Annotated in this window: 51 protein-coding genes and 2 pseudogenes (2 of these 53 only partly in view); 32 read left to right on the plus strand and 21 right to left on the minus strand. The window is 62.8% G+C overall.

Annotated elements, in window-relative coordinates; translation table 11 throughout:
- From gspE to gspD, 11 genes are all read left to right on the plus strand, one after another.
- On the plus strand, positions 1-479 hold the end of the coding sequence (gspE, locus tag AC3Z8Y_RS14690) for a type II secretion system ATPase GspE (protein WP_490090008.1). It extends 1243 nt beyond the left edge of the window; the window shows 479 of its 1722 coding nt (coding positions 1244-1722); the start codon falls outside the window, past its left edge; its stop codon occupies positions 477-479.
- A gap of 1 nt (position 480) precedes the next feature.
- Positions 481-1698, plus strand: coding sequence for a type II secretion system inner membrane protein GspF (gene gspF, locus AC3Z8Y_RS14695; protein WP_490086439.1), 1218 nt, complete (start codon positions 481-483; stop codon positions 1696-1698).
- 15 nt (positions 1699-1713) lie between these two features.
- Complete coding sequence (gene gspG, locus AC3Z8Y_RS14700) at positions 1714-2142, plus strand: type II secretion system major pseudopilin GspG (protein WP_490086440.1); 429 nt, start codon at positions 1714-1716, stop codon at positions 2140-2142.
- Positions 2143-2148: 6 nt separating this feature from the next.
- Positions 2149-2592, plus strand: coding sequence for a GspH/FimT family pseudopilin (locus tag AC3Z8Y_RS14705; protein ID WP_490086441.1), 444 nt, complete (start codon positions 2149-2151; stop codon positions 2590-2592).
- Complete coding sequence (locus AC3Z8Y_RS14710) at positions 2589-2960, plus strand: prepilin-type N-terminal cleavage/methylation domain-containing protein (RefSeq protein ID WP_490086442.1); 372 nt, start codon at positions 2589-2591, stop codon at positions 2958-2960. Before AC3Z8Y_RS14705 ends, AC3Z8Y_RS14710 begins: the two co-directional genes overlap by 4 nt.
- Positions 2957-3583: a type II secretion system protein GspJ gene (locus AC3Z8Y_RS14715; protein ID WP_490086443.1), complete on the plus strand. Its 627-nt coding sequence runs from the start codon at positions 2957-2959 to the stop codon at positions 3581-3583. Before AC3Z8Y_RS14710 ends, AC3Z8Y_RS14715 begins: the two co-directional genes overlap by 4 nt.
- A complete protein-coding gene (locus tag AC3Z8Y_RS14720) occupies positions 3580-4323 on the plus strand; it encodes a type II secretion system minor pseudopilin GspK (protein WP_490086444.1) in 744 nt (247 codons plus the stop codon). The genes AC3Z8Y_RS14715 and AC3Z8Y_RS14720 overlap by 4 nt, the downstream gene beginning before the upstream one ends.
- On the plus strand, positions 4320-5423 hold the full coding sequence (locus tag AC3Z8Y_RS14725) for a PilN domain-containing protein (protein ID WP_490086445.1): 1104 nt from the start codon (positions 4320-4322) through the stop codon (positions 5421-5423). The genes AC3Z8Y_RS14720 and AC3Z8Y_RS14725 overlap by 4 nt, the downstream gene beginning before the upstream one ends.
- Positions 5398-6015, plus strand: coding sequence for a type II secretion system protein GspM (gene gspM / locus AC3Z8Y_RS14730; protein ID WP_490086446.1), 618 nt, complete (start codon positions 5398-5400; stop codon positions 6013-6015). The genes AC3Z8Y_RS14725 and gspM overlap by 26 nt, the downstream gene beginning before the upstream one ends.
- A complete protein-coding gene (locus AC3Z8Y_RS14735; protein WP_490086447.1) occupies positions 6012-6494 on the plus strand; it encodes a hypothetical protein in 483 nt (160 codons plus the stop codon). Before gspM ends, AC3Z8Y_RS14735 begins: the two co-directional genes overlap by 4 nt.
- A gap of 69 nt (positions 6495-6563) precedes the next feature.
- Positions 6564-8804, plus strand: coding sequence for a type II secretion system secretin GspD (gene gspD / locus AC3Z8Y_RS14740; protein ID WP_490090009.1), 2241 nt, complete (start codon positions 6564-6566; stop codon positions 8802-8804).
- Between the two features lie 6 nt (positions 8805-8810).
- Here the strand turns inward: gspD and AC3Z8Y_RS14745 are convergent, their stop codons facing one another.
- From AC3Z8Y_RS14745 to AC3Z8Y_RS14765, 5 genes are all read right to left on the minus strand, one after another.
- A complete protein-coding gene (locus AC3Z8Y_RS14745) occupies positions 8811-9203 on the minus strand; it encodes a nuclear transport factor 2 family protein (protein WP_490086448.1) in 393 nt (130 codons plus the stop codon).
- Positions 9204-9322: 119 nt separating this feature from the next.
- Complete coding sequence (locus tag AC3Z8Y_RS14750; RefSeq protein ID WP_490086449.1) at positions 9323-9727, minus strand: DoxX-like family protein; 405 nt, start codon at positions 9725-9727, stop codon at positions 9323-9325.
- Position 9728: 1 nt separating this feature from the next.
- Positions 9729-10166, minus strand: coding sequence for a thiol-disulfide oxidoreductase DCC family protein (locus tag AC3Z8Y_RS14755; RefSeq protein ID WP_490086450.1), 438 nt, complete (start codon positions 10164-10166; stop codon positions 9729-9731).
- A gap of 872 nt (positions 10167-11038) precedes the next feature.
- Positions 11039-12145, minus strand: coding sequence for a DmpA family aminopeptidase (locus AC3Z8Y_RS14760; RefSeq protein ID WP_490086451.1), 1107 nt, complete (start codon positions 12143-12145; stop codon positions 11039-11041).
- 13 nt (positions 12146-12158) lie between these two features.
- Positions 12159-13523, minus strand: a complete 1365-nt coding sequence (locus AC3Z8Y_RS14765) for an APC family permease (protein WP_490086452.1) — start codon at positions 13521-13523, stop codon at positions 12159-12161.
- Positions 13524-13722: 199 nt separating this feature from the next.
- Here AC3Z8Y_RS14765 and AC3Z8Y_RS14770 point away from each other — a divergent pair, with 199 nt between their 5' ends.
- The 10 genes from AC3Z8Y_RS14770 to AC3Z8Y_RS14815 all read left to right on the plus strand — a co-directional run bounded on the left by AC3Z8Y_RS14770 (position 13723) and on the right by AC3Z8Y_RS14815 (position 22945).
- The gene (locus AC3Z8Y_RS14770; protein ID WP_490086453.1) at positions 13723-14538 is read left to right on the plus strand and encodes a helix-turn-helix transcriptional regulator; all 816 of its coding nucleotides are present in this window, start codon (positions 13723-13725) and stop codon (positions 14536-14538) included.
- A gap of 465 nt (positions 14539-15003) precedes the next feature.
- Entirely contained in the window at positions 15004-15798 is a 795-nt protein-coding gene (locus tag AC3Z8Y_RS14775) for a glycosyltransferase (RefSeq protein ID WP_490086454.1), read from the plus strand.
- A 110-nt stretch (positions 15799-15908) separates the two neighbouring features.
- A complete protein-coding gene (locus tag AC3Z8Y_RS14780) occupies positions 15909-16526 on the plus strand; it encodes a trimeric intracellular cation channel family protein (protein WP_490086455.1) in 618 nt (205 codons plus the stop codon).
- Positions 16527-16648: 122 nt separating this feature from the next.
- Positions 16649-17239, plus strand: a complete 591-nt coding sequence (locus tag AC3Z8Y_RS14785; protein WP_490086456.1) for an amino acid synthesis family protein — start codon at positions 16649-16651, stop codon at positions 17237-17239.
- Positions 17239-18072 (plus strand): alpha/beta fold hydrolase, encoded by an 834-nt coding sequence (locus tag AC3Z8Y_RS14790; RefSeq protein WP_490086457.1) that lies wholly within the window; start codon positions 17239-17241, stop codon positions 18070-18072. Before AC3Z8Y_RS14785 ends, AC3Z8Y_RS14790 begins: the two co-directional genes overlap by 1 nt.
- Positions 18069-19550, plus strand: coding sequence for an aldehyde dehydrogenase (locus AC3Z8Y_RS14795; protein WP_490086458.1), 1482 nt, complete (start codon positions 18069-18071; stop codon positions 19548-19550). Before AC3Z8Y_RS14790 ends, AC3Z8Y_RS14795 begins: the two co-directional genes overlap by 4 nt.
- Before the next feature lie 14 nt (positions 19551-19564).
- Positions 19565-20050: a flavin reductase family protein gene (locus AC3Z8Y_RS14800; RefSeq protein ID WP_490086459.1), complete on the plus strand. Its 486-nt coding sequence runs from the start codon at positions 19565-19567 to the stop codon at positions 20048-20050.
- Positions 20051-20074: 24 nt separating this feature from the next.
- Positions 20075-21526, plus strand: a complete 1452-nt coding sequence (locus AC3Z8Y_RS14805; protein ID WP_490086460.1) for an NAD-dependent succinate-semialdehyde dehydrogenase — start codon at positions 20075-20077, stop codon at positions 21524-21526.
- Between the two features lie 101 nt (positions 21527-21627).
- Positions 21628-22380 carry a GntR family transcriptional regulator gene (locus AC3Z8Y_RS14810; RefSeq protein WP_490086461.1) on the plus strand — a complete coding sequence of 251 codons (753 nt, stop codon included), beginning with the start codon at positions 21628-21630 and terminating at the stop codon, positions 22378-22380.
- A 1-nt stretch (position 22381) separates the two neighbouring features.
- Positions 22382-22945: an NUDIX hydrolase gene (locus AC3Z8Y_RS14815; RefSeq protein ID WP_490086462.1), complete on the plus strand. Its 564-nt coding sequence runs from the start codon at positions 22382-22384 to the stop codon at positions 22943-22945.
- Between the two features lie 45 nt (positions 22946-22990).
- Here the strand turns inward: AC3Z8Y_RS14815 and AC3Z8Y_RS14820 are convergent, their stop codons facing one another.
- A complete protein-coding gene (locus tag AC3Z8Y_RS14820) occupies positions 22991-23278 on the minus strand; it encodes a DUF1330 domain-containing protein (RefSeq protein ID WP_181112328.1) in 288 nt (95 codons plus the stop codon).
- A 73-nt stretch (positions 23279-23351) separates the two neighbouring features.
- On the opposite strand from AC3Z8Y_RS14820, the gene ribBA reads away from it, so the two are divergent.
- From ribBA to AC3Z8Y_RS14845, 5 genes are all read left to right on the plus strand, one after another.
- The gene (ribBA, locus tag AC3Z8Y_RS14825) at positions 23352-24464 is read left to right on the plus strand and encodes a bifunctional 3,4-dihydroxy-2-butanone-4-phosphate synthase/GTP cyclohydrolase II (protein WP_490086463.1); all 1113 of its coding nucleotides are present in this window, start codon (positions 23352-23354) and stop codon (positions 24462-24464) included.
- Between the two features lie 213 nt (positions 24465-24677).
- Positions 24678-25703 carry an ABC transporter substrate-binding protein gene (locus AC3Z8Y_RS14830; RefSeq protein ID WP_490086464.1) on the plus strand — a complete coding sequence of 342 codons (1026 nt, stop codon included), beginning with the start codon at positions 24678-24680 and terminating at the stop codon, positions 25701-25703.
- Positions 25688-26608, plus strand: a complete 921-nt coding sequence (locus AC3Z8Y_RS14835) for an ABC transporter permease (RefSeq protein ID WP_181120611.1) — start codon at positions 25688-25690, stop codon at positions 26606-26608. The genes AC3Z8Y_RS14830 and AC3Z8Y_RS14835 overlap by 16 nt, the downstream gene beginning before the upstream one ends.
- 5 nt (positions 26609-26613) lie before the next feature.
- The gene (locus AC3Z8Y_RS14840; protein ID WP_490086465.1) at positions 26614-27435 is read left to right on the plus strand and encodes an ABC transporter permease; all 822 of its coding nucleotides are present in this window, start codon (positions 26614-26616) and stop codon (positions 27433-27435) included.
- Positions 27432-28565 carry an ABC transporter ATP-binding protein gene (locus tag AC3Z8Y_RS14845; RefSeq protein ID WP_490086466.1) on the plus strand — a complete coding sequence of 378 codons (1134 nt, stop codon included), beginning with the start codon at positions 27432-27434 and terminating at the stop codon, positions 28563-28565. Before AC3Z8Y_RS14840 ends, AC3Z8Y_RS14845 begins: the two co-directional genes overlap by 4 nt.
- A gap of 22 nt (positions 28566-28587) precedes the next feature.
- On the opposite strand, the gene AC3Z8Y_RS14850 is transcribed toward AC3Z8Y_RS14845, so the two are convergent.
- The 6 genes from AC3Z8Y_RS14850 to AC3Z8Y_RS14875 form a co-directional block, all read right to left on the minus strand.
- Positions 28588-29460 carry a HipA domain-containing protein gene (locus tag AC3Z8Y_RS14850; RefSeq protein WP_490086467.1) on the minus strand — a complete coding sequence of 291 codons (873 nt, stop codon included), beginning with the start codon at positions 29458-29460 and terminating at the stop codon, positions 28588-28590.
- 84 nt (positions 29461-29544) lie between these two features.
- Positions 29545-29808 carry a helix-turn-helix transcriptional regulator gene (locus tag AC3Z8Y_RS14855; RefSeq protein WP_490086468.1) on the minus strand — a complete coding sequence of 88 codons (264 nt, stop codon included), beginning with the start codon at positions 29806-29808 and terminating at the stop codon, positions 29545-29547.
- Between the two features lie 166 nt (positions 29809-29974).
- Positions 29975-31546, minus strand: a complete 1572-nt coding sequence (locus AC3Z8Y_RS14860) for a calcium-binding protein (protein WP_490086469.1) — start codon at positions 31544-31546, stop codon at positions 29975-29977.
- Positions 31547-31631: 85 nt separating this feature from the next.
- Positions 31632-31976 (minus strand): carboxymuconolactone decarboxylase family protein, encoded by a 345-nt coding sequence (locus AC3Z8Y_RS14865; RefSeq protein WP_490090010.1) that lies wholly within the window; start codon positions 31974-31976, stop codon positions 31632-31634.
- A gap of 251 nt (positions 31977-32227) precedes the next feature.
- A complete protein-coding gene (locus tag AC3Z8Y_RS14870; protein ID WP_490086470.1) occupies positions 32228-33010 on the minus strand; it encodes an alpha/beta fold hydrolase in 783 nt (260 codons plus the stop codon).
- A 122-nt stretch (positions 33011-33132) separates the two neighbouring features.
- Positions 33133-34533: a serralysin family metalloprotease gene (locus AC3Z8Y_RS14875; RefSeq protein WP_490086471.1), complete on the minus strand. Its 1401-nt coding sequence runs from the start codon at positions 34531-34533 to the stop codon at positions 33133-33135.
- Positions 34534-34843: 310 nt separating this feature from the next.
- On the opposite strand from AC3Z8Y_RS14875, the gene AC3Z8Y_RS14880 reads away from it, so the two are divergent.
- The 3 genes from AC3Z8Y_RS14880 (at position 34844) to msrA (ending at position 39360) form a co-directional block, all read left to right on the plus strand.
- On the plus strand, positions 34844-36577 hold the full coding sequence (locus tag AC3Z8Y_RS14880; RefSeq protein WP_490086472.1) for a PAS domain-containing hybrid sensor histidine kinase/response regulator: 1734 nt from the start codon (positions 34844-34846) through the stop codon (positions 36575-36577).
- 189 nt (positions 36578-36766) lie between these two features.
- Positions 36767-38788, plus strand: a complete 2022-nt coding sequence (locus AC3Z8Y_RS14885) for a M10 family metallopeptidase C-terminal domain-containing protein (RefSeq protein WP_490086473.1) — start codon at positions 36767-36769, stop codon at positions 38786-38788.
- Between the two features lie 65 nt (positions 38789-38853).
- Positions 38854-39360, plus strand: a complete 507-nt coding sequence (gene msrA, locus AC3Z8Y_RS14890) for a peptide-methionine (S)-S-oxide reductase MsrA (protein ID WP_490086474.1) — start codon at positions 38854-38856, stop codon at positions 39358-39360.
- Positions 39361-39415: 55 nt separating this feature from the next.
- Here msrA and AC3Z8Y_RS14895 read toward each other — a convergent pair whose 3' ends face one another.
- The 3 genes and pseudogenes from AC3Z8Y_RS14895 to AC3Z8Y_RS14905 form a co-directional block, all read right to left on the minus strand.
- Entirely contained in the window at positions 39416-41926 is a 2511-nt protein-coding gene (locus AC3Z8Y_RS14895; RefSeq protein WP_490086475.1) for a M10 family metallopeptidase C-terminal domain-containing protein, read from the minus strand.
- Between the two features lie 109 nt (positions 41927-42035).
- Positions 42036-42560, minus strand: a pseudogene (locus AC3Z8Y_RS14900) (methyl-accepting chemotaxis protein); the annotation flags it as partial.
- 1088 nt (positions 42561-43648) lie between these two features.
- The gene (locus AC3Z8Y_RS14905; protein WP_490086476.1) at positions 43649-45094 is read right to left on the minus strand and encodes a purine-cytosine permease family protein; all 1446 of its coding nucleotides are present in this window, start codon (positions 45092-45094) and stop codon (positions 43649-43651) included.
- Positions 45095-45416: 322 nt separating this feature from the next.
- Between AC3Z8Y_RS14905 and AC3Z8Y_RS14910 the strand changes: the two genes are divergently transcribed.
- Together AC3Z8Y_RS14910 and AC3Z8Y_RS14915 are read left to right on the plus strand one after the other, a co-directional pair.
- Positions 45417-46454 carry an LLM class flavin-dependent oxidoreductase gene (locus AC3Z8Y_RS14910; protein ID WP_490086477.1) on the plus strand — a complete coding sequence of 346 codons (1038 nt, stop codon included), beginning with the start codon at positions 45417-45419 and terminating at the stop codon, positions 46452-46454.
- A 265-nt stretch (positions 46455-46719) separates the two neighbouring features.
- Positions 46720-48951 carry a TonB-dependent siderophore receptor gene (locus AC3Z8Y_RS14915; RefSeq protein WP_490086478.1) on the plus strand — a complete coding sequence of 744 codons (2232 nt, stop codon included), beginning with the start codon at positions 46720-46722 and terminating at the stop codon, positions 48949-48951.
- Positions 48952-48980: 29 nt separating this feature from the next.
- Here AC3Z8Y_RS14915 and AC3Z8Y_RS14920 read toward each other — a convergent pair whose 3' ends face one another.
- Together AC3Z8Y_RS14920 and AC3Z8Y_RS14925 are read right to left on the minus strand one after the other, a co-directional pair.
- Positions 48981-50969 carry a hypothetical protein gene (locus AC3Z8Y_RS14920; protein ID WP_490086479.1) on the minus strand — a complete coding sequence of 663 codons (1989 nt, stop codon included), beginning with the start codon at positions 50967-50969 and terminating at the stop codon, positions 48981-48983.
- Positions 50970-51048: 79 nt separating this feature from the next.
- A complete protein-coding gene (locus AC3Z8Y_RS14925) occupies positions 51049-52077 on the minus strand; it encodes a Gfo/Idh/MocA family protein (protein ID WP_490086480.1) in 1029 nt (342 codons plus the stop codon).
- 163 nt (positions 52078-52240) lie between these two features.
- Between AC3Z8Y_RS14925 and ycaC the strand changes: the two genes are divergently transcribed.
- A complete protein-coding gene (gene ycaC, locus AC3Z8Y_RS14930) occupies positions 52241-52861 on the plus strand; it encodes an isochorismate family cysteine hydrolase YcaC (RefSeq protein ID WP_490086481.1) in 621 nt (206 codons plus the stop codon).
- A 193-nt stretch (positions 52862-53054) separates the two neighbouring features.
- On the opposite strand, the gene AC3Z8Y_RS14935 is transcribed toward ycaC, so the two are convergent.
- From AC3Z8Y_RS14935 to AC3Z8Y_RS14950, 4 genes and pseudogenes are all read right to left on the minus strand, one after another.
- Complete coding sequence (locus AC3Z8Y_RS14935; protein WP_490090011.1) at positions 53055-53918, minus strand: methyl-accepting chemotaxis protein; 864 nt, start codon at positions 53916-53918, stop codon at positions 53055-53057.
- A pseudogene (locus tag AC3Z8Y_RS14940) lies at positions 53913-54695 on the minus strand (MCP four helix bundle domain-containing protein); the annotation flags it as partial. The pseudogene AC3Z8Y_RS14940 and the gene AC3Z8Y_RS14935, both read right to left, overlap by 6 nt.
- A 286-nt stretch (positions 54696-54981) precedes the next feature.
- Positions 54982-56373 (minus strand): carbohydrate porin, encoded by a 1392-nt coding sequence (locus tag AC3Z8Y_RS14945; protein ID WP_490086482.1) that lies wholly within the window; start codon positions 56371-56373, stop codon positions 54982-54984.
- A 107-nt stretch (positions 56374-56480) separates the two neighbouring features.
- Positions 56481-57087, minus strand: the 3' end of a protein-coding gene (locus tag AC3Z8Y_RS14950) for an MFS transporter (RefSeq protein WP_490086483.1). 620 nt of this gene lie beyond the right edge of the window; only the last 607 of its 1227 coding nucleotides appear in the window; the start codon falls outside the window, past its right edge; it ends in the stop codon at positions 56481-56483.

Here is a 57087-nt window from a genome sequence, read left to right on the forward strand (position 1 = left end):
CCCTTACTGGCCACCTCGTGCTGTCCACACTGCACACCAACAGCGCGGCGGGTAGCATCACTCGGCTGCTCGACATGGGCGTGGAGGATTACCTGCTCGCCTCCACCCTCAACGGCATCCTGGCGCAACGGCTGGTACGCCGGCTGGACCCCGACCTGCGCGAAGCCTACGAGCCCCTGCCCGAGGTGATCGCCGACTACCAGCTGGAGCGCTACACCGAGGCGCGGCCAATACGCTTGTACCGCCCACGTGCCGGGCTTGCCGGGACCGATGGCTACCGGGGGCGCAGTGCGATCAGCGAGCTGCTGGTGCTCGACGACACCCTGCGCCGCCTGCTCATGCGCCGCGCCGATGCCGCCACGCTGGAGCAGGCCGCCCGCGAACGAGGGATGGTCACGCTCTACGAGGACGGGCTGCGCCAGGCGCTGGCCGGGGTGACCACCCTCGAAGAAGTATTACGTGTGACGCGGGGGGACTGACATGACCCGCTATCGCTACAAGGCGCTGGACGCCGACGGCAGTGCCTCTCAAGGCTTGCTCGACGCCACCGACGAGCACGAAGCGGCGAGCCAGCTTCATGGCCGCAACCTGCTGGTGCTGCAGCTGGTGCCTACTGCCGAGGGGTCACTGGCCGGCCAGGGCTGGCGCGCCTGGTTCACCCGCCCACCGCTTTCCCCCGCCGCGCTGGCGCAGTTCACTCAGCAACTGGCCACCTTGCTGGACGCCGGCCAGCCTCTGGACCGTGCACTCAACATCCTGCTCAGCAACCCGGCGGACGCTCGGGTGGGCGCCTTGCTGGAGCGGGTGCGCGAACACGTGAAGGCGGGCAAACCGTTGTCCTCGGCACTGGGGGAACACCCCGAGCAGTTTTCAGTGTTGTACGTGAGCATGGTCCGCGCGGGCGAAGCGGGCGGTTCGCTGGCGGCCACGCTCACTCAACTGGCGGCGTACCTGGAACGCGCGCAGGCGCTGCGTGGCGAGGTGATCAATGCATTGATCTACCCCGCGTTTCTCGTGGTAGGCGTACTGGGGTCGTTGGCCTTGCTGATGGCGTACGTGGTGCCGCAATTTGTACCCATTTTCGCGGACCTGGGCGTTCCGGTGCCGGTGCTCACCCAAATCGTGCTGTGGCTGGGGCAGGCGTTTTCCGATTATGGCCTGGTGGTGTTGGTAACCGGCGTGGTTGCGCTGTGGTGGCTGCGCGCGCGCCTGGCCGAGCCGGCGCGGCGGCTGCGCTGGGACGCAGGCCTGTTGCGGCTGAAGCTGGCCGGCCCGCTGCTGCAGCGGCTGGAGACCGCGCGGCTGGCCCGCACCTTGGGGACGTTGCTGCGCAACGGCGTGCCGTTGCTGGCTGCCTTGGCCATCGGCCGTGACGTGTGCACCAACCAGGCCCTGCGCGGGGCGGTGGCCGCGGCGGCCGATCGAGTGAAGGACGGCGCGCCGCTGGCTGCCTCGCTGGAGAACAGCCGGCTGTTGCCGCCGCTCGCGCTGCAAATGGTGCAGGTGGGCGAGGAATCCGGGCAACTGGACACCCTCCTGCTCAAGGTCGCCGACGTTTTCGACAGCGAAGCCAAACGCAGCATCGCCCGCCTGCTCGCTGCCCTGGTACCCAGCCTGACCATCGTCATGGCCGCGCTGGTCGCCTTCATCATGCTGGCCATCATGCTTCCGCTGATGAGCCTCACCAGTAATATCTAAAAGGCTGCTACCTGTATGAGAACACTGCCCCCCAACCTCCTTTCCCGCCACCAGCGCGGCTTCACCCTGCTGGAAATGCTCGCGGTGATCGTGCTGCTCGGCATCGTGGCCACGATCGTGGTGCGCCAGGTGGGCGGCAACGTCGACAAAGGCAAATACGGCGCCGGCAAGGCGCAGCTCGCCAGCCTTGGCATGAAGATCGAAACCTACGCGCTGGACGCCGGCGCGCCGCCCAAGGCCTTGCAACAGCTGACGACTCGCCCCGCCGATGCCCGCAACTGGAACGGCCCCTATGCCAAGCCTTCAGACCTGCAAGACCCCTTCGGCCATGCCTTTGGCTACCGCGCGCCGGGGCAACATGGCGCTTTTGACCTGATTTTCTACGGCCAGGACGGCCAACCCGGCGGCGATGGCTATAACGCCGACCTGGGCAGCTGGGAGTAACGGTGTATGGGCCGCCAGGGGGGCTTCACGCTGCTGGAAATGATCGTAGTGATCGTACTGGTGGCGGTGGCCCTGAGCGTGGTGTCGTTTTCCCTGAGCAAAGGGCTGGACAGCCTGCGCGCCCGGGAAGCGGGCCGCGACCTCAGCCTGGCCCTGCGCGCGGCGAGGGCCCAGGCGATTACCGATGGCCAGCCCACCCGAGTGGAATTCGATGTGGCCGGGCGGCGGTATCAGGCACCCGGCCAACCGGCGCACGCCCTGCCCCCGCGCATGGCCCTGCGCCTGACCACCGCCGCTGCGCTGCGCCTGGGCCAGCGAGGTTCTATCCAGTTCTACCCCGACGGCAGCAGCACCGGCGGCAACGTACGGCTCGAGCGGGACGGCCGGGCATGGCGAGTGGACGTGGCCTGGCTTACCGGCGATGTGCGCTGGCAGGAGGTTCAGCCATGAACGGCGTGCGCCAACAGGGCTTCACCCTACTGGAAGTGCTGGCGGCACTGGCCCTGCTCGCGGTGACCTTTTTTGTGGTGATGGGCGGCATCGGCCAGGCCACCCACGCCTTGTTCAAGGACCAGCGCGCCACCCGCCTGGCACTGGCTGCTCACACGGTGCTGGATGCGTCCCTTGACGGCCCACTGCAACCGGGCCAGCAGCAGGGTCGGCTTGAGGACGGGGTGGCCTGGCAGCTGAACATTGCGCCCGTGGGCGGCCATGCGAGGGCGCGGCTGTTCCGGCTCAACCTTACGCTGGAACTGGGCGGGCACGTGGAGCGCTTCAGTACTTTGCGGGTGCAGGGCGTGACGGGGCGCGGCGCATGAAGCGGCTGGCCCGAGGGTTTACCTTGATCGAAGTGTTACTGGCGATCAGCCTGATGGCGATTCTGCTGGTACTGGTGGGTACGGCACTCACCGCTACGCGCAAGACCGTTGCCACCACGGAACGCTTTACCCAAAGGCTGGATGAAGTGCGGGCTGCCCAGCAATTCCTGCGGCGCGAGCTCCAGCAAATCGTGGCATTGCCGATCGACACACAGGCCTCGGGCGCCGCTGCGGTGTTTCACGGTGAACCCAGTGAGATGCGCTACGTGTCGAGCCTGCCGGCGCATCTGGGCGGTGGGCTTTACCTGCAAACGCTGGGCTTGGGCAACCGGGAGGCGGAGCCGTGGCTTGAAGTGCAGCTTATTCAGCTCACAGGGCCCGCGAGCCGTCGGCCCTGGGGCGAGCCACAACGGTTGCTGAGCCAGGTGCAAGGGCTGCGTTTCAGCTACCGCGGGCTGGATGCCCACGGCCGGCTCACCGATTGGTTGCCTCGCTGGCCATGGCCGGAGCGCCTGCCCTTGGCCATCGACGTAACCCTCAAAAGTAAAGGGCCGATCGCCTGGCCACCGTTGCAGGTCGCGCTGCGCCTGCAGCAACAGAGCCCCTTGGTGGCCACCCCATGACCACGCCGCGAAGTGACCTTCGCCAGCGTGGCGTCGCCTTGCTGCTCACGCTCTGGGCCCTCGCGCTGCTAAGCCTGTTGATGCTGCAGATCATCACCACGGTGCGCCTGGAAAACCGGCAAAGCCTGCACCAGCTGCAGCAAGCCCGCGCGGACCTGGTGGCCGAGGCGGGCCTGGCCCTGGCGGTGGTGCACCTCAGCGACCCGCAACGGGAACAGCGCTGGCACGCCAACGGCCAGGCTTATGCCCAGCTGCTTGGGGACAGCCGACTCACGGTCCGGGTGCACAGCGACATGGGCAAAGTGGACCTCAACAGTTCGTCGCCTGAGCTGTGTGCGCAACTGGCCCGCATCCTGGGCGCCAGTGGCCGCGAAGCCGGCCAACTGGCAACGGCCCTTCGGGCGCGCCAGGCCGATGCCGAGATCACGCCGCTACGGGTACTCGAGGAAGCGATGCAGCTGCCGGGCATGAGTAGCGAACTGTTCGAGCGTTTGCTGCCCTACATCACCGTGTGGAGCGGCTATGACGAGCCGGTCGCTGCGCTGGCCTCGGCGCCGGTGCGCGAGGCGCTGGGGCAGAGCCTGGTGGCGATGGCCGACGAGGTGGACCCTGGCCCGGTGTTGAGCGTGACCAGCGAAGCCCAGCTGAATAACGGGGCGCGAGCGACGCTCAGCGCTACCTTTCTATTGACCCTGGACGGCGGCACGCACGCGTATCGCCTGTTGCGTTGGCAGCCATGACTTCCTTTCGAACACACCTGACCAAAGCCCTGCGCCCGGCGCGTCTGGCACTGCATCAACAGTGGCAAGCGTCAGCCTTCCCGCGATTTTTCGCGTGGTGGGGCGAACAGCTTGCCGGTTGCCTGCCCGCTGGCCTGCGTGGCTGGCTGGCCCGTACGGACGAAGCACCGCTGGTGTGCTGGCGGCAGGACTGCCTGTGGCGCCATGGCGAAGCGGGCTGGGCGCCCTGTGGCGCGGGAATGCCCGCTGACAGTGCCTGTGTATTGCTGCTCGAGCCGCGCCAGGCGCTGGTGAGAGCCCTCACCTTCCCGCCGGCTGCCACGCCAAACCTGGCCGACGCCATCGGCTACGAAATGGACCGCCACACGCCCTTCCGTGCCGATCAGGTGTATTACGGCTTCAAACGCCTGCCGGGCAAGGCGCGGGAGCCGGCCGCCGTGGTGCTGGGCGTGGCCCAGCGCGAGCGCCTCGACGCGCTGCTCGACACCCTGGCCGGGCAAGGCGTGCGGCCCCAGGCAGTCGATGTGGCCGCGCCCTCGGGGAACGCCGGGATGGGGCTGAACCTGTTGCCACTCGAACGCCGGCCACCCGGCCACCACCGCACGCGGCAGGTCAATGCTGTGCTTGGCCTGCTGATACTGTGCCTGAGCGTGGTTGCCTTGCAGCTGTGGCTGTACAACCGCGCTGCCGCGCTTGCCGCCATGCAGGAAGAGGTGGCGCGCCTGCGTAACGAAGCCAGCGCCGTACAACAGCTGCGCCAGCAACTGCAGAACGGCCAGGGCGCCACCCGTTACCTGGCCGAACGCCGCCAGGCCACCCCGCCCATCAGCCAGGTATTGAGCGAGCTCACCCGGTGCCTGCCGGCCGACACCTGGCTCAGCCAGTTCAGCCTGGAACCCGACGGCCAGCTCACACTAGGCGGGCAAAGCCCTCACGCCGGCAACCTGATTGCCCAGCTCAAAGGCTGCCCCAGCCTGACCGGGGCGCAGTTCCAAGGCGTGATCCAGCCCGATGAAACCACGGGCGGGGAGCGTTTCTATCTGCTCGCTCACTTGCGCAAGGAGGAGCACCCCGATGCGCCGACCTCTGACACCCCGTGAACAGCGCGGGAGCGCCGTGCTGCTGCTGGGCGCGGCCTTGGCACTCATCTATTGGGGCGTGGTAGAGCCCTGGCTGGTGGCACCCCATCAAGCGATAAGCGAGCAGATGGCCGACGTGCGCCAGGCTCAACGCCGTTATGCGGCCTTGCTCGGCCAGCGCGAAGCGCTGCAAGCCGAGGTAGCCGCGATGCAGCCGGGGGACGTGAGCGAAAACGGCCTGTTGCCCGGCGACGATGCCAGCGGCGCCTCTGCGGCATTGCTGCAACGGGGGGCCGAAGTGATCGCCCAGCATCAAGCCGACGGCGCTGGCTGCGAGTTACTCAACCGTACGCCGCTCACGGACACGCCTGGCGCTGGCCCTTACCCGCAAGTGCAAGCCAGCTTCAACCTCACGTGCGCCATCGAACCGGTCGAAGCCATTGTGTATGACCTGGAAACCGGCACGCCGGCATTGTTCGTCAGCCAATTGCGGGTCGAACGCCCCGCGCAAGCCGCGGATGGGCCCGGCGGGCGGCTGGAGGTGCAGCTGACCGTCAGTGGCTTTGCACACACTCAGGCCAGCCCCAATGCTGGCGGTGAGGAGCCGTTATGACCCGTGCCGATCATCTGCGCTTCAGGCCTTGGCTGCTTGCGTTGGCCGGCGTGCTCATGGCCACGATCCTGGCGCAGGTGCTCGGCCTGGGCCGCGAGCTCACCTGGCTGCCGCCCCTGGCTCAGGACCTGCCTGGGCCGCTGGTCAGCGACGGTGGGCCGGCGGCACCGCCGTTACAGGCGCTGGCCAACACCTGGGAGCAACCGTTGTTCAGCCCCGGGCGGCAGCCGGACGTGAGGCCGATCAGCGACACAACACCGGCGTCGCTGCAAGGCATGGTCCTTACCGGCAGCCTGGTGACTGACACTGTGCGCATCGCACTGCTTCGTGACGCCAGCGGCAAGGGGTTTTCGGTGGCCCAAGGCAAGGCCCTGGCCAATGGCTGGACGCTTGAACGGCTCGACCCCACCGAAGCGCTGTTTGTGCTCGACGGCCAGCAGCAGCGGCTGCGCCTGCGCCCTTCACCGGGGCGCCCTTGAGTGCGGCGCCTACCCCATGGATTCGATCTAGAAGGCGGCGCGATTGCCGCTTCTGCCAGGAGCAACCCTATCGTGACACCGCGTTACCCTATTGCCTGCGTTGCCGCCGTGCTGCTCGCCGGCTGCGTTTCACCGGCCTCCCAGCTTCCTTCGGACAACAGCATGATGCGCGAAGGCCTGGAAGGCACCGGAAGCCAGCGCCCATTGCCCACACCGCCGTCGCCCAATATGCCCGGCAGCGTGGAAACGTCGCCGCGCTCCGCCACCGATAGCCAGATGGTGCGTGGCAGCGCTCGCTTCATCGCGCCAACACCTGCGCCAGCCAGTACCCCCCAGGCGGCGGGGGAGCCCAGCGTGGCCTTCAACTTCAACGAGCAGCCGATTCGCGGGGTGATCAACAGTATTCTTGGGGACTTGCTGCAGGAGAACTACACCATCGCCGATGGGGTAAAGGGCGATGTGACCTTTTCCACCGCCCGGCCGGTGCCCCGGCGCGAAGCCCTGCCGATTCTCGAAACCCTGCTGTCGTGGACAGGCAACGCGCTGGTACGCGACGGCAACCGCTATAACGTGGTGCCGGCGAGCCAGGCCGTTGCCGGCCGCCTGGTGCCTGCCATGGGCATGCCGGCACCGGGCGCGGGGCTCACCGCACGGTTGTTCACGCTCGATTACATTTCTGCTTCGGAGATGGAAAAGCTGCTCAAGCCCTTTGCGCGGGACGGCGCATTCCTGTTGGTAGACCCTGCCCGTAACGTACTGGCGCTGGCCGGCACCGCTGAAGAGCTGGCCAACTATGAACGCACCATCAACACCTTCGATGTGAACTGGCTCAAGGGTATGTCCATCGCGGTGTTCGGCTTGCAACGGGCCAACGTGACCGAGCTGATGCCTGAATTGCAGCGGCTGTTCGGTCCCGAAAGCGGCACTCCGCTGGCGGGCATGCTGCGGTTTCTGCCGATCGAACGCACCAACGCCATCGTGGCCATTTCGCCCCAGCCCGAGTACCTCAACGAAGTACGGCGCTGGATAGAAACCATCGACCGTGGCGGCGGCAACGAGCCGCAGATGTACGTGTATGACGTGCGCAACATGAAAGCCACCGACCTCTCCCGCTATTTACGCCAGCTGTACGGCAACGAGGCGGTGACCGAAGAGGCTGAAGCTCAGGTGGCGCCGGGGCTGCGCACCACCACACTGTCCAGCGGTAGCCGCACGGGCACGGGCAGTTTGGCGGGCAGCAGTAACCTCACCGGGAGCAGCCAGGGTTTGGGCAACCAGGGCAACACTGGCATGTCTTCAGCCCTCAGCAACACCGGCACCGACACTACCCGCAAAACCTCCGAGGACAACAACGAATCCAGCAACGGGGCGAATACGGGCAATGATTCCGGCGTGCGCATTACCGCGCAGAAAAGCAGCAACCAACTGATTATCCGGGCGCGCCCTTCGCAATGGGATGAGATCCAGTCCGCCATCAAGCGCCTGGACAACCCCCCGATGCAGGTGCAGATCGAAACCCGCATTCTAGAGGTGAGCCTCACGGGCGACCTCAGCCTGGGGGTGCAATGGTACCTGGGCAAGCTGGCCGGCAATTCCAGCACCAGCGGGGTAGAAAATACCTCGGGCAGCGGCGGTGGCCTGGGCCAGGGCGGCGCGGCGCTGGGCGCGACCGACGCGCTCTATTACTCCTTTGTGAGCAGTAACCTGCAGATTGCGCTGCATGCCCTGGAGACCAACGGCAACACCCGTGTGCTGTCGGCGCCTTCATTGGTGGTGCTGAACAACCAGCAGGCGCAGATCCAGGTAGGCGCCAATATACCCATCACTCAAACCTCCGTGACCACCACCAGCGAATCCACCTACAGCAGCGTGGAGTACGTGCAAACGGGGGTAATCCTCGACGTGGTGCCACGGATCAACCCGGGTGGGCTGGTGTACATGGACATCCAGCAACAGGTGAGCGACGCCAGCGATACCACGGACGCCAATGGCAACCCGTCCATTTCTACCCGGGCGGTGAGTACGCAGGTGGCGGTGCAAAGCGGGCAGACGGTGCTGCTCGGTGGCTTGATCCAGCAAAGCGAGAGCCAGACCGACAGCAGTGTGCCGTACCTGGGGCGCATTCCCGGGCTGAACTGGCTGTTCGGCAATACCAGCCGCAGCCGCGGCCGGTCGGAGTTGCTGGTGCTGATCACGCCAAGGCTGATTGGCAACAGCAGCCAAGCCAGCCAGGTTACCGATCAATACCGCCAGCAGTTCCAGCTGATCCAGCCCATGGCACCGGTGAGCCGGGCGCAGCCGTTGCTGTAGCCGGGTTCAGGCGCTGGCGCGTGTGCCATGGAAGGCCACGATCTGCCAGCCCTCAGGGTTGCGCTGCCACACCTGGGTCACGAAACCCTCTGCCCGGATGGGTTCGCCGCCACTGCGTTTTTGCAGCAGGTTCACCTGCGGGCCGGTCATCAATGCCACGCCCTCTGCTAGCACGCGCACTTGCAACGCACCACGTTCAACGGCCAGGTAACGCACGGCCTCGCGCGCGTACGCTTGGTATTCGGCCTTGCTCTGCACAAGCCCTGTGGTGTGGACGTACACCAGTTCATCGCCAAACAGGCGCGCGATGCTCTCGTGATCTTCTTCCATCAACGCGCGGGCGCGCTCGCTTTCCAGCGCGAGCAGTTCATCTTGCAGGGTAATCGCTTGGGCGGTCATGACAGGGCAAGCCTCGAGTGGCGCCGCGACAGTGCGGCGGAGCACACCCTAGGCGGCGACCGCGCGGGTGAAAAATCGCGTATCGCCATGGCAGGCATCGGCAATGGCGATGGGTGGACTCAAGCCGGATGTGCCCGCAGCACCGGCGCTTCGGCCAACCATGCCACCGCGCACAGGGCCAGGCCCGCCAGGTTCAACGATACCGGGTTGAATGCCTCGGCCAGCAGGTGGGGCGTGATCATTGCCACGTCCGCCAGCAGCCCGGCCAGAGCCGTCGCGGCGATGACCAGCGAACCGCGTCTATACCAGGGCGACAACAGCCACAAAGCCATGGCGATTTCCGCCAGACCGCTGAGCCGTGCTATCTGCTCCGGGTTCTGGAATCCATGAGCGGTAATCATGAGCCGCTCGCCCACGCTGAGCGTCAGCAGTTTGGGAACCAGCCCATGGTAGAAGAACATGAAGGCCAACCCCGCCCTCGCCACCCAAGCGATGCGTGCCAGCTGCGTGATAGTCGACTGCACCTCAGGGCTGCGCCTTGATGAAGCGATCGGCGTGGTCCGCGCTCGGCAACTGGCACTGATCGTGGCGGCCGAACAAGCGGTAGCGGTTACGCGCAACGCGGTCGTAGGCCCAATCCCGCACGGGCGCCGGAATCACCCGGGCCAACCGCAGCAGCGGCCACGGCATCGGTAGCCTCGCAAGAATGCGCATTATCGCGTCGGTGCGTACGTACACCTCACCGTTCTCGATCACTGCCAGGGTGTCGAACCTGTCCTGGGGCAGCCCGGCCCAGGCCAGCAACGCCTGGCCTTCCGGCGACTGCACGCTGGCCAGCTTGATATGGCGGGCGCGGTCATGGCGGATCAGAAACCGCGCCCAGCCGTTGCACAGTTTGCATACGCCATCGAAGAGCACAGCGGTGTCGCCGGGGGCTAGGAAGGGAGCGGGTGTAGATGGCATGGGCAGGGTACCGAGGGATGACGGGCGTGGCCTTACGGGTAAAGACGGTGGTCCGGGTCCAGCCACACTACGTAGAAGACGTGGATCTGGATGCATGAAGTTCTTTGATACTAAGGTCGCTCAGTGCGCTTAGCCTTTCCAGCACCTTGCAGAAATATTCCGATGCTTTGGCGCAATAGCTGAACTTATCGTGGTCCCGAGCGATATGACGAAACGAAAAACTGACCCGCTGAGGTGCAGGGGGTATGCCGGCCCGCATCGGAGTATCAGGCTTGCTTAACCGACCAGCTCTCATTTGACTGCAACCCTCGGCTACGCAGGCGACCTGGCCATTTCACTATAGAAGCGGCACGTAAGCGCCTTATCAATACTGGCTGTGCAACTGGCATCCGGCGAAAGATCGCCTCGTGCCGCTTTCCAAGGCTCTTCCTGATGGGTCAATTGTTCCAGTTCGAACCCACTGAAACCACCGAACACCCGATAAACATCGTCCATGAGTTCTGCAGCTTGAGGGGCGTCAGGAGATCACCGTGTTGTTTGGCAAACCACAAAAGGTAGTCTGCGACTCCGTTTGCTGTGCTGGCGGCCATGGAGCCTCTTGAAAAATGAATCGGTGGGCAATTATCGACCTGTAAACCATGGAGTCAACCAGTATCCCCCGACTGAAATACGCAGCGACAAAGCTCGCGGCTTGCCCTTGGATTAGAGCAGGACGCCATAACCCTCCCCTTCGTCGCGCCTGGAGGAGCCACGGTCACGGAACTTACCATCAACGATGCAAGGTCGCCGAAGTGTCACTGTGAGCCGCGACCTCCAGTGCTACGCCCGAAATCGGCTGGAGGCCATCCGAGCGTGGGGCGGCTGAGCTCACTCTACAGCGCAGCCGGGCGCCAGCCAGTTTCGGCCAGCGCCGTAGTCAACAACGCATCGCTCAGGGGTTCGACCTGCGTGTTGTCATCGGCCACCATGGCCTGACCTGCCAGCAAGGCATTGATGATCGCTTCCTCCACCGCTTCGGCGGCGGCGGCAAACAGGGGCGAGATGTGATCGTTGTTCACCATGCTCACGCCGTGGCTGAATGCCCCGCCTTTGCGGTCGTAATCGGCGGGTGGAATGTTCCGATTGCCGGTGGCGAAGGCCAGGAAGATATCTCCACTGGAATCATCGGTGCCGCCGCCGGTGCGGGCGATGCCGATGGACGCTCGCTGCGCCAGGCGCTGGCATTGATGGGGCAGCAAGGGTGCGTTCGTGGCGAGGATCACCACAATGGAACCCATGCCCGGCGTGCCCTGCTCGGCGAACGGCGATGGCACGTGCGCAAGGTAGCGGCCCACCGGGTAACCGTCCACCCGCAGGTCTCGGCGCTGGCCGTGGTTGGCCTGTACCAGCGCGCCCACCGTCCAGCCACCCTGCTCTGTTTCAAGTACGCGAGAGGCGGTACCGATGCCGCCTTTGAATTCATGGCAGATCATGCCGGTGCCGCCGCCCACCGCGCCTTCCTGCACCGGCCCGGTTTCGGCTGCGGCGAGCGCGGCGCTCACGTCCTGGGGCGTGACGTGCTGGCCCCAGATGTCGTTGAGCACGCCATCGTAGGTTTCCATCACTACCGGCATGCACCAGTAGGTGGCAGTACTCGCCAGGGAACGACGCTCATGGGCGATCAGCGCGTCGCGCACCACGCCCACGCTGTGGGTGTTGGTAGTGGCGATCGGCGTAGTCAGCAGGCCGGCTTCACGAACCCACTCAAGGCCCGTGGCGTCGCCATTGCCGTTCAGCACATGACAGCCGGCAAAACAAGGTTGCTCCCGCGCGGCGCCTTCCCGAGGCTCCACCACGGTTACGCCAGTGCGCACCCATTTGCCGCCCCGCTGCTCGTTCAAGGTGGTGTGCCCCACGCGCACGCCCGGAACATCGGTAATGGCATTGAACGGGCCGGGAGTGCCCAGCCCCAAAGTAATACCCAGTTGACGCGCGCGCATTGCAGATCCTCGATCAAAGTTTCTGGAAGCCCGGGCTCAGCTTGCCGTAGGTGCCGTAGAGGATCACCGACACGCTCAGCAGGCCCAGGATAATCATGATGTCCCGGCTGGAGGCCTGCCCCAGCAAGGTAACCAGCAGGTAGCCCGCGCCTACGGCTGCCAGCAAGGCTGGCACTGGCCACAGCGGCATGCGGTAAGGGTGGGCCCGGTCACGGCGCAGTACCCGGCTGAACAGCGCGCTCAGGGCGACGGTGAGGTACACCAGCAGGATCAACAGCACGGTGAAGGACGTGAGCTCGGCCAAGTTGGAGCTGAAGGTCAGCACCGCCGAGGGTACTGCCAGGAACAGCGTGGCCAGCCATGGCGATTGCCATTTCGCGTGAATGCGAGTGAAGGCGCGGTTGAGCCTGGGCATCCATACTTCGTCGCGCCCGCTGCTGTAGATCACCCGGCCGCTCTGGATCACGATCGCCACGATGGCATTGAACACCGACAGGAAGATACCCGCGCTTACCAGGCGTGACAGCGTCTCGTTGCCATGGGCTGTGAGGAGGTAGCCGATGGGGTCAGCGCTGGCAAGCATCTCGGTCAACGAAGGCGCGCCCACGAGCAGCGCGGCGAGCGGGATGATCTCGATCGCGACCACCAGCACCAGTGACCACAACACTGCACGGGGTACGCCATGGCCGCCGTCGTGCATGTCCTCGGCCAGCAGCACCGCGCCGCCGAAACCGTTATAGGAGAACAGCGCGGTGCCGATGGCCCCGATCACCAGTGCAAAGGGCGCGGCGCTCAGTACCCCGGCGCTCACCACCTGGGGATGCAGTAGCGCACTGACCGGCTGCTGGGCATGGCCGAAACCCAGCACCACGATCACCATCAGCGCGGCCACCTCAAGGAACAGACAAAGGCCGGTTACCCAGGCGTTGAGCTTGATGTTGAGGATGCCAATCGCGTAACTGAGCACCACGATCACCAGCGCCACAGTCTGGCTGTCGAAGTGCGTACCCAGTGCGGCGTTGAGGTAGGTCGCCGCGCCGGTTGCCAGCACCGGCGGGATGAACAGCAACATCGCCAACACTGTCAGGAAGGTGGCATACCCGGCCATGCCGCCGAACACCCGCTTGGCGAACACGTACTCACCGCCAGCAGTTCTGTGGGCCCGGCCCAGTTCGGCATAGCAATATGCGAACATCAGCGCCAATACGCCGCCCAGCGCAAACGCCCAGATCACGCCGGTACCCGCTTGCTGAATGGCAAACGGTGCGATCACGAACACAGAGCTGGCGGGCGTTACAGAAGAAACCGTGATCGCCACCACGTCGGCGACACTCAAGCTGGGCTTGAGCGCCGACGCTTGCGGAACAGGAGCCATCATATCGTTACCCTCGGGTTGTTGTTCGAAGTTGAGGCAGTAAACGAAGGCTTGAAGAGAGGGCGCTCTCGGCTGGAGCACTAGATGCAACGCACTCTAGGCAGTGAAACATGAGGGGACAATTCCCCTATGGGGGTACCCCCATTGACAACCTTCAAGCGTAAAGGCGGTACTGGGCACCCCAAGCGCTCGAGGTACCCACGTGAACAGCCTGTTCGAACAATCCTCCATGCACACGGCTTTGGCGCGGGCCATCGAACACGCCGGCGGGCCGCGGTTCTGGCGCCAGCTGGTACTGCTGCTTCGGCATTGGGTACCGTTCGACAATGCCCTGGGCGTGTTTTACCCCGAGGCTGGCGCCCCGGTCGCCCTTGAGGAATACGACGCTGCCCCTACGCCTGGCCCCGCGTCCAGCCTGCAATACCTGGACGGCCTGTACCTGCTGGACCCGTTCTACCAGGCTGCGCGTGAAGGCATCGCCAGCGGGTTCTACCGCCTGGAAGAAGTGGCCCCGGATCACTTTCACCAGACGGACTATTACCTCAACTACTTCCACGACCATGTGCTGGAGGACGAGGTGCAATACCTGCTGCAACTGCCAGGCGAAGGCACCCTCTCACTGTCACTGGGCATGCACGAGCGCTTCGGCGCGCAGTATTTGGGCATGCTTACCCTCTGCGCCCCCTGGGTGCTGGCGTTGCTCAAGCAACACTGGGCCCAGGCCCGGCCGGGGTCGGCGGCGGCAACGGTTGCCGCCAAGGAAGACAGCTGCACCTTCGTCGGTGACGCCCTCGACCGCTTCGGGGCGCGGGTGTTATCGGAACGGGAGCTGGAAGTGGCACGGCTGATATTGCGCGGCTACTCCTCCAAGGCCATGGCTGAACGGCTGGGTATTTCGCCCGAAACGGTGAAGGTGCACCGTCGCCACCTGTACGCCAAGCTCGACATCTCGGCACAGCCTGAGCTGTTTTCGCTGTTTATACAGTCGTTGGAGGTGGGTGACGCTCGAGAGCGATAAGCCACAGTAGCAGCGCGCCTTGGCGGCGACCGGCACGACAGGGCCGCCGTTTCGGCGATGGTTTCGTCGCGGGCAAGCCACGCTGCTACAGAGGCGGGCCCAGTATCATCGTGAAGGAAGCGATAGCGAGCGATGTAGAAGGACATCCCGAAGGAGAACTTGCCACGGAAGGTTAAAACCCGGGATCACATTTAAGAAAAACTCCTATTCTGTAACGCCATGTGTTTGTCGATAATAACGCGACATCCACATGACATATTTTTCACACCCGCGCTTTACTATCTCCTTCCCAAGTAATACAGCACCCTACGAGTAACTTTAAGCGAATTGATACATTCGTGTACCAATTGAAACAACTCGGACAATAAGCGGAACGCGCGTTCCAACCTTTCATATTCTTCCGGCAATCAACCAGGCCGCGCTGCGCTTTGCCTCGTGTTTGCCCTTTGTATTTGAGCTTTTCCGATGAGTACAGCAGATCGACAGCCCGCTCGGGCACCCACCTTCAGTATCGCGCTGGTGAACTACAAGACCTACGAAATGACTCGGGCATGCCTGGAGTTGCTCAAGCAGCAGATCGGCAACGCGAACATCCCGGTATGGGTGGTGGACAATGACTCACAGGATGCCAGCACCACCTACCTGCGCAGCCTGAGCTGGATCAACCTGATCGAACGCCCTCAACCGGCCGGCGAACCCGGGCATATCGCCCATGGCCGGGCGCTGGACCTGGTACTTGAGCAAACGCAGAGCGATTATCTGCTGCTGATGCACACCGATACGTTTATCCATGACCGCCGGGTATTCCAGTGGCTGCTCGACAAGTGCGATGGCCGTTCCAATGTGGCGGCGGTGGGTTGTGTGGAACAACTGGATCGAGGGTTGCCGCGTACGGTATGGCGATACAGCTCGCGGTTCTGCAAACACTATTATCGGCGCCTGCTGAGCCGCCTGGGCTTGCCAGGGCGTGGGCCGAAACCATGGAAAGAACAGCACTTGAAGAGCTTTTGCACCCTGTGGAACAGCAAGGCCATGAAACAGCACGGCCTGCACTTCTGCATGGATGACCGCGTGCCCGGTTATACCCTGCAAGATCGCATGGAAGCACTTGGGTATAGCATCGCCAAAGTGCCGCCCGCGCGCCTGTTCAAATACTTGGACCACATCCAGGCGGGTACCGTCGCGGCTGCCAACGGTTATGGCGCAAACCATCGCCGCACGCGGATGTACAAACAGGCCCTGACACGCGTCGGGGCTTGAACCAGGGCTTGGCAAACGGCGGGGCCCAAAGGCCGACATAACCTTGAGCAAGGCGTTGCGAGCTCAGGCATAGTCGCCCTGCCCCTATAGCCGTTTGCAAAGGTATGCCCATGGGTTTCCACGTTTTTTCCTACATCGACCTGATGGGCACGTTCGTCTTCGCCCTGAGCGGCGCCCTGGCCGCCATCAATCGCCAGCTGGACCTCTTCGGTGTGTTCGTCATTGCGTTCGTGACCGCCTGCGGCGGCGGCGTGGTACGTGACCTGTGCATTGGCGCAGTGCCACCCGCCGGCCTGGTCAATATCGAATATGCCGTAGCGGTTGCCCTGGCAGTGACCCTCGCCGGTTGCTTCCAACAGGTGCTGCTCAAACTGACCCAGCCCACGCTGTTTTTCGATGCGGTAGGGCTGGGGTTCTTTGCCGCGTTCGGCGCGCACAAGGCCTATACCTACGTCCCGGATACCCAACTGGCGATCCTGTTGGGCGTGGTGTCAGCCGTGGGCGGCGGCGCTATTCGCGACGTGATGCTGAGCCGCGTGCCGGTGGTATTGACCAAAGAAATCTATGCCCTCGCCGCCCTGCTCGGTGCCGCCATACAAGTGCTGGGCGAGCTGGGCTGGATCGGCCCGCAAATGGCCCCCTGGCTTGCCATCGCGCTCTGCACACTGGTGCGGATGCTATCGCTACGATACGGATGGAACCTCCCAGGCCTCAAAAAGCCCGTGTGAACAGGGCCCCCTAGCAGCCTTGCGGGAAAACCCTTGCACACGCCTGAGTTTCGGTTAGTATCTGGTATACCGTAATACGAGAAACCAACCTCGTACCGCCATCCAGAACAAGGGGAACCGCCGTGGGCTTTGAAATCCGCAAGATCGTCACGTACACCGAGCAAACCTTCATCGAAGGCGGCAAGGCCAGCGAAAAGCCGGTCACCATGGTGGGGTTGGCTGTGGTCATCAAAAACCCCTGGGTGGGCCCGTTCGTTGAGGACCTCAAACCGCTGATCAAGGCCAACTGCTCGGAACTGGGCGCTTTGATGGTGGAGCAACTCACCAACGCCATTGGCGGCGCAGGCCGCATCGAGGCCTACGGCAAGGCGGCGGTAGTGGGTGCCGACGGCGAGATCGAGCACGCCTCGGCGGTGATTCACACCCTGCGCTTCGGCAACCACTACCGCGAAGCGGTACAAGCCAAGAGCTACCTGAGCTTCACCAACAAGCGCGGCGGCCCCGGCACCTCCATCCAGATCCCGATGATGCACAAGGACGACGAAGGCCTGCGCTCGCACTACATCACCCTGGAAATGAAAATCGAGGACGCGCCACGCGCCGACGAGATCGTAGTGGTGCTGGGCGCGGCAGACGGCGGCCGCCTGCACCCGCGCATCGGCAACCGCTATATGGACCTTGAAGAGCTGGCCGCGGAAAAGGCGCAGCAGTGATGAACGCCCGGGCCACTGAATGGACCGCAGCGGGCACTGCCTACCAGGTGACCGGCGAGGGCGAACCCGTGGTGCTCATCCACGGCGTGGGCCTGAACAAGGACATGTGGGGTGGCCAGGTAGTAAGCCTGGCGGAGCAGTACCAGGTGATTACCTATGACATGCTGGGCCACGGCGAAAGCGCCATGCCCCATGCCGACACAGGGCTGGAAGGTTACGCCGGGCAATTGCTCGAACTGGTCGAACACCTGGGGCTGGCGCGGGTGCACGTGGTGGGCTTTTCCATGGGCGGGCTGGTGGCGCGGGCGTTCGCGCTGCATCACCCTGAGCATCTGGCCTCAATGGTGATCCTCAACAGCGTGTTCGCCCGCACACCGGAGCAACGCGCCGGCGTGGTGGAGCGTACCCGCCAAGCGGCGGAATTCGGCCCCAACGCCAATGCCGAAGCGGCGCTGGCGCGGTGGTTCAGCCGGGAGTACCTCGCTGCCAGCCATGCACAGGTGGACAACATCCGCCGCACCCTGGCCAGCAACCACCCGCAGGGTTACCTGACCACTTACAGCTTGTTCGCCACCCAGGACATGTACCGGGCCGACGACCTGCCGGGGCTGAACGTGCCTGTACTGGTGGCCACCGGCGAGCTGGATGCCGGCTCCACGCCGGAGATGGCGCGCCAGCTGGCCGCGCGCATCCCGGGCGCGCAGGTTGCCATCCTGGCTGAACAACGCCACATGATGCCGGTGGAGTCGCCGCGGCTGGTCAACCAGCTGCTGGTCGGTTTCCTGGCCAACGTCAAATGCCTGCCAGTGCAGGCTGAGGGGAATGTCGCATGACCCTGGTTCGATTTCAGATGTGTATCGCCGGCACTTGGCAGGATGCCCGCTCAGGCCGCACCTTCCAGAGCCTGGACCCCTCCACCGGCCAGGCCTGGGCCGAGCTGCCCGACGCCGACGAAGCCGATGTGGATGTGGCCGTTAAAGCCGCGCAGGCGGCATTCGACAGCCCGGCCTGGCGTGGCCTTACCGCCACGGCGCGGGGCAAGCTGTTACGCCGCCTGGGCGACTTGATTGCCGAGAACAAAGAGCATCTCGCCCAGCTGGAAAGCCGCGACAACGGCAAACTGATCCGCGAAACCCGCGGCCAGGTGGGCTACCTGCCGGAGTTCTTCCATTACACGGCGGGCCTGGCCGACAAGCTCGAGGGCGGCACCCTGCCTTTGGACAAGCCCGACCTCTTCGCCTACACCGTGCACGAGCCCTTGGGCGTGGTGGCCGGGATCATTCCCTGGAACAGCCCGCTGTACCTCACGGCCATCAAACTGGCGCCAGCCCTGGCTGCGGGCAACACCATCGTGCTCAAACCCTCCGAGCACGCCTCGGCAACACTGATCGAGCTGGCCCGGCTGGCGCTGGAAGCCGGCATACCTCCAGGGGTGGTCAACGTAGTCACCGGTTATGGCCCCAGCACTGGCGCGGCATTGGTGCGCCATCCGCTGGTGCGCAAGGTCGCGTTCACCGGCGGCGCGGCCACCGCCCGCCACGTGGTGCGCGGCACGGCCGAGAACTTCGCCAAGCTGTCGCTGGAGCTGGGCGGCAAGTCCCCCAACATCATCTTCGCCGACGCCGACCTGGACAGCGCCATCAACGGCGTGATCGCCGGGATTTATGCGGCCTCCGGGCAAAGCTGCGTGGCCGGGTCACGCCTGCTGGTGCAAGCCGAAATCTACGACGCCTTCGTGGAGCGCCTGGTCGAGCGTGCCCGCCGCATCAAGATCGGTGCCCCTCGCGAAGAGTCTACGGAGATGGGCCCCATGGCGACCGAGCAACAGCTGGGTGTGGTGGAACGGCTAGTGAGCGAGGCCGTGGCCGAAGGCGCGGTATTGCGCATGGGCGGTAAGCGCCCCGATGTAGACAGCCAAGGCTGGTACTACGAACCCACGCTGTTCGAGTGCGACCGCCATTCGATGAAGATCATGCAGGAAGAAGTCTTCGGCCCGGTGGCCTCGGTGATCCGCTTCAATACCGAAGCCGAGGCGCTGGAACTGGCAAACGATTCGGAATACGGCCTGGCCGCCGGCATCTGGACCCGCGACCTGGGCCGCGCTCACCGGCTGGCCCGCGATGTGCGCTCGGGGATCATCTGGGTGAACACCTACCGCGCGGTGTCGGCCATGGCGCCGATCGGCGGGTTCAAGAACAGTGGCTACGGCCGGGAAAGCGGCATCGACTCGGTGCTGGCGTACACAGAACAAAAAACGGTGTGGATCAACCTGTCTCAGGCACCCATGCCAGACCCATTCGTGATGCGTTAAGAGGTAAGGCGGCAATGATCGAAGCCCAAATATACAAAGAGGTGATGGCCTCCTTTCCGTCGGGTGTGACCGTGGTCACCACCCTGGACACCGAAGGTGACCTGGTTGGCATTACCGCCAGCGCCTTCAGCGCCCTCTCGCTGGACCCTGCCCTGGTGCTGTTCTGCCCTAACTACAGTTCCAACACCTACCCGGCGCTGCTCGAACGCAAGCATTTCGCGATCCACCTCCTTTCTGGGGAGCAACAGGCGCAGGCGTTCGCCTTCGCCAGCAAAAGCAAGGAGAAGGCCCGCGAATTGCCCTGGACCCTCAGCGCCTTGGGCAACCCGATCCTGGAGGGTGCCACGGCCATCATCGAGTGCACGCTGTGGCGGGAATATGAAGGTGGAGACCACGCGATCATTGTGGGCGAGGTACAGAACCTGATCCTGCCCACCGACCCGGTTACGCCGATGATTTACCACCGAGGCAAGCTGGGCGCCCTGCCAGTGTTCTGCTGAAACACTCACTTGAGGTAGCTGTGCATGATCAGCCTTTTTCGCGAGCAAGCATTCATTACCGGCCGTTGGCGAGACGCCCCGCCAGGGCATGCCCAAGCGGTGTACAACCCGGCAACCGGCGTAATGGTAGGCCACGTGCCGGACTTCGGCGCGGCCGAGGCCCGCGAAGCGATCAGCGCCGCCGAAACCGCCCTGCCCGCCTGGCGTGCGCTGAAGGCTGGGGACCGCGCCGCCTTCCTCAAGCGCTGGCACGCCTTGGTGCTGGAACACACCGAGGCGCTGTCGGCTATTCTGGTGGCCGAGCAAGGCAAGCCGTTGGCTGAGGCCCGGGGTGAGATCCTCTACGCCGCCAGCTTTGTGGAGTGGTTCGCCGAAGAAGCGCGGCGGGTGTATGGCGACATCATCCCCAGCCATAAGGATGGCGCGCGCATCCTGGTCACCAAGGCGCCAGTGGGCGTGGTCGCGGCCATTACCCCGTGGAATTTCCCTGCGGCCATGGTGACCCGCAAGCTGGCGCCGGCGTTGGCAGCGGGTTGCACGTGCATTCTCAAGCCGGCCCCGGACACGCCCTTCACCGCGCTTGCGCTTGTTGCGCTGGCCGAGGAAGCCGGCCTGCCCGCCGGGGTGCTGAATGTGATTACCGGCGACGCTATCGCCATTGGCGCCGAATTGACGGCCAGCCCGGTAGTGCGAAAGTTGTCCTTTACCGGGTCCACGGCGGTGGGCAAACACTTGATGGCCCAGTGCGCGCCCACGTTGAAAAAACTGTCGCTGGAACTGGGCGGCAATGCGCCCTTTATCGTGTTCGACGATGCCAACCTGGAAGCCGCCGTGGAAGGTGCCCTGCTGGCGAAGTTTCGCAACGCCGGGCAAACCTGCGTGTGCGTGAACCGCTTCCTGGTGCAAGCTGGCATTCACGACCAGTTTGTGGCGCGGCTGGCGGAGCGCATGGGCGAGCTGGTGGTAGGCGAAGGTACACAACCAGGGGTTACCCAAGGGCCGCTGATCAACCAGGCGGCGGTGGTAAAAACCGAGCAGCACATCGCCGATGCGTTGGAACACGGGGCACGCCTGCTGTGCGGCGGGGAACGCCACGCGCTGGGCCACGGGTTTTTCCAGCCCACCCTGCTCAGTGAGGTCACCCCGGCCATGCGAGTAGCCCGTGAAGAAACCTTCGGCCCGTTGGCCGCGGTGTTTCGCTTCACTGACGAACAAGAAGCGATCGCCCTGGCCAACGACACGGATTCGGGCCTGGCCGCTTACTGCTATACCCGCGACCTGGGCCGTGCGTTTCGCATGAGCGAAGCCCTGGAGTACGGCATGGTGGGCATCAACGAAGGTTTGATTTCCACGGAAGTGGCGCCTTTCGGCGGGATCAAAGCTTCCGGGCTGGGGCGCGAAGGCTCGCGCTACGGCCTCGAGGACTACCTGGAGGTGCGCTATACCCTGATGGGTGGGCTTGCGGCCGGGCAATAGCCTGCCTAGCCTCACTGCGCCGGGACATCAACTGTTGAGCTTCCGGCGTGCCAATGAAAAGATACGCACTCTCCGCTTTACCTGAGTTCACAAGAGCACTTATGAAACGCACGCCACTCGACGACAGCTTCAAGGTCAATCGCAATCCCGTGACACTGCGCGAGATCGTGCTCGACAAACTTCGCAGCGCCATCATGAATTTCCAGCTGCTGCCGGGCGACCGCCTCGTGGAGCGGGACCTGTGTGACCGCCTGGGCGTGAGCCGTACGTCTGTGCGCGAAGCGCTGCGCCACCTGGAATCCGAAGGCCTGGTGGAGTTTGCCGACGCCAAAGGGCCACGCGTGGCGATCATCACCCTGGAGGACGCCTGCAATATCTACGAGTTGCGCGCGGCGCTCGAAGGTTTGATCGTGCAGCTGTTCACCCTGCGCGCCAAGGCCAAGAACATCCGCGCACTGGAAAAAGCCCTCGCGGTGAACCGCCAGGCGCTGGAAGAAGGTGACCTGCCGCAGGTTCTGGACTCGGTGCAAGGCTTCTATGAAGTGCTGATGGAGGGCTGTGGCAACCAGGTAGCGGCCACCCAACTGCGCCAGCTCCAGGCCCGCATCAGTTACTTGCGCGCGACCTCGGTGTCCCAGGAAAACCGACGCGGCGCCAGCAACCATGAAATGGAAAAAATGGTGGAAGCGATCAAGAGCGGGAATCCGCAGGCCGCCTTCGAAGCGTCTGTGGATCACGTCCACGCCGCTGCACGGGTTGCGCTCGACTACCTGCGGCGCAAGCAGGAAAGCGACACCAAGCTCCCTGACATGATCGAACCCTTGGCTGTACCTCAGCCTGCGGTAGGCCGCTGACATGCCCGCGCCCCGCTATTGTTCGCAATGCGGCGGGGCCGACCTGCAACACGGCTGCCCACCCGGGGACACGCACTCACGGCTGTTATGTGCGACCTGCGGCTTCGTTCACTACGTAAACCCGAAGATCATTGCCGGCTGCATCGTGGAGCACGAAGGCCGCTACCTGCTGAGCCAGCGCGCGATCGCGCCGCGGCCTGGTACCTGGACCCTCCCGGCAGGCTTCATGGAGGCGGGCGAAACCACGGAGCAGGCCGCGCTGCGGGAGGTGTGGGAAGAAACCGGCGTGCAGGCCCGCATCGTCGCGCCCTACTCCATCTTCAGCGTGCCGCGCATCAGCGAGGTGTACATCGTATTCCGCGCGGCGCTGGTAAGTATGGAAGACACCTGGGGCAGCGAATCCCTGGACCGGCGCCTGTTCCTGCCGGATGACATTCCGTGGGACAACATCTACTACCCGGCCATTCGGCAGATCCTTGAGCGTTACATCCACGAACGCGCGGCCGGGGTGTATGGGCTGTACATGGGCAATGACGAAGACGGCCAGCTTCATTTCGTGCGGTGAAGCCTGGTGTTCCCGGGCTCCGCCCTCTCAACCATCACCCGCCGCTTACACGCCCTCCACAATGACGATCCTGGCCACCCCCGCCCCTTCCCGATGCGCCGCTGCCGCCTGGTACTCCGGCGAGTTGTAACAGGCCACCGCCTGCTCATATGAATCGAACTCGATCACCACGTTGCGGGGCGCCGCCGGGCCGTTTTCCATGGCTTCGCAGCGCCCGCCGCGGGCCAGGAACCGGCCACCGTAACGCGCGAATGCCTCTGGCGCGCGGCTCGTGTATTGGGTGTATTGCTCCGGGTCGGTCACGTCCACGTGGGCGATCCAATAGCCTTTCATGCGGTGCTCCTCATCTCGGTTAATGTGTAATATGGTATACCAACTTTATATCACTGCGCGTATCGAGAATGCCATGCCGTTCGACAGCATAGAAGCAATCCTGGAAGACTACCGCCAAGGCAAGATGGTGTTGATGGTCGATGACGAAGACCGTGAGAACGAAGGCGACCTGCTGCTGGCGGCGGATTGCTGCGACGCAGCGGCAATCAACTTCATGGCCCGCGAGGCGCGAGGGCTCATCTGCCTTACCCTCACCGACGAGCACTGTCAGCGCCTTGGGCTTGAACAGATGGTGCCCACCAACGGCAGCGGCTTCAGTACCGCGTTCACGGTGTCCATCGAGGCAGCTACCGGCGTGTCCACGGGCATTTCCGCGGCGGACCGCGCCCGTACGGTGGCGGTTGCGGTACACCCTGATTCCCGTGCCGAAGACATCGTGCAGCCGGGGCATATCTTCCCGGTGCGAGCACGCGACGGCGGCGTACTTACCCGCGCCGGCCATACCGAAGCGGGCTGCGACCTGGCGCGCCTGGCGGGCTTCACGCCGGCGTCGGTGATCGTGGAAGTGATGAACGATGACGGCAGCATGGCCCGCCGGCCCGAGCTGGAAGCCTTTGCGCAGCGGCATGGCATTCGTATCGGCACCATCGCGGACCTGATCCATTACCGCCTGAGCACCGAGCACACGGTGAGGCGCATCGGCGAACGCGAACTGCCCACCGTGCATGGCACCTTCCGCCTGCTGACCTACGAAGATCGCGTTACCGGCGGCGTGCACATGGCCATGGTGATGGGCCAACCGATGCGCAACCAGCCCACGCTGGTGCGCGTGCATGCGATTGACCCGCTGCGTGACCTGGTGGGCGCCGAATACACCGGCCCGGCCAACTGGACCCTCTGGGCGGCGCTGCAAAAGGTGGCCGAAGCGGGCCATGGTGTGGTGGTGATCCTCGCCCACCACGAATCGTCCCAGGCGCTGCTCGAACGGGTACCACAGCTGACCCAGGCGCCCAAACGCTTTGCCCCGGGCGCTACGCGCACCTATTCGGAAACCGGCACCGGCGCCCAGATTTTGCAGGACCTGGGCGTAGGAAAGATCCGCCACCTGGGCCCACCGATCAAGTACAACGGCTTGGCCGGCTATGACCTTGAGGTGGTGGAAAACCTACCGTTCGAACCCGCCTGACAGCCGTAAAGCCCCTGTAACGACGGGAAGCTCTTGCGCAATTCTTGGAATACCATAATATGATATTCCAAGGCCAAAACTGATCAGGGCACCTGTCTCTACAGTACCGCTGATGCCGGATTCGGCCACGCTTCACATTCACTGAACCACTGCTCCCGAACAAACGCGGGTGCCACATAGCCCGCATAACCACAAGAAAGCGAGGGCGTAATCATGGTGTTTAGAAAACAGGCGATCGCGGCATGCGTTGCCGGGTTGCTGACGATTGGCGGCGCCGCCTGCAGCGCGGACGAAACCATGAGTTTCGTCAGCTGGGGCGGTTCGACCCAGGACGCCCAGCGCGATGCCTGGGCTGCCCCGTTCAGCAAGGCCAGCGGTGTGAACGTGGTGATGGATGGCCCAACCGACTACGGCAAGCTCAAGGCCATGGTCGAGAGCGGCAACGTGCAATGGGACGTCGTGGATGTGGAAGCTGACTTCGCCCTGCGGGCCGCCGCGGAAGGGCTGCTGGAGCCGCTGGACTTCTCGGTGATCAAGCGTGACACGCTGGACCCGCGTTTCGTGTCCGATAACGGCGTGGGCTCGTTCTACTTCTCCTTCGTGCTCGGCTACAACGAGGGCAAGGTGGGCAGCACGCCGCCGCAATCCTGGGAGGCCCTGTTCGACACTGCCAAATACCCGGGCAAGCGCGCGCTGTACAAATGGCCCAGCCCAGGCGTCCTGGAATTGGCCCTGCTAGCTGACGGCGTGCCAGCCGACAAGCTGTATCCGCTGGACCTGGACCGCGCCTTCAAGAAGCTGGACACCATCAAGCCCAACATCGTGTGGTGGGGCGGCGGCGCGCAGTCCCAGCAACTGCTGGCGTCAGGCGAGGCCACGCTCGGGCAGTTCTGGAACGGCCGGATCTATGCGCTTCAGCAGGATGGTGCGCCGGTGGGGGTAAGCTGGAAGCAGAACCTGGTAATGGCCGACTTCCTGGTCATTCCCAAAGGCTCGAAAAACAAGGCCGCCGCCATGCGCTTCCTCGCGGCGGCCAGCAGTGCCAAGGGCCAGGCGGATTTCTCCAACCTCACCGCCTATGCGCCTGTGAACAACGACAGCATCCCTCGCCTGGATTCGGCCCTGGCGCCTAACCTGCCCACCGCCTATGCCAAGGACCAGATCACCCTCGACTACGCATACTGGGCCAAGAACGGCCCGGCTATTGCCACACGGTGGAACGAATGGCTGGTCAAGTGAAGCTGCACACCGCTGCCCCGTTACCGTTGCCCGGCGCCGCCACCCCTGCACGGCCTGTGGCCGGCAAGGGTGAACGGCCCTGGCGCGGCAGCGGGAACCTGCTGCCGGCACTGGCATTCCTCGGGCTGTTCTTCTTCGCACCGTTGATTGGCCTGCTGCTGCGCGGGGTGCTGGAGCCCACCCCGGGGCTGGGCAATTACGAACAACTGTTCGCCAACTCGGCTTACGCGAGGGTGTTGCTCAACACCTTCTCCGTGGCCGGGCTGGTCACTGTGTTCAGCTTGCTGCTGGGTTTCCCGCTCGCCTGGGTGATCACCCTGGTACCGCGCGGGTGGGGCCGCTGGCTGCTGAACGTGGTGCTGTTGTCGATGTGGACCAGCCTGCTGGCACGCACCTATGCCTGGCTGGTGCTGCTGCAGGCCTCCGGTGTCATCAACAAGGCGCTGATGGCCTTGGGCATCATCGACCAGCCGCTGGAGATGGTGCACAACCTCACCGGCGTGGTGATCGGCATGACCTACATCATGATCCCGTTCATCGTGCTGCCGCTGCAGGCCACCATGCAGGCCATCGACCCCATGGTGATACAGGCCGGCGCGATCTGTGGCGCCACGCCCTGGACCAACTTCGTGCGAGTGTTCCTGCCACTGTGCCGCCCCGGGTTGTTCTCCGGCGCCCTCATGGTGTTCGTGATGTCGCTGGGGTACTACGTAACCCCTGCCCTGCTGGGTGGCGCGCAGAACATGATGCTGCCGGAGTTCATCGTGCAACAGGTGCAGTCCTTCCTCAACTGGGGCCTGGCCAGCGCTGCCGCGGCCTTGCTGGTGCTGATCACGCTAGTGCTGTTCTACGTCTATCTCAAGCTGCAGCCGGAATCTCCGGTAGGCGCTGCCAACGGGAGGTAATGCACATGTTGCTCACTGCCAACGCCATGGGCCCGCGCCTGCGCTGGGGCCTTTATCTGTCCACCGGGGTGATCGCGCTGTTTCTGCTGTTACCGGTGGTGTTCATCGTGTTGTTGTCATTCGGCTCCTCCCAATGGCTGGTGTTCCCGCCACCGGGCTGGACGGTGAAATGGTATGCGCAGTTCTTCGCCAACGCCGAGTGGATGGCTGCGGCCTGGTCGAGCCTCAAGGTTGCCTTGCTGACCACGGTGTTCGCGGTCGCGCTGGGTGTGCCGACGGCCTTCGCCCTGGTACGCGGCCGATTCATCGGGCGTGAACTGCTCTATGCGCTGTTCACCCTGCCGATGATCGTGCCGCTGGTGATCATCGCGGTGGCCGTGTACGCACTGTTTCTCAAGCTGGGGCTTACCGGCACGCTGTTCTCCTTTGTGGTGAGCCATGTGATCGTGGCGCTGCCGTTCACCATCATCTCCATCATCAACTCGCTCAAGTTGTTCGACCGTTCCATCGAGGACGCCGCGGTGATCTGCGGCGCCTCGCGGATACAGGCGATCCTGCGGGTAACGTTCCCCGGCATTCGCCCGGGGTTGATCTCCGGAGGGCTGTTCGCCTTCCTGGTGTCCTGGGACGAGGTGGTACTCAGCGTGATGATGGCCAGCCCTACCCTGCAAACCTTGCCTGTAAAAATGTGGACCACCCTTCGCCAGGACCTCACCCCGGTGATCGCCGTGGCCTCGACCTTGCTGATCGGCCTGTCGGTACTGGTCATGCTTATCGCCACCGGCCTGCGCCGCCGCAACGACGCCCGCGCTCTGGAGCTGCAATGAACGCCATTCTCAAGCCAACGCCGCACGCCACGCTGGTCAGCCTGCGCCAGTTGAACAAGCACTATGGCGACTTTACCGCCGTGGACAACCTGTCGCTGGAAATCCAGGACGGCGAGTTCCTGACCTTCCTGGGCTCCAGCGGGTCGGGCAAAAGCACCACGCTGTCCATGCTCGCGGGCTTCGAAACGCCCAGCTCGGGTGAGATCGAAGTGGCCGGCCGCTCGCTGGTGAACGTGCCGCCGCACAAGCGGGACATTGGCATGGTGTTCCAGCGCTATTCGCTGTTCCCGCACATGTCGGTGCGCGACAACATTGCTTTCCCTCTGGCCATCCGCAAGCTGCCGGCCGCCGAGCGCGACAAGCGCGTGAACGCCATGCTCAAGCTGGTGCAGCTCGAAGCCTTCGCCCACCGCCGGCCGGCGCAATTGTCTGGCGGGCAGCAGCAACGCGTGGCCATTGCCCGCGCGTTGGTGTACGAGCCCCGCATCCTGCTGATGGACGAGCCCCTGGGCGCGCTAGACAAAAAGCTGCGTGAAGACCTGCAAGACGAACTACGCCAATTGCACCGGCGCCTGGGCATCACCATCGTGTACGTGACCCACGACCAGGAAGAGGCCATGCGGTTGTCCCAGCGCATCGCGATTTTCAGCCATGGAAAGGTGGTGGGCCTGGGCAGCGGCGTAGAGCTGTACCAGAACCCGCCGAATGCGTTCGTGGCCTCGTTCCTAGGCAACTCCAACTTCCTCCAGGCAACGGCCACAGGCAATGCCGGCGCGGTGTTCGAGGGCCAGCCCGTGAGCATTCGGCCACAGGCCCAAACCAGCAGCCAGCAACCGCTATTGCTGATGGTGCGCCCCGAGAAAGCCCTCGCCCTGAGCCACGCCGCAGCCGCTGCCACACCCCTGCCCCCGGGCTGGAACGAAGTGGCCGCTACGGTAAGCGAAGTGTTGTTCCTGGGCGAAAGCCAGACCTGCTCGGCCGTTACCGCCGGCGGCACCGCCCTTACGGTGAAGGCGCTGTCTGCCAGCGGCATGGCACTGAGCCCGGGCGAAGCCGTTCGCGTACGCTGGGCGGCGGGTGATGCTTGTGTGTATACGGAGTGGGCGGCTGCGGATTTGAAGAAGGGGTGAGGGGGAGCTCAATATTGCCCGTTCACCGCTTTCGAGGGGCAAGCAGCTCTGATCGGCCAAAGCGCTCGCGGTCGTTTTCAGGCCCGGCGGGCGCAGAAGATTCAGCCTCTGCGATAGCCGATTGCAGACCTCGCAAATGCGGTGCCGCCTTCGTGCTGCGTAGGGTTTGCATGCCTTCATCCCAGGCATGGACCATATGTTTGGCAATGTCTCGCCAGGCAGGGTTGTTTTTCCCGGCTTCAATCACTTCCTTGCCTACTTCTACTGCGGACTCACAAAGCTGCTCGGTCATCGCAGCATACCGACGGGGAGAAATGCCAAGCCGACCATTGAAAAATGTTTCGAGCGTTCGGCCCGGGGTCCATGTTTGCCTGCCGCCAACGGACAAGCCTGGAGGATTTGACGCAAAACGGGGATAGGCCTGAGTTGTGACCAAGTCATAGACGGGGGTAAAAGCCACGTCCCCCCGGGAGGTGTAGTAAATCGCGATATTTTTTGCGTGGCAGTCCGCATTGCGTGTTACGTAGTTGGTCAACAAATGCCAGCCAAAATGTTCTCGCTGCTCGCGCAAACGTTCTCCAGGGATGTAGGCCCGGGTGGCATTCCATACCCTTTCGGTGGTCGTAGCGTATTTCTCGTGAGGGGGAAGACCGAGCAATCCACAAGCATCCTCCAGGCCGCAATGAGGCTGTCCGTTTGAATCAACATCGAAACGGTCTACCAATAGTATTCGACCATCATCCGACATGCGACAGCGCGCTACTGGCACAACGTTCAGCCGCGCCAGTACTCGCATGGTGAAGAATTCGTTAAACCCCAGATACGGGGTCGTTTCGTCCGAACCCTTGATGATATGTAAGCCGGTACGAAGTGTAGGCTTGCCTACGGAAATCACGTTCAGGAAGATATTTCAGGACGTATTCATCGCGCTCACGGTAGAGCTTGGCGACGGTTCTGCCGCTGACCTGCACATCCAAAATCATTCCAAAGCCCCAGAGCGCTGTTCCGCCAGAATGTCTTCAACCGTTCGCTCATGGCCTGTCTTTACCAGCTTCAGGTCGTAGCCAGCGGCTTCCAGCAGGCGGACAAGTGCAGAAACACTCATATCTCCCTTGGCCAAGGTTTCCATGCGAGCTACCGTAGTGCGTGATACCCCTGCTCGGCTGGCCAGGGCATCCTGGCTCAAATGCGCCGTTGCACGAGCCTCTTTAAGCATCGCCGCCACGTCATACAGGGTAGTCATTGTAGCCCCCAAGCATCAAAATCCCGTTATCGCACCCAAAGTGTAGCCCGCGAGCTACAACCTTTCAACGCGACGTGATACTTACCGGTTAAATGTCAATGGGCAACCGACCGACCAGCGTGGGCGGCTTCGGAATTGAAGAAGGGGTAGGCAAGCGTGCCGGAGGTTATCCGGCTACGGCATGTTCGAGAGCTTCGACCCCGAGCACGGTCACCTCCGGCATGGAGGCAGCGTGCGCATCGGGCGTAATGCTCGCCGCGGCGGTGGAGGCGGCGAAGGCAAAGTTGCGATCGCTCAGGTCGTGGGCGAGATCGCCCGCCATGGCAACCTCGAAGCGGTGCCCATTGCCATCGGCGTCGTAGTTCTTGAGGTAGGTGTAGGTGCCTGCGGCGTTCACCTTGATCGCCACCGTGCCATCATGGCCGTTGCCGATACCCGTGAAGCCCAGCGCTGTGAGGTCGATCAGGTCTTCGCCCGGGTTGAAATCCAGTACGCGGTCACTGGCAGCCTTGGTCGCGGTGCGGTAGCTGTCGCCCACCGATGCGAAGCGGAACACGTCGCCATCATCGCCCCCGCTGAGCAGGTCCCGGCCGTGGTTGCCCTGCAGTACGTCTACCCCCGCCAGGCCCTGAATGACTTCGGCGGTGTCCAGGCCAGCGAGCTCATCATCGCCAGGCGAGCCATCAAGGTGGTTTTTGCCGTCCGGGCTGGCGAAGGTGGTATCGAGGGAGCCATCCGAGTTCAGCCGAATCACGCTGTAGTTCGAATCCGTGTCTCCGCCTACGATGATTTTGCCGTAGGCCAGCACCGTAGCTGAGTGTGCAGAGCCGAACTCGCCCAGAACGGGGACGGATACCACGCCACCTGTACCGAAGCTGGCATCGTAGCTGCCGTCGGCATTGAGCCGCACGATGTTCGCCGCATTGTAGTCGTACGAATTCCCGGACAAAACGACCTTGCCGTCGGCTTGCACCGTGATGCCGCCGTCGCCGTAGCTCAGCAGGCTGGAATCAAAAGTGACCATGCCGTCGTGGCCGAAGCGGGTGTCCAGCGAGCCGTCGGTATTCACCCGCATGACCGCATACGGGAACTCGTTCTGGAGCAGATTGCCAGCAACCAGCAGCTGGCCATTGGCAAGCACCCGGACCTGTACAGCGTCGGAGCCCCACTCGACGGGACTGGCAAACGTCAGGTAGCCATGGTTACCAAAGCTCTCGTCAGGCGTACCGTCCGCCTTCAGTTGCACGATATTCAGGTTGTCGCCATCTACCGAGGTCACCAGTACAGCGCCATTCTCCGCCACGCTCACCGCACCATAGCTGCGCCCTATGTCATCGGGGATGCTGGCCTGGGCGTTGGTGTTGAACTCGGCGTCCGGAACGCCAAACGAACTCAGGCGGATAACGTCATAGTTGCCCCCGCCGCCGAAGTAGGGGCTGCTGACCAGGATCGAGCCGTCGGCCTGAACGGCCAGGCTGTATTTTTCATTTTCGAACGACACCTGGGCATCGATCAGCGCCCGGCCATAATCGCCAAAGGTCGGATCAAGGGTGCCATTGGCATTCAGGCGCACCACCGAGTAATCGTAGGTGGTTTCAGAAGCGCCCTTGTGGGCACTGAAACCTGCAACCAACACTTTACCGTCGGCCTGCACGGCCACGCTCTGGTTGAGTTCTTCAGCTCCGGCAACGTCGATCACGGCGCTACCGGGGGCTGTTCTGGAGTAGGTGCCGGTCATGGTTCAACACCTGTGCAGGCCTGGGGCGCTTGAGTGTAGGTGCTATGTGCAGCACGCGCCTCACCGTGAAGCGCAGAGATAACCCCTAGCCTTCTTGCAACGCCTGCCCCACCGCATCCAGCGCACGCACCGAATATACCAACGCGGCGCCGGTGTTCATGGCGATGGCCACACCCAGGGCTTCGGCGATCTCTTCCCGCGTGGCACCCTCCTTTACCGCTTCCGCCGAATGCACGGCTATACAGCCGTCACAGCGAGTGGTTACGGCCACGGCCAGGGAAATGAGTTGACGGGTCTTTGCGTCGAGGTGATTGGTCTTGGCGCCCGCGCCGCTGGCCGTCATATAGCCATTGACCGAGTCCGGAGAGAGCTGCTTCAGCTCGCCAATGCCCGCCATCAACTGCGCCTTGTACTGTTTCCAGTCCATCATGATAAAACCCTCCATCAGGGTTGTATGAGTGCTCATGGCGACGACGTGGGGCTACTGGCGGGATACGTACTGCTGTTGAAGCGTCCGCTCGACGGCCGCGTTTTCAATGTTTGACCAAACGCTCACGATCGTTCGTCCCCCAGAGGTATAGGACACATTTGCACCGAGGGTGAGCCGCTTTGCGTGATCAGCCCGCAACGGGCCGGGGTTTGGGATCGATCCAAACCTGTGGCCCGATACATCGGGCTGCCTCAGCTCGCCTTGGCCGCCGCTTCGATCAGCTTGGCGACCGCGTCAGGGTTGGAGACCATCACCACGTGCGAGGCGCCTTTGACGACTACCGTCTGTTTGGAATGCGCCCGCTCGGCCATGAACTGCATGGCCTGGGGCGGGATATTCTTGTCTTTGTCGCCATAGATCCACCACGACGGGAGGGTTTTCCAGGCGGGTTCGGTGGCGGCTTCGTTGAGCGCCTCCTCGGTGACGGGCCGCTGCGTGGCGGCCATCAGGCGGGCATCCGCTTCGGGCACATCGGCCGCGAACTGGCTGTGGAACTTGCTTTGCTGGATGTACAGGTCTTTGCCGCCGCTCGCCAGCTCAACGGGTTTGGCCAACGCGGGGCCGAGCGTTGCGCCTGGGAATTTCCCGCTGAGCGCCACCGCGCTTTCACCCACCTCCGGTGCAAAGGCGGCAACGTATACCAGCGCTTTGACATTGGCTTGCCCATAGGCGGCTTCGCTGATAACCGGCCCCCCGTAGGAGTGGCCTACCAGCACCACCGGGCTGTCGATGCCCTTGAGCAGGTTGGTGACCGATTCGGCGTCGCCTTTGAGGCTGCGCAACGGGTTGGCGGCGGCAACGACGGTATAGCCGTCTTTTTCCAGCACCTTGATCACGCCATTCCAGCTGCTGGAGCCGGCGAAGGCGCCATGCACCAGCACGATGGTGGGTTTGGCTGCTGGGGCGGCGGCCAGGCACAGGGGCGAAGCAGCCATAGCCGTCGCAACGGCCAGCGCGGTCAATAACCTGTTCATTATTGTGGTATCCCTTTGAAGCCGCGCGACGATTCGCACGAAGCTTCACCCCAGCCTAACGGGCTGAGCGCCGCCGGGATTGCACGGCTGTGCTACGGTCTGGCCGCCTCATCCGCCAACGGCTACACCAGCATGTCACCAGTATGCGCGTCACCCAGGATCTTCAAGAAGAAGTCCGCGGCCTGGTCGCCATCGAAATCAATGGCAAGGCTGGTGCCGTAACCCGCTTCGCGCAGTACCGCCGCCCCGGCGGTGCCGTCCAGGGTCGATGCAAAATGGATGGTATCGCTGCCGTCCACAGGCAGCCCGGAAAGGTCGATACGGTCCTGGCCGCTCACAAAATCCATCAGCCGGTCGGGCGCAGCCTTGGTGGAATCCGCCTCGGTGAAATACACAAAGGTATCGGCGCCAGCGCCACCCCAGAGCTTGTCCGCGCCCTGCTCTCCCGCCAAAAGGTCATTGCCGGCATTGCCCTTGAGCTCGTTCGCGCCTTCGTTGCCGATCAGGTAGTCGTTGCCCGAGCCGCTGAAGGCTTTCTCGATGTTCACACCCTGCGCGATGGACACGTTACCAATCAGCCCGCCTACGTCAGAGAAACCGGTGGGATGAAGGTCAATCCGTTGGTTGGTGTGGTAGCCGGAAAAATCCAGCGTATCCACGCCACCGCCGTCCCAGACCGAAAAAACGACCTTGCTGGCCGCCGAGGTCGCGATCATTTCTTCCCTGTGGGTGTTGGAATGAAAGCCATACACCGTGCCGCCGCTGCGGGTGTCCAGGTTGGCGCCGTACAGTAACTGGACCGAGGCGATGTCATCCATGAGCGGCGCCGAGGCGTAGGCGCCTTTGAAGTTCTGCCCGCTCCCGGTTTCGTCCCAGTAACTCATCACGGTATAGCCAGTGGAGTCCTCGGCGTACTCACCGGAGAAACCGAGTTCGATGTCGTAATCAATCGGGTGAGCAAGGCCCAGGTTGTGGCCAAGTTCGTGCACCAGTACTTGCCGGCCGTAACTGTTTAGCGCGGCCTGGGCATTGTCCTGGTCGCTCGCGCTCACGTGATACCAGGACTCGCCATCATGCTCATCCCCGGTAGGGTAATAGGCAAAGGCGGTCGCACCGTTGGAAGCCGAGTAGTTGGCAAGCGAGAGGTGGGCTTCGCCCCCGCTCGGCGCTTCCTTGAAGGTCAGGTTCGTAACATCTGCCCATGAACGCATGGCGAGGCGAGCTTGCGCTTCCTGGCGGTCGGAAAACGCGCTGAAGTCCCCCAGGCTGGTGTCATAGTTGGCGGGCTGTTCCTGAGTGAAACTGTACGTCAGCGCCACCGTACCGTTATCGTTCGTATCGGCGATGCTGTAGCCATATCGGGTGATTTCCGCAGCCGCCTCGTCCACGGTATAGGAGGGGTAATCGCCATCCCAATCGGCCATCCCCCGATCATATAGATGGGAGTAATCGTCAAGACGTTGGTACGCCTTGCTCGGTTTGGTCAAGTCCAGAGCGGTTGCGGCGCGTTCGGCATCAGACATTGGGGAAACCCCTGTCGGTAGGTATAGCGCGGGTGTTTGGAAAAGGGCCCTGGCCTGCGGCGGTCCTGGCCGGTGAGTTGACGTTGGCACAGGTTATGGCGCTGCGCTGACGGATCTGCCCAATGGCGCGGTTGCGGCGATCGGCGGCCGTGTTGGCCAAGGATAAGTTCAGGGACAGGCTGGGGATCTCACGCGGCGAACGGCGTCGGCTCGCCTGCTGGCCGCGGATTGCATCCCAAGCCCGGGACAGAGGATCACTTGGGTATGAGATACTAGCACCTTGCCTCCCCTCCACACTGAAGAACCGCGCATGTCCTACCGGATCCCCCAAGACTTGCCACTTGATCTGGCCCTCAGCGCCTTGCTCGAGGCTCAGGTACGTGACGGCCATTACGCCACGCTGGCTGATGCCCGGCACGCTGCCTTGAGGCTCATGCAGGGTTCCAATGCCACGGAGCGTGACGTGTTGGCCGAGGCAGAGGCGGAGACGGCACTGCACGACTCTATGGATTTCGCTCGCTTGGCCCTTTCGGCCGTGAGCGGCGTCGGCGTCTGGACGTATGAAGTCTCCAACGACTGTTTCTACTGCGACGCCGGAATCAGCGAGCTGTATGGGATCGACCCGGTGCAAGCCGCGGCGGGCATCAAGCGCCAGGACTTCCTTGCCAATGTTCACACCGACGACCTTCTGGCATTGCGAAAGACCATGGCTGGCGGGCTGGTGGACAGCGGTGACCTTGAACTTGAGTACCGCATTGTTCATCCGGGCGGTGCAATACGCTGGGTACTCTCACGCGGCCATACCTACTTCAGCAGCGCAGGCGAGCCGGTCCGGCGTACGGGCGTTGGTATCGACATGACTGCCCAGCGGCTATTGGAACAACAGCTGAGGCAAAGCCAGAAAATGGAAGCAGTGGGGCAACTCACTGGCGGGCTTGCCCACGACTTCAATAACATGCTGACCGGCGTTATTGGCAGCCTGGGTATGCTGAGGTTGCGGATTAGCCAAAGCCGCCTGGAAGAAACCGAGCGTTACCTAGACGCCGCCCACGGTGCCGCCCGCCGCGCCGCCGCTTTAACGCACCGTTTGTTGGCGTTTTCACGTCGACAAACGTTGGCGCCTACCCCTACTGACGTCACCCTTCTGGCCACAGGCATGCTGGAACTCATTCGAAGCACCGTCGGCCCTTCGGTGCATGTCGAGATCCATAGCGAACCCACTGACTGGTTGAGCCTGGTTGACGCCAATCAGTTGGAAAATGCCCTGCTCAATTTATGTATCAACGCTCGCGATGCGATGGCTTCAGGAGGAAATCTGATCATCTACACTGGAGCGTGTGTGCTGGATGCAAGTGCTGCCACCGACCGAGACCTGCCTGCTGGGGAATACCTGTTCTTGAGCGTCAGTGACAACGGCAGCGGCATGAGTGCTGATGTGATTGCCCACGCATTCGAACCCTTCTTCACCACCAAGCCCATGGGTGAAGGTACCGGGCTTGGGCTTTCGATGATCCACGGGTTCGTTCGCCAAACGGGCGGCAACGTTCATATCGATTCCTCTGTCGGCGTGGGCACCACCATCACTCTTTTGCTTCCTCGGTCCAGTACAACCAGCATCCCCACCGAGATATCCCGCACACCTTTGCAACACACGCTGGGCGAAAAAGACAAGACAGTACTCGTGATCGATGATGACGCCACGGTTCGAATGCTGATCAGCGATGCACTGAAGGATCTGGGATACAACGTTCACGAAGCCGAAAACGGGCCGAGCGGCTTGCAGCTGCTCCAATCCAGCAACGGGATCGATCTGCTGATCACCGACGTCGGCCTGCCAGGCGGCCTCAACGGCCGGCAGGTCGCCGACGCGGCAAGAGGCTTTCGTCCAGGCCTCACTGTGCTGTTTATCACAGGCTACGTGCAGGACGCGTTGAGCTGGGAAAGCATGCTCGAACCCGGCATGCACTTGATGACCAAGCCGTTCCAGATCGACGCGCTCACGAGCCGTGTCGATGGGCTGGTGAGTGACTCCACCCTGCCATGATGGCCCATCGGTGCCAGATAAGGCACCGTTCTCCTCATCACCGGGCGCCAGGATGAACGGGGTATGCCCGTCCCCCTGCACTGACGCCAGCATGAGCTAACCTTTCAGGCCACCTGCTCAAGAACGGTTGCCCGAGCCGACACGCCCGCAGTGGTGCAAACCGCCCGTTAACTGCTGGAGGGAATCGCCATGTCCACTGCTGCCGCTACTACGCTGCAAACCGGTAAAACCACGATCGATGTGCCTGGCCTGGATGATTCCAGCCACAGCGTGGCCGTGCTGCACAATGGGCAGATTCGAATGGTGGGGCTGTCTTCGAACGGTGACCCCGCTGGCTACACCGTTGTACAGCTGAGCGCATCCGGCCTTCTGGACTTTGCCTACAACCAGGACGGTATCGCGCGGCTGCCGACCACCAACACCCTGGGCGACGGCAGCGATTTCACGATGCCCGCCTACGCAAACATTCAAACGAGCCAAATTTCATATCGTGACAATGCCTATCACCTGGACGTGTATTCCCCGGGTGGCCTCCCCAACGAACGGCCCTGGTTGCTTGCAAGCGTTCCTCTTCCATCCGATGGCGCTGTACCGATCGACAGCAGCATTCAGCTTGCGCCTGAGATTCCCAGATTCTATGGCACCACGTTGGCGAGCGCCCGCACCGACACGTCCCTCTACGTGACGCATGTGTTCGGCAACGGTGTTGTCGACGACCAGTTCGGAGTCGATGGCATCGCCACCTACGCCTTACAATCAGGAACGCAGTACGACGGACATACGCCGCTAGCCTTGCAGAGCGATGGCAAACTGCTCGTCGCGGGCTATGACACCAACGGAACTGACTCCGATTTTTCCATCACCCGCTACAACGTCGACGGCACTGTGGATACGAGTTTCGCGGATCACGGTACCGCCACCGTGGACGTTGCTGGCGGCGATGACTTCCCCCACGGCATGGCCATACAAGCGGATGGCAAGGTACTGGTAACCGGCTCAAGCGATACGGGTGCGGGCGACCAGGATTTTGGCGTAGTGCGCTTGAACGCGGACGGCAGCCTGGACAGCACCTTCGCTGACGGAGGGAAAGCCACCTTCGACTTCAATGGCGGGGCGGACAGCGCGCAGACAGTAACGATAGTCGATAGCGATAAAATCCTGCTCACAGGCGGGGCCCTGAATAGCCAGGGGGATTCGGACTTCGCTGCCCTGCAACTCAACACAGATGGCAGCCTGGATACCCACTTCGGCGATTTCGTCGACGGCGTGCACCGCCTCGTCGGCAGCGGGAGCGACGATTTGATAGTAGGCACCGCGGCCGACGAAGTCATTTCCGGGGGCACTGGCAACGACCTGCTCGACGGCGGCGCGGGGCACGATCAATTGCGAGGCGGCACCCAGATCGATGTGTTCCGGTTTTCCGCCGTTGATGACAGCTACCGTACTGCCACAGCAGCCTTCAGCGACCGCATCGTCGACTTTGACCCCAACGAGGATCACCTGGACCTGGCCGGCCTGAACTTCACGGGGCTGGGCGATGGCTACGGCCACACCCTGGCAGTCAGGGAAAACGCCGATGCCAGCCGCACCTACCTCAAAAGCTTCGAGCCAGACGCCCAGGGCCATCGCTTGGAAATCGTGCTCGATGGCGACCTGGCCAGCCAGCTCAACGACAACAACGTACTGTTCAGCCCCCAAGTGCGCCAAGGCACCGATGGGCCGGATTATTTCGGTACCACCGCCGCTACGTCCGAGATGCTGGGAGGGCCGGGCAACGATAATATCTTCGGCAACCTGGGCAATGACACCTTCATTGGCGGCGGCGGTAGCGATCGTTTGTTTGGGTATGCAGGCGCGGATACGTTTCGCTTCACCGCCCTCGAGGACAGCTATCGCACCGACACCGCGAGTTTCAGCGATCGAATCCTGGACTTTAACGTGTACGACGATCAGATCGACGTGTCGGCCTTGGGGTTCACCGGCCTCGGCGACGGGCGCAACGGCACCCTGGCCGTGGTAGTCAGTGCCAACGGCGACGATACCTACCTGAAAAACTATGACGCCAACGCCGACGGCGAGCGCTTTCAGCTGACCCTGGCCGGCGACCTGGGCGCCACGCTGAGTAATGACCAGTTCGTGCTCGCCCAACCGGCCGATGCCCCCGAACCTGCGCTGCTGGGCGTGGGAGCGGATCACCACACGGTTGGATAACTTGGAATCCCCCATTGCGCCCCCATAACGGGATGTACTGATCTTCTCCCAGGGAAATACACACCATGACCAGCCAAACCGAAACCGCCATCCTTGCCGGCGGCTGCTTCTGGGGCATGCAGGACCTGTTGCGCCGCTACCCCGGCGTGCTGCACACGCGGGTGGGCTATACCGGCGGGGATGTTCCGAACGCCACCTACCGCAATCATGGTAACCACGCCGAAGCCATCGAGATCACCTTCGACCCGGCCGTGATCAGTTACCGACAGATCCTCGAGTTTTTCTTCCAGATTCACGACCCGAGCACGCCCAACCGCCAAGGCAACGATCTGGGCCCCAGTTACCGCTCGGCGATCTATTACCTGAGCGAACAGCAGCGCGACATCGCTGAAGATACCGCCGCAGACGTGGACGCCTCCAAATTATGGCCTGGCCGTGTGGTGACTGAAATCGAACCGGCAGGGCCGTTCTGGGAGGCGGAGCCCGAGCACCAGGATTACCTGGAAAGGATACCCAACGGCTACACCTGCCACTTCATCCGGCCCAACTGGAAGCTGCCCAAGCGCGGCTAAGGTGCGTTAGCCGGGGGGCGGCTTCAGGTCGGGGGCCTGGTCGTCACGCCGGCCCCTACAGGCTTATCCCCGCGTCGCCGCCCAACAGCCCTAACGGCTCAGCCTGGGGCGTGATCAGTAGGTTATCCCCATCAAATGCGTCCAGCAGGTTCCCGACCATTCTCACTTGAAACCGCTGGCCCTGGGCGTCGCCGTCCAGGTCGCTCAGGTAGGTGCGGTCCAGGCGTTCGTTGTAGCTAACCTTCAGCGTGCCGTCGTGGCCATCGCCCAGGCCGGTGAAATCCAATAGCCTGAGGTCGATCCTGTCCCGGTATACCGAGGAATCGGTGAGGGTATCCACCGTATTGCCTTGATCGGAGCGGGAGCTTTCACTGACGGTGGTGTAGCGGTAAAAGTCCATGCCCGAGCCGCCAGTCAACCGGTCCGCGCCGGTGCCGCCCACGAGCAGGTCGTTGCCGGTACCGCCATCAAGCCGATCGTTGCCACCCGCGCCTCGCAACGTATCGTTGCCCGACAGCCCCTTGAGGTAATCCGAGCCGGCCAGCCCACGATAGTCGTCTGCCTCGGTAGGCAAGGTGCGATACACCTGGGTGCCTTGCGGGTGCGCCCAGATGATGTTCGCACCAGCCAGCCCTTCACTGTAATCGCCCAACAACTGCAGCTCGAAATGGTCGCCGTTACGGTCTTCGATCAAGGACTTGAGAATGGTGCGGGTACCCGCGGCGTTCACGGTCAGCTTCAAGGTGCCGCCCAAGCCATCTCCCAGCTCGAAAAAGCCCAGCGCGGACACATCGATCATGTCCCCCTCCGAGCCGTCGAAATCGGTGAGCACATCGCGCCGCGGATCATTGCTGACCGTGGCGTCACGCAGGCTGTCGCTCAATTGGGTATACACGAAGAGGTCCGCGCCCTCCCCGCCCGTCAATTGATCGCCGTCCGCGCCCCCTACCAACAGGTCATCGCCGTCATTGCCGAAGAGCACGTCGTTCTTCTCCCTGCCGTACAACGTCTCAGCGGCAAGGGTGCCGTGCAGGCTGTCCGAGCCCTGGCGGCCATTGATGGCCTGCTGGAAGCTCGCATCGGTCAGGCTGCGGCTGTCCCCTTCCAGCATCAGTTCGAACTGATTGCCTTGGCTATCGGGGTCCAGACTGCTGAAATAGGTCACATCATTGTCGAGGTCATAGGTCACCTTCAAGGTGCCGAAATGCCCATTGCCCACGCCTTTGTAGCCAAGCTCGGTGAGGTCGAAGCGGTCCTGCCCGTAGGCGAAGTCGATGATCAGATCCGCCTGGCTACCGCTCGCGTTACGGTAGCTGTCGCTGGTGGCCAGATAACGGAACACATCGTTGCCGGTGCCACCGGCCAAGCGGTCACTGCCGCGGCCGCCGATCAGCACGTCGTCATTGTTGTCGCCGCTGAGGCGGTCATTGCCGTCGTTGCCAAACATCACATCCCGCGCCAGGGTGCCGGTGAGCGCGTCGGCGCTGCCTGTGCCAAAGGTAAACGCGTACTCACGGTTGCCCAGGGAAACGCTATGGGCGCCCTGTACGGTCACGTTATCGACCATTTGGCTGATCACATTGTCGATCACGCGGTTGTAGTCACCGGCATTGGGCGCTTCGACGATCCCCCGCTGACCGGGGTGCTCCCCGGTTACAAGGTTGCCGCGCACCGTCACGTCCCTTGCGAAACGTTGCGGCGCGGCATCAAGCCAGATCTCCGCCGTTGCGCCGGCCAGGGCGTTGCCATGCAGCGTGTTGTAGGCAATCTCCCCTTCGCGCCCGCCGGCGCTATGAATGCCATAACCGGCGTTGCCGTAGATCTCCAACCCCTTCACGCTGAAGCCGTCAACGGCGTTGATGCCAACACCGTTGCCACCGTTGCTGTGGGTGATGCCACCGTCCACGGTTGCCTGTTGATCGCTTAGTGGTTGCTCGACCAGGCGAATGCCATCACCGCCATTGCGCGAGGCTTCGCTGTCCTGCAGCCGCACATTGCCGCCAAGGCTGTAGCCCGCGCCGAGGTTCAGGTACGACGTGTTGTCCTGGAGCAGGGCTACCGCGGCGGTATCGGCCGCGATCCCATCCAGGCCATTCTGACGCGCCACGCAGTTGCGCACTGTTACCTGTCCTTGTGCGCTGCGCAGGTCAATCCCGTAACCGGAGCCGCCCACCGCCTCTACGGCGTCCAGCAGCAAGTTGGTGGTGCCATTGGTGCTCCAACACTCGGACACACCCCTATCACCTCGCCCGTTCCCATCGAGGGTGAGGCGATTGATTTCCAGGTTGTCCCCCGCACCACGCAGCAGCCCGGTCACCAAGTCGTTGCTGTCGTCCAGCTTGATCACAGTCAAGCCCATGCCCGCGCCGTCCAGCGCCACGTTGGCCTTGAGCAACAGGCCGGTGTGATCGCTGCCAGGGCTGATGCGGTACGTGCCAGCCGGCAGGATCACTCGCCCGCCCCCCAACGCAGCAGCGGCATCGATCGCCGCCTGCACTGCCAAGGTGTCGTCCGTTACCCCGTCGCCGGTGGCGCCGAAGTCCTTCACATCAAATAGCGTAGCCATGGCTACCTCCCAACCGCGAACGTTCGCAATGGGTGGGTACGGCAGGTAGAACGGCGCGGTGGGATAAGGCTAGCAGGTGAAGGGATAAGCGTACCTGGCGCGCCGTGGGCTACGGCCTGGCTTCGAAGTGCCCGCTCAGGCTCACCAGCCGCTGAGTGGCCTGGCCAAGCAGGCCTGAGCTGCCTTCCAGCACACCGGCTTCCTGAACATTGCCCTTGGCAACCTCTTGCAACTGCTCAAGGTGCTCGCTCACCTCACTGCTGTTGGAGGATTGAATCTGCGTGCTGGCGGCGATCTGCAGGTTCATGGCACTGATCTGCGCGATTTCCCCAGCGACCTGGCGAAGCAGCCCTGCCGCTTGCTGGCTGCCGGCCACACAGCGCTCTACGCTTTGCCGGCTATGCCCCATGGCCGCAGTGGCCTGGGCGGTGCTTTGCTGCAAGCGCTCGATCAGCGCGTTCACATCCGAAGTAGAGCGGGCTGTGCGCTGGGCGAGGTTGCGCACCTCATCCGCGACCACTGCAAACCCTCTGCCTTGATCGCCGGCCCGGGCGGCTTCGATGGCGGCGTTGAGGGCCAGAAGATTGGTTTGCTCGGCGATCCCGCGGATAACCTCCAGCACCTGGCCGATTTCATTCGACGCCTCGGTGAGCACCTGCATGTCGCGGTCCGCTACATCAATATTGCGAGCAAGCGTGCCCACTTCCTCACGAATGGCTTCTACCGCCGCGGTACTTTCCCGGGAGCGGTCATTGATCGCCAAGGCCACCACCGACGCCTGGTTGGCGCAGCTTGCCACCTCTGAAATGGAGCCCGCCAGGGTGCCTATGGCGCCATTCATTCGTTCGGCCACATCCATCTGGCGACCAGCGCCACTGCGAATCACCGTTGTCACAGAGCTCAGGCTACCGCTCATTTTGCCTAGCGTTTCGGCTTCATCGATAAGCTCGCTGACCATCAGTTCCAGCTGGTCGAGGAAGGCGTGGAAGCGCGAAATGACGGGGCCGCGGGTCTGGCTGCGATAACTCAGGGCCATCTTCCCGTGGTTGGTATCCAAATGGCTGACGATGTCCAGCAATGCATCGCCTTCACGTGCTTCGGCCTGGCTGCGTATAGCCATGTAAACCAAAATGCTGCTTTCCACCACGACGTAGGCGGCATGCAGCAACACGATGCTCAAGTGGTGATGAGGCGTTACATGGACGCCGGCGAGGTGCTGTTGAAGGAAGAAAAACAGAAGGTGATGGGTCGCGATGGTGCCGGCTGCCACTACGATCGGGAGCCAGTCGCGGTAAAACACCAGAAAAGCCAGCAGAACGAAAATGCCGAAATGCAGCTCGGTTATCCCTTCGCTCTGGTTGATGTGCAGGGCCGCGAGCATCATGAAGCCAACGCCCATGGCACAACGCAACACCCGCGAACCTGGCATAAGCTGGCGCAAAACCGTTAACAAAAGGGCGGTAGAGCCGCCCACGGCCAGGGCCTGGCCCCAGGTGCCGTTAGCCATGCCCAGCCCCAGCGCCGCGGCGAACATCAGCCACACAACGGCCAGCATGATGGTGTCCGCTTTACGGTAGTGCTGTTCAAGGTGGGTCAAGGACCGGCTCATAAAATGCCCTATACAGAAAGAATGCGGACGGATTGGCTCCTCGTCCATTGCCTTTCTGGTATCGGCGCCGCCCCTTGCAAATTTAACCCGCCGGAACGTTTCCGCCGAACGGCCTAGCCCTGCGGCCATACCCTATCCGCGCCAGATGCGTCGCCGGTACCTTGCGCTTGCATCGCCTCGCGCCGGGCCTTGACCGTCGCCTGGTCGTACGCCAGCCAGAAGTACAGCGGGCAGGTCACCGCTATCCCGACCACCCAGGACAAATCCGCACCCGGCACCAGGTTCGCATAGGGCCCTACGAACAGCGCCGTGTTGGCGAACGGCAGCTGGGCCATGATGCCAACGGCGTAGGCACCAATTGCGTGGCCGTCGAAGCGCCCATACAGGCCGCCATCGGCACGGAACAGTGACGGTACGTCGTACAGGCCGTACTTGATCAAGTAGAAGTCGATCAGGTTGATGGACGCCCACGGCACCAGAATCAATAGCAGCGCCAGGATCAAACCAATGAAGCGGCCAATGAAATCCGCCGACGCACCTAGCGCCGTGAAGCAACAGGCCGCAAGCACCACAGCTGATAGCAGCACCTTTACTTTTACCGTGAGCGTCCACCCGGCGGCGAAGGTCTGGATCGAGGTGATGATCGACAGTACCGCGCCGTAGAGGTTGAGGGCGTTGTGGCTGATGATGTTGAGCAGGAACAGCACCATCAGTACCGGGCCAAGGGCACCGGTGGCCTGCTCCACCGCCTGCATGGCTTCGGTGCCGGGGGCGCTTGCCAGCACCACTACAGCGCCGAAGCTGAACGACAGGATGGTGCCCAGGGTTGCACCCAGGTAGGTGGCGATAAAGGGCTTCCATACCCCCACCGATGGCGGCAGGTAACGTGAGTAGTCACTGGTGTAAGGGGAAAAACTGATCTGCCAGATTACCCCCAAGGATAGCGTGGCAATGAACCCGCTGAGGTTGAAGGCACCGCGGCTGAGGAAGTCGGCCGGCAGCGGCTGGGTCAGCACCATGGCGAAACCGGCCAGCAGCGCCAGGCCCATTACCCAGGTGCCCAGGCGGTTCAAGCCGTGAATGAAGCGGTAGCCGAGCACGCCGATCACGGTTGCCGCCAACGCACCCAGGAGAATGCCGCCTTCGAGCGGCACCGATGGCGCCAGGCTGTGGATGGACTTGCCGGCCAACACGATATTGGAAATGAAGAACCCCACGTAGATCAGCGCAGTGACGCACACGATCAACAGCGCGCCATAACGGCCGAACTGGCCACGGCTCTGCACCATTTGAGGAATGCCCAGCCTTGGCCCCTGAGCTGACGCCAAGGCAATCACGACGCCGCCAAGGGCATTGCCCAGCACGATGGCGAGCAACCCCCAGAGCAGGTTCAGGTGGAATACCTGGATCACCATGGCGCCGGTCACGATAGGTAGCGGTGCAATGTTGGTGCTGAACCAGAGGGTGAAGAGGTCGCGCACGCTGCCGTGGCGAGCACTGAGCGGCACCTGATCGACCGTGTGGTTTTCGATCAAGGCAGAGCGGGTCTGTTCAGACATGCGGGGGTCTCGTGTTTGTCTGTTGTTGTAGTTGTATGAAGCCAAACCGGGAGAACCGCAGGCGGCCTCCGACGAAACACACCGTATTATGGTATTCCACAAATCTCAAGCCTCCTCGCTACCTCCGATTTCTGCTTAGCGTATGAAATAGAGCACAAGACGCGGTGCAGGCACCGCAGACCGCCGCCGAGCGCCACCTGTCGACTCGAAACATCTTGCGATCATGCGTATTATGGTATACCAATATGTAACGGTTCGAATCCACACGGTGCCCGCCCTTGTCGCCACAGCGGGCACCCACAACAAGCACAGGTAGGCCGAGATGAAATTTTCGCTGTTCGTACACATGGAACGCTGGGATGAGCAGGTCAGCCATCGTCAACTGTTCGAAGACCTGACCGAACTCACCCTGATGGCTGAGGCCGGAGGGTTCAGCACCGTGTGGATCGGGGAGCACCATGCGATGGAGTACACCATCTCCCCTAGCCCGATGCCGCTGCTGGCCTACCTGGCGGCACGTACCACAACCATTCGCCTGGGGGCCGGCACCATCATCGCGCCCTTCTGGCACCCGCTGCGGGTGGCCGGTGAATGCGCCCTGCTTGACGTGATCAGCAACGGCCGCATGGAAGTGGGCCTGGCCCGCGGCGCCTATCAGGTGGAATTCGACCGCATGGCCGGCGGCATGCCTGCCTCCAGCGGCGGCAACGCCCTGCGTGAGATGGTCCCGGTGGTGCGTAAGCTGTGGGAGGGTGACTACGCCCATGACGGTGAGATCTGGAAATTCCCGGTGTCCACCAGCGTGCCCAAGCCGATCAACACCCCACCCATCTGGATCGCCGCGCGGGACCCGGATTCCCACAACTTCGCGGTCAAGCACGGCTGCAATGTGATGGTCACGCCACTGATGAAGGGCGATGAAGAAGTGGTAGACCTGAAGAACAAGTTCGAGGCTGCCTTGGCCAACAACCCTGACGTTCCCAGGCCGCAGCTGATGGTGCTGCGCCACACCCACGTGCATGCCGAGGACGATCCTGAAGGCTGGCAGGTGGGCGCCAAGGCTATCTCGCGCTTTTATCGCACCTTCGATGCCTGGTTTGGCAACAAGGAAGCGCCGGTCAATGGCTTCCTCCAGCCCAGCCCGGAATCCAAGTTCGCCGAGCGCCCGGAATTCCAGCTGGAGAGCATCCGCAAGAACACCATGATCGGCACACCAAGCGAGGTGATCGAGCGTATTCGCTATTACCAGGAACTGGGCGTGGATGAATTCAGTTTCTGGTGCGACAACAGCCTGCCCCATGCCGAGAAGAAGAAATCGCTGGCGCTGTTTATCGAGCAGGTGGTGCCAGCGTTTCGATAATTAGCAGGGTTGAGTTGCGGAGTGTGGGCCCGGGTAGCCTCGGGCCAGCTATCAACAGCGGATATTTTTCAAGCCCTCTAGAACAGGCTTTTCAGAGGGAATGGTTACGCTTTATTTCAAAGTTGTACGTAAATGTATATTTTGTAAATAACATTTACTATCATTTGCGAACAATTGACATTGGCCCGCGCCACGGTAGTGGCCGTGTGCAATCTTGTCGCCCCGGCCGCTCCTGTGTTCCACCTCATCACATGGAGCGATGCCGATGCACCCTGCCTTCAAACCCCGCCACTTGTCCCTCGCGCTGCTGGCCTTCACGGCCCCGCTGCAAGCCGCCGAAGACACTGAAAAGCGTGACGGCACGGTGCTCAGCGCCCCCGCCCCTGTAGAACTCGAAGCCACGTTGGTCACAGCCGAACAGGAACTGCGCCAAGCCCCCGGTGTTTCGATCATCACCAGCGAGGACATCAAGAAGCGGCCACCGGTCAATGACATTTCGGACCTTGTGCGGCGCATGCCTGGCGTGAACCTTACCGGCAACAGCGCCAGCGGCCAGTACGGCAACAACCGGCAGATCGACCTTCGTGGCATGGGCCCGGAAAACACGCTGATCCTGATCGATGGCAAGCCCGTTACCTCGCGCAACTCGGTGCGCATGGGCCGCAGCGGCGAGCGTAATACCCGTGGCGACAGCAACTGGGTACCGGTGGAAGCGATCGAGCGCATCGAAGTACTGCGGGGCCCGGCGGCGTCCCGCTATGGCTCTGGCGCGGCGGGGGGCGTGGTCAACATCATCACCAAGGCGCCCACGGCCAAGCACACCGGTTCGGTGACCACCTATTTCAACCAGCCTGAACACAGCGACGAAGGCGCGACGAAGCGCATCGGCTTCAATGCCGCTGGGCCGCTCGCGGACCGGTTTTCTTACCGCGTGTACGGCAACTTCAACAAGACCGACGCCGACGACCTGGCCCTCAACCAGAACTATGCGGCCAGCGCCACCGCCACGCCGCCAGCCGGGCGGGAAGGCGTGCGCAACAAAGACATCGACGGCCTGCTGCGCTGGGACCTGGACCCGCGGCAAACCCTTGAACTGGAAGCTGGCTACAGCCGCCAGGGCAACATCTACGCCGGCGACCGCGCAGTGAACAGCGGCGGCAGTGCGCTGCTGACGGATCTGGCTAACAGCGGCGCAGAAACCAACGTGATGTACCGCCAGAGCGGCTCGGTCACGCACCGTGGGGACTGGGATTTCGGTACCTCGCAAGTGGTGGCATCCTTCGAAAACACGCGCAACAGGCGCCTCAATGAAGGGCTGGCCGGGGGCCCGGAGGGCAGCATCGGCGATGCGAGCAGCCGTTCCACGTCCGAGCTGAACCATTACCGCTTCGCCGGCGAGCTGAACATTCGTGTGGAATGGGGCTTCACCCAGGTAGTCACCTTGGGCACCGAGGCTACCCGCGACACGCTCGATGACCCCTACTCCAACTCCCAGGCGCTGAACGGTGGCGCGATCCCGGGCATCTCGGCCAACCGCTCCGGCGAAAGCGACGCGCACAACTACGCGCTTTTCATGGAAGACAACATCGAGCTGAGCTCACGCTGGACACTCACCCCCGGGGTGCGCTTCGACCGCCAGAGCGACTTTGGCGGCAACTGGAGCCCCAGCCTGAACAGCGCCTACAAACTCACCGATACCGTCACCCTCAAAGCCGGTATCGCCCGCGCGTTCAAGGCCCCCAACCTTTACCAAAGCAACCCCAACTACCTGTATTACACCCGGGGCACGGGTTGCCCGGTTACCGCGCCCAACCTGGGCAGTGGTTGCTACGTGCTGGGCAATGACCACCTCGACGCCGAAACCAGCCTGAACAAGGAAGTAGGCGTGGCCTTTGCCGACAACGGCTGGGTGGCGGGGCTGACGTATTTCCATAACGACTACAAAAACAAGATCGTCGCTGGCATGGACGAGATCGCGCAAACCAGCATTCGCGGCCGCGTATTCCAATGGGAAAACGCACCCAAGGCAGTGGTCGCGGGCTGGGAAGGCAACCTTACCGTGCCCCTGCTGGGCAATGCCGGCGACGTGCTGAGCTGGACCACCAACGTCACCTACATGGTCGAGAACCATAACAAGGTCACCAACGAGCCGCTGTCGGTGATACCCGAATACACCATCAACTCGATGCTGGATTGGGCCGCCACCGAGAGCCTGGACCTGTCCCTCAACATGACCCACTACAGCGAGCAGGAGCCGCGCAGCTTGACCGGTACCGGGGCCACCGCCGCCGGCGCTGCCCTGGAGAAACGTGGCGCCTACACGTTGTTCGGCACCACCGCCAACTACCGCTTGAGCAAAACCTGGAGCGTGACGGCGGGTGTGAACAATCTCTTCGACAAGCGCCTGTTCCGCGAAGACAACTCCGGCAATGCTGGCGCGGCGACCTACAACGAACCGGGCCGCGCGTACTTCGCTTCGGTGACCGCGCAGTTCTGACCGAAGCCGGCCTGCCCCGCCGCCTCAAGCTAGGCGGTGGGTTCAGCCAACCCCAGCAACTGGACGTCAGCGCCTTGGGCAGGCGCGAACACGAAGTTCTCCTCCGTGAGTAGCTGGCTCTGATTGCCCGCCAGGGTGATCTGAAACCGTTGGCCGGCGGCGTTGGCGTCGTAATTGCTGAGGTAGGTGTCCGTGCCTGCCGCGCTCACACTGATCGCCAGGGTGCCGTTGTGGCCATCGCCCAAACCGGTGAACCCAAGCGCGGCCACGTCGATACGGTCGGCGTACACCTCAAACAGAAGGATACGGTCGCTGTAGCTATGGGTGGCGTCGCGGTAACTGTCCGTCAACGCGGTGTAGCGGAACGTGTCCGCCCCCGTGCGGCCATTGAATACGTCGCTGCCTGCGCCGCCGTCCAGCGTATCGTCTCCAAAGCCGCCGATCAGCGTATCCCTGCCGCCATAACCGAACACCTCTGAAGCGAGGTGAGTGGCCTCGATTCTCTGCCTGCCGTCGTCCCCTTCCAGAATGGCGGGCACGAAACCGATATTGGTCTCATTCAACTGCCCGCTGAGGTCGCCCTCCAGTGCCACTTCAAAACGGTGCCCGTTGGCATCCGCGTCGAAGCTTTTAAGGTAAGTGCGGGTGCCGCTGGCGTTCACACTCACGGCCAGGGTGGCGTCGTGGCCGTTACCTAGGCCCGTGAAGCCCAGCGCCGTAAGGTCGATCACGTCCTGGGTGGGATCGAAGTCCACGATGCCGTCGCTGAAACCTTCGCCGGCGGTGCGGTAACTGTCGCCGCGCTCGCTGAAACCGAATACGTCCTGGCCCTCGCCACCCTTGAGCCGGTCGCGCCCAGGCCCGCCGTTCAGCAAGTCGTCGCCACCCTGGCCTGAAAGCAGTTCGTCGCGTGCAGTGCCCGCCAGCAGGTTATCCCCGTTATGCCCGGTGATATGGTGCAGGCCGTCGGCAGGGTCACCGAACCCGGTATCGAGCGAGCCGTCGGCGGTGAACTGCACGGCGGCGATGTCGGCATTGCCCTCGGCATTCTGGCCGCTGCCGGTCACCAGAAGGGTGCCGTTTTCCCGCACCTCCACTGTTTGGGCGGCGTCACGCCCGCCTTCAAAATCAACGGTCACTTTGCCGCCGTTACCGAAGCTCGTGTCCAGGCTGCCGTCGGCGTTGAGGCGGAGCACACTCATGTCATAGTCGCCGCTACTGGTTTCACTGGTGCCCGCGATCACGACCTTGCCGTCCGCCTGCACGGCGACGGCACGGGCAAAATCATCGCCCGGCCCGACTGTGTAGGTGGCGGTGCCGCCGTTCCCAAAGTTGCTATCCAGTGTGCCGTCGGCCTTGAAGCGCACCACGCTGAAATCCGCGTTTGCCCCCACTTCGCTATAACCGGCAACCACCATTTGGCCGCCCGCCTGTAGCGCAAGCGGCGTTGCGCTGTCGAAGGCCAAGCCCTGGGGCAAGGCCAACGTGGCGATACCCTCATCGCCGAAGGCCGGGTCGAGTACCCCGCTGCTGCTGAAATGGGCCACGCTCAGGGTGGCGTCGTTGCGGGCGCTGGCCAGCACGGTAGCATCCGCTTCCCGTTGCACGTTGCTGTAGGTTGGCGCTGCGGTGGCCACTGGCAGGAGCACGGCGGCGAACTCAACAGCGGGGGCGCTGATCCAGCTTCTGGCAGCGAGGACACTGAGGGTGTACGCGCTTGCGTCCTTGCTCAGTTGACTGGTCAGGATATCCGCGTACGGCTCCCCTGCCAGCCCGCTGTTGTCATCGAAGCGGCCAGCCTGGGAAACCCGCCCTACCCCATCATCGTCGTAATCAAGCTGCAACTGACCCGTGACACCGAGCAACGCCACTACGTAGTCATCGCTGCGGCCGTTGGACGTGAGGCCTGCTATCCACGTACTTCGAGACCCCGTGATCTCAGCGCTGTAGCTGAAATCGTCATTGCCTGAAAAGTCGATCAGGGTTTTACCGGTGCGCAGGATCTCGGCGGAAGGCATGGCAGGCTCCAGGGCGAACCCAAAGGGGCTCGTAGGATGCTTGAGTGTAGTTGGGGCCTGCCCTCAGGCTTGGGTTTCGTCAGGAAAGGTTCACCCGCCTGCCCTCCCTGGCCGCAGTGCCGGCGGCCTCCACCAGCGCCAGGGTGCGCATGGCATCGGCGGCGCTGATTACCGGCCTGGCTTCACCCCGGATCACCTGTACAAAATGCGCCAGCTGGTTGCCCAACGCGGTGCCCTCGGCCTTGGCTTCAGCGGATTGCTGAAGCGGGTGATGCCAGCCCTTCTGCTCTGCGTAGGTCCATACCTGCAGCTGGGGTATGGACAACGCACCCAGGGTGCCCGCGATCAGGTAGCAGGGTTGCTCAGGCTGCTGCGCGAAAGCGGGGTTTTCGCCACTGCTTTGTTCCCAGCTCCAGGGCGCGGCGCAGGCATCCGAGCCGGTAAGCGTGCCTAACGCCCCACTGCTGAATTGCAGCAACAGGGCTGCGGTATCTTCCACTTCGTGGCCACGGGCGGCGGTGCTGGTGATAGCTTGCACCATGGCAATTTCGCCGCACAGGTAGCGCATCAGGTCCAGGTCGTGCACCAGATTGATCAAGAGGATCCCCGCGCCCTGGCGGCAATGCCAGGCCACGTCGAAGTAGGCGTCGTCCTTTTGCGACTGCCATAGCCCTGTGAAGGTAGTAATGCGCCCGAGCCTGCCGCTGTCGATGATGGCCTTGGCTTTGGCGGTGATCGGGTTATGGCGACGGTGATGCCCTACCAGCACAGGCACGCCGGATTCGGCTTCGGCCGCCACCAGCGCTCGCACTTCTTCGACATGGGTGCCCACCGGTTTTTCCAGCAGCACCGGGCGGCCCGCCCGCAGGCAGTCCAAGGCGGTGCTCACATGCAGATCGTTGGGGTTGGCGATGATCACGCCGTCTACCGCCACCTGTTCGAGCATCTCTCTGTGGTCCGCAAAGCTCGCGACGCCAAGCTCCTGGGCAAGGCTCGTATTGAACGGGTCGCTGATGGCAACGAGCTGGGTATCGGGATTGCGTGCAAGGTAAGTGGCGTGCTGGCGCCCCATCACACCGGCGCCGATCAGGGCAATTCGAACGGTCATGTATTAGCTCCAGTCATTGTTTCCAATAAGGAATCAGTTAAGTCCATTTCCAGCTAATTGTCCTCTCAACCACCTCTCCGTAAAGTGACCCCCATACCGCAGCGACTTAACGCCGGTTGCGGAACTGCTCCTTACCTACTGACCATTCAAAAGGATTGATGCCATGACTACTTATAAGCGCCTGGACAAGAACGACGCCGTACTGCTGCTGATCGACCACCAGACCGGCCTGATCTCGCTGGTGCAAGACTTCACCCCCAACGAATTCAAGAATAACGTGCTGGCTCTGGCCGATTGCGGCAAGTTCTTCGGCCTGCCAACCATTCTCACCACCAGCTTCGAGCAAGGCCCTAATGGCCCGCTGGTGCCGGAGCTGAAAGAAATCTTCCCAGACGCTCCCTACATTGCCCGCCCTGGCCAGATCAACGCCTGGGACAACGAAGATTTCGTCAAGGCGATCAAGGCCACCGGCCGCAAGCAACTGATCATCGCCGGCGTAGTGACTGACGTTTGCGTGGCATTCCCAACGCTCTCGGCGTTGGCGGAAGGGTTCGACGTGTTCGTGGTGACCGACGCCTCCGGCACCTTCGACAAGACCGTGCAACAAGCCGCCTGGAACCGCATGAGCGCCGCCGGCGCGCAACTGGTGAACTGGTTCTCGGTGGCCTGTGAACTGCACCGCGACTGGCGCAACGACATCGAAGGCCTGGGTAACCTGCTGTCCCAGCGCATTCCCAACTACCGCAACTTGATGAACAGCTACTCGGCGCTCACCGACCGGTAAGCCCACGCACCGCATTGCTCCCTGACTTCTGCCCGCTTCGAAGCCCGCTTCGGCGGGCTTTTTTTTGCGTTATGAATGGTCGTTCAGGTCATACAGGACTGCCCTTACTCCGACCACCACGCCTGGAGTAATACACAAACGAAAAAACCCGCCTTGAGCGGGTTTTTCTAGCGGGCCAATGAGCGTGGCAGGGTTACAGCTTGAACCGCCCCACCATCACATTGAACGAGCTGGCGAGCCTGGACAGGTCCTGGCTTGAGGCGCTGGTCTGGTTGGCAGCGGCGGCGGTCTGGGTCGACAGGTCCTGAATATTGATCAGGTTACGGTCCACTTCGCGGGCGACGTGAGCCTGCTCTTCCGCAGCGCTGGCGATTACCAGGTTGCGTTCGTTGATGCCGCCGACCGCGACCGTGATGCGGTCAAGGGCAGCGTCGGCGGCTTGTGCCAGCTCCTGGGTGTTAGCGGCCAGTTTCTGGCTGTTGCCCATGGCCGACACGGCCTGGTTGGTGGTGTTCTGGACCGTGCTGATCATGCTCTCGATCTCGCCGGTGGACACCTGAGTGCGGTGCGCCAAGGCGCGGACCTCATCCGCCACAACGGCGAAACCACGGCCTTGTTCGCCAGCACGGGCGGCCTCGATGGCAGCGTTCAGCGCCAGCAGGTTGGTCTGTTCAGCGATGGCTCGGATCACGTCTACTACCTTGCCGATGTCACGCACTTGCCCAGCCAGCGTTTGCACGGTTTCCGAAGAAGTGTTCAATTCACGCGCCATGCCTTCGATGGCGCCTACGGCTTTCTGCACCTGGCCACGGCCAGTATGTGCTTCGTCTGACGTGGCGCGCGACGCTTCGGAGGTGGACACCGCATTGCGGGCTACCTCTTCCACTGCCGAGGTCATCTCGGTCACGGCAGTAGCCGCCTGCTGGATCTCGTCGTTCTGGCGAGTGAGGCCGCTGGAGCTTTCTTCGGTCACGGCGTTCAACTCTTCAGCGGCGGAAGCCAGCTGGTCCGAGGCGTTGGCGATTTCCATGATGGTGGATTTGAGATTGCCCTGCATGCCAGACAGCGCCGTCAGCAACTGACCGGTTTCGTCAGTGCTGGTACTTACGATGGCAGTGGTCAGGTCGCCCTTGGCGATGCGCTGGGCACTGGCCACGGCAACAGCGATCGGGCGGGTGATCACGCGGGTGATCAGCAAGCCAAGCGCGATAGCGGCAATGAAGGCGACCAGCATGCCGCCATACAGCATCATGGCTGCAGAGTGCGAGCTCTGCGCGGCTGCCTGAGCCGCTTCGTCAGCCTGGCGCCGGTTGGATTCGATGATCAGGTCCTGGGAGGCCATGACGCGACGGTACCCATCGATCACTTCCGTGGCCAGCAGCTTATGGGCCGTGTCGAAATCCCGGGCGGCGACGGCGGCGGCTACCTTATCAAGGCTCGCCTGATAGATCGGCAGGTCTTTCGCCATCTGTTCAGCGGGGCCGCGCTCGTCGTCGGCCATTGGCGCGGCCCGGTATGCCGCAAAGGCTTTTTCGCCCGCAGCACGGTTGGCCTTCATCGACTCCAGGGTGGCGGCAAGCTCTTGTTGAGGCGCATTGTTTTGCGCCAGCGCTATGAGCTTGTAGCCATCGCGGTGCTGAGCCACGTTCTTGGCCTTTGCTTCGTACGCATTGGTGACCGAGGCCAGGTTATTGGAGAACACGTCATCCAGGCGACCGGACAACTCATTCATGGTCAAGCAGCCCAGCACGCCGATCACCAACGTAATGCACGCACAAATGATGAATGAGGCGAGCAGCTTGCTCGACAGTTTCGCGTTGGTGAACCAGCCCATACTTGAATTCCGAGGAGAATTGATATCGGGGCAGCGGTGTGCTGCCGTCAGCCTAGCTATCGGCAGGGGCGGGAAAAACTTAGGGAGCTAATTATGCCATTCGTCGTCCATGACGAAGACCTTGCTCCAGTCCGGGTCGGACCCTGTAGCAGCCCGCCTTGGCGGCGACCGGCCCGGCCGGGCCGTGGATTCGGCGGAGTGGCGGTCGCAGGCAAGCCTTGCTGCTACGGGGCCGGTCGAATTTCGTAGGCCGGCAGGGAAAGGTAATGCTGCCAAGCTATCACGCTCACGGATAATGGCCGTCGTACGGGGAACGCTTGGGCGTCAGCCCTGCCAGGTGGCCCAGCGGGATGGTGACGATCAAGCCTACCCCCAGGCCGTCGGAGGCTTGGTCATGGCCCGGGTTGACCACGCGGTTGGCCGCGAACACCGGGTTGGTGTTGAACAGGTATTCCACGTAGGGCCCCACATACACTGAATCGAACACATTGATCATGGCGCTTGCGCCCAGGGAGTACTCGACACGGTGGTGGTCATAGCCCTGGTTGTTAAGCCAGGTTTGCTCGTCCTTGGTAATTTGCACCGCGGTCAGTTGCACCGAGTAGCTGTCCAGCGGTCGGCTTTTGAATGGGGCCCGCATGATCACGCCCATGTCCACGGCGTAGTCCATGCCGCCTACCGAGGGGCTGCTGGTTTGCCGGTCGTTGAACGCCGTGCCCAGGGACACGAAGCCCTGCAGCATCTTCGGCTGGCGAACATCCGGCCGCCAGAACGTTTGCAAGGTGCTGGCGAAAATTCCGCCCTGCCAGTCTGAAACGTCCTTCTCGCAGGTCAGGCACAACTGCGTGGTCTGCGGGATGTGGTTGTAGTACACCATGAGCTCCGCGGCCTTGGGCTTGTCCGCCCGAGGCGCCGCGTATTGAAGATCCAGCAGGTAGGCGTCGTAGTTGGTGTCGCGTGACTGCTCCCAGCCGTTGGTCATGGAGGCATCGGTATCGGACTTGTACCACAGCCCCTGAACCTTGAGTTCCGGGCTGATGTTGTAGCCAACCCGGGCGAACCAGTTGGAGTAGTTGGGGAAGTTGAAGCCCGACGGTTTGTGAGTGATCGCGATAGTGCTCATGCACATGAAGGCGTTGAGGCAGTCGGGCCGCGCAACGTAGTCGTTCACGTAGCCCTTGCCGCCTTCAAGGAACACCCGGCCGTCGAGCAGCTCTTGCTCCAGGGTAAAGCGGGTGAGGTGGGATGTGACAGGTACATACCCGGACTTGCTGCCATTGATCAGGCTGCCCGATTGCGTGAAGTAGTTATCGGTGGCGGTCTGGTCGGTGATCCACGGCACATAGCCTTCCATGAAATGCACCGACGTGCCTTTCAGGCCAGTCAATGGCTCCAGGTAAAAATCGAACCCGGCGTTTATCTGCATCATCCACTGGTGGCTACCCTGCTGTACCCCCGCGCTGGGGTTGGAGATATACCACTGCCCCAGGAACAGATTGGGATAGAACCCCGCCTGGCTGAAGGTTTCGCCCAAGCCGGCCAAGGGTTTTTTGAACCCTGCCGGCGCTGGCTTCAGCGCGTCCGCCCCGCCGGGTTGCCCCTCGGCGGCATAGGTGACCGCCGCGCTCAGCGATAACGCCAAGGCAAGGCCATGGCGCCAGCCCTTGAGTATCTTCATACCTGTGCTTCCTTGTTGTTTTTGTAGAGGCGAGCCCGCCCCTGCCAGTAGCTTTGGGGCAAGCGGTAGGAATAGGGTGAGAAAGGGCGCTAGCCGCGCCCGCTGCCTTATGGCGTGCCGCGGTGCCCGTGAGGGTCGAGCACGGGAACGGCCAGGGTGTCGGCCCCGGTGGCTTGCTTGCGCCCCCAGATCGGCAATGGCGCCAGCTGTATCAAGGTGGCGAGCGCGATGATCACCATCAAGGTGCTGTAGCCACCGTCCACCAGCAAACTGGTGAAGACGGTGGGCGGCCCGAGCAGCACGCCGAGGTAAGTGGCCTGGGCCACCAGCCCGCTGGTGGCTCCCAGCGCGGCAGTAGTGGGCGCCGCAGCGGGCACGAACGTCCAGATCAGCCCGTTCACTACGCCTATCCCCAGGGAAAACGCGCAGATCGCGACCACCGCGCTGCTCAAGGCGATGCCCGGGAGGTAAAAGCAGATGCCACCGATCAGCAGCGTGACGCCTCCGGCCACCGCCAGCAGGCGTGAATCGCGACGGCCCTTGAGATAGCCCACACCCAGGCAGCCCACCACCACGAACACTTCGGCCAGGGTGCCCACGCCCGCCGCCACCGGCACGCCCACGGCAAAGGCCTTGGTGACGTAAAGGGTGAGCGCGGCCATGATGCCGGTCTGGATGAAGGCCGATGCTGCGGACGCCGCCGCGATGCGGTAG

The organism is Pseudomonas sp. 3MAES_34.3B (assembly GCF_058145875.1).

Excerpts from the sequence above, each read along its gene's own strand:
- gspF (WP_490086439.1), top strand. The coding sequence starts at position 481 with ATGACCCGCTATCGCTACAAGGCGCTGGACGCCGACGGCAGTGCCTCT.
- gspG (WP_490086440.1), top strand. The coding sequence starts at position 1,714 with ATGAGAACACTGCCCCCCAACCTCCTTTCCCGCCACCAGCGCGGCTTC.
- AC3Z8Y_RS14705 (WP_490086441.1), top strand. The coding sequence starts at position 2,149 with ATGGGCCGCCAGGGGGGCTTCACGCTGCTGGAAATGATCGTAGTGATC.
- AC3Z8Y_RS14710 (WP_490086442.1), top strand. The coding sequence starts at position 2,589 with ATGAACGGCGTGCGCCAACAGGGCTTCACCCTACTGGAAGTGCTGGCG.
- AC3Z8Y_RS14715 (WP_490086443.1), top strand. The coding sequence starts at position 2,957 with ATGAAGCGGCTGGCCCGAGGGTTTACCTTGATCGAAGTGTTACTGGCG.
- AC3Z8Y_RS14720 (WP_490086444.1), top strand. The coding sequence starts at position 3,580 with ATGACCACGCCGCGAAGTGACCTTCGCCAGCGTGGCGTCGCCTTGCTG.
- AC3Z8Y_RS14725 (WP_490086445.1), top strand. The coding sequence starts at position 4,320 with ATGACTTCCTTTCGAACACACCTGACCAAAGCCCTGCGCCCGGCGCGT.
- gspM (WP_490086446.1), top strand. The coding sequence starts at position 5,398 with ATGCGCCGACCTCTGACACCCCGTGAACAGCGCGGGAGCGCCGTGCTG.
- AC3Z8Y_RS14735 (WP_490086447.1), top strand. The coding sequence starts at position 6,012 with ATGACCCGTGCCGATCATCTGCGCTTCAGGCCTTGGCTGCTTGCGTTG.
- AC3Z8Y_RS14745 (WP_490086448.1), bottom strand. The coding sequence starts at position 9,203 with ATGACCGCCCAAGCGATTACCCTGCAAGATGAACTGCTCGCGCTGGAA.
- AC3Z8Y_RS14755 (WP_490086450.1), bottom strand. The coding sequence starts at position 10,166 with ATGCCATCTACACCCGCTCCCTTCCTAGCCCCCGGCGACACCGCTGTG.
- AC3Z8Y_RS14760 (WP_490086451.1), bottom strand. The coding sequence starts at position 12,145 with ATGCGCGCGCGTCAACTGGGTATTACTTTGGGGCTGGGCACTCCCGGC.
- AC3Z8Y_RS14765 (WP_490086452.1), bottom strand. The coding sequence starts at position 13,523 with ATGATGGCTCCTGTTCCGCAAGCGTCGGCGCTCAAGCCCAGCTTGAGT.
- AC3Z8Y_RS14775 (WP_490086454.1), top strand. The coding sequence starts at position 15,004 with ATGAGTACAGCAGATCGACAGCCCGCTCGGGCACCCACCTTCAGTATC.
- AC3Z8Y_RS14780 (WP_490086455.1), top strand. The coding sequence starts at position 15,909 with ATGGGTTTCCACGTTTTTTCCTACATCGACCTGATGGGCACGTTCGTC.
- AC3Z8Y_RS14790 (WP_490086457.1), top strand. The coding sequence starts at position 17,239 with ATGAACGCCCGGGCCACTGAATGGACCGCAGCGGGCACTGCCTACCAG.
- AC3Z8Y_RS14795 (WP_490086458.1), top strand. The coding sequence starts at position 18,069 with ATGACCCTGGTTCGATTTCAGATGTGTATCGCCGGCACTTGGCAGGAT.
- AC3Z8Y_RS14800 (WP_490086459.1), top strand. The coding sequence starts at position 19,565 with ATGATCGAAGCCCAAATATACAAAGAGGTGATGGCCTCCTTTCCGTCG.
- AC3Z8Y_RS14805 (WP_490086460.1), top strand. The coding sequence starts at position 20,075 with ATGATCAGCCTTTTTCGCGAGCAAGCATTCATTACCGGCCGTTGGCGA.
- AC3Z8Y_RS14810 (WP_490086461.1), top strand. The coding sequence starts at position 21,628 with ATGAAACGCACGCCACTCGACGACAGCTTCAAGGTCAATCGCAATCCC.
- AC3Z8Y_RS14815 (WP_490086462.1), top strand. The coding sequence starts at position 22,382 with ATGCCCGCGCCCCGCTATTGTTCGCAATGCGGCGGGGCCGACCTGCAA.
- AC3Z8Y_RS14820 (WP_181112328.1), bottom strand. The coding sequence starts at position 23,278 with ATGAAAGGCTATTGGATCGCCCACGTGGACGTGACCGACCCGGAGCAA.
- ribBA (WP_490086463.1), top strand. The coding sequence starts at position 23,352 with ATGCCGTTCGACAGCATAGAAGCAATCCTGGAAGACTACCGCCAAGGC.
- AC3Z8Y_RS14830 (WP_490086464.1), top strand. The coding sequence starts at position 24,678 with ATGGTGTTTAGAAAACAGGCGATCGCGGCATGCGTTGCCGGGTTGCTG.
- AC3Z8Y_RS14835 (WP_181120611.1), top strand. The coding sequence starts at position 25,688 with ATGGCTGGTCAAGTGAAGCTGCACACCGCTGCCCCGTTACCGTTGCCC.
- AC3Z8Y_RS14840 (WP_490086465.1), top strand. The coding sequence starts at position 26,614 with ATGTTGCTCACTGCCAACGCCATGGGCCCGCGCCTGCGCTGGGGCCTT.
- AC3Z8Y_RS14845 (WP_490086466.1), top strand. The coding sequence starts at position 27,432 with ATGAACGCCATTCTCAAGCCAACGCCGCACGCCACGCTGGTCAGCCTG.
- AC3Z8Y_RS14855 (WP_490086468.1), bottom strand. The coding sequence starts at position 29,808 with ATGACTACCCTGTATGACGTGGCGGCGATGCTTAAAGAGGCTCGTGCA.
- AC3Z8Y_RS14860 (WP_490086469.1), bottom strand. The coding sequence starts at position 31,546 with ATGACCGGCACCTACTCCAGAACAGCCCCCGGTAGCGCCGTGATCGAC.
- AC3Z8Y_RS14865 (WP_490090010.1), bottom strand. The coding sequence starts at position 31,976 with ATGATGGACTGGAAACAGTACAAGGCGCAGTTGATGGCGGGCATTGGC.
- AC3Z8Y_RS14870 (WP_490086470.1), bottom strand. The coding sequence starts at position 33,010 with ATGAACAGGTTATTGACCGCGCTGGCCGTTGCGACGGCTATGGCTGCT.
- AC3Z8Y_RS14875 (WP_490086471.1), bottom strand. The coding sequence starts at position 34,533 with ATGTCTGATGCCGAACGCGCCGCAACCGCTCTGGACTTGACCAAACCG.
- AC3Z8Y_RS14880 (WP_490086472.1), top strand. The coding sequence starts at position 34,844 with ATGTCCTACCGGATCCCCCAAGACTTGCCACTTGATCTGGCCCTCAGC.
- AC3Z8Y_RS14885 (WP_490086473.1), top strand. The coding sequence starts at position 36,767 with ATGTCCACTGCTGCCGCTACTACGCTGCAAACCGGTAAAACCACGATC.
- msrA (WP_490086474.1), top strand. The coding sequence starts at position 38,854 with ATGACCAGCCAAACCGAAACCGCCATCCTTGCCGGCGGCTGCTTCTGG.
- AC3Z8Y_RS14895 (WP_490086475.1), bottom strand. The coding sequence starts at position 41,926 with ATGGCTACGCTATTTGATGTGAAGGACTTCGGCGCCACCGGCGACGGG.
- AC3Z8Y_RS14905 (WP_490086476.1), bottom strand. The coding sequence starts at position 45,094 with ATGTCTGAACAGACCCGCTCTGCCTTGATCGAAAACCACACGGTCGAT.
- AC3Z8Y_RS14910 (WP_490086477.1), top strand. The coding sequence starts at position 45,417 with ATGAAATTTTCGCTGTTCGTACACATGGAACGCTGGGATGAGCAGGTC.
- AC3Z8Y_RS14915 (WP_490086478.1), top strand. The coding sequence starts at position 46,720 with ATGCACCCTGCCTTCAAACCCCGCCACTTGTCCCTCGCGCTGCTGGCC.
- AC3Z8Y_RS14920 (WP_490086479.1), bottom strand. The coding sequence starts at position 50,969 with ATGCCTTCCGCCGAGATCCTGCGCACCGGTAAAACCCTGATCGACTTT.
- AC3Z8Y_RS14925 (WP_490086480.1), bottom strand. The coding sequence starts at position 52,077 with ATGACCGTTCGAATTGCCCTGATCGGCGCCGGTGTGATGGGGCGCCAG.
- ycaC (WP_490086481.1), top strand. The coding sequence starts at position 52,241 with ATGACTACTTATAAGCGCCTGGACAAGAACGACGCCGTACTGCTGCTG.
- AC3Z8Y_RS14935 (WP_490090011.1), bottom strand. The coding sequence starts at position 53,918 with ATGCAGGGCAATCTCAAATCCACCATCATGGAAATCGCCAACGCCTCG.
- AC3Z8Y_RS14945 (WP_490086482.1), bottom strand. The coding sequence starts at position 56,373 with ATGAAGATACTCAAGGGCTGGCGCCATGGCCTTGCCTTGGCGTTATCG.